At 63.2% G+C, this 55,419-nt stretch carries 55 protein-coding genes, 2 tRNA genes, 1 other RNA gene and 1 riboswitch (2 of these 59 running past the window's edge); of the genes, 40 read left to right on the top strand and 18 right to left on the bottom strand.

Going from position 1 to position 55,419, the window contains the following annotated elements; all coding sequences use genetic code 11:
* The 5 genes from ACYQ3G_RS03895 to ACYQ3G_RS03875 form a co-directional block, all read left to right on the top strand.
* Window positions 1-689, top strand: the 3' portion of a protein-coding gene (locus ACYQ3G_RS03895) for an Rne/Rng family ribonuclease (RefSeq protein WP_028576918.1). 790 nt of this gene lie to the left of the window's left edge; only the last 689 of its 1,479 coding nucleotides appear in the window; its start codon lies beyond the left edge, outside the window; its stop codon occupies window positions 687-689.
* Between the two features lie 8 nt (window positions 690-697).
* Window positions 698-1,246 (top strand): epoxyqueuosine reductase QueH, encoded by a 549-nt coding sequence (locus ACYQ3G_RS03890; RefSeq protein ID WP_459822498.1) that lies wholly within the window; start codon window positions 698-700, stop codon window positions 1,244-1,246.
* Between the two features lie 3 nt (window positions 1,247-1,249).
* Entirely contained in the window at window positions 1,250-2,419 is a 1,170-nt protein-coding gene (gene hemW, locus ACYQ3G_RS03885; RefSeq protein WP_459822496.1) for a radical SAM family heme chaperone HemW, read from the top strand.
* Window positions 2,420-2,489: 70 nt separating this feature from the next.
* Entirely contained in the window at window positions 2,490-4,418 is a 1,929-nt protein-coding gene (locus ACYQ3G_RS03880) for a DEAD/DEAH box helicase (protein ID WP_459822494.1), read from the top strand.
* 208 nt (window positions 4,419-4,626) lie between these two features.
* The gene (locus tag ACYQ3G_RS03875; RefSeq protein WP_028576921.1) at window positions 4,627-5,001 is read left to right on the top strand and encodes a PilZ domain-containing protein; all 375 of its coding nucleotides are present in this window, start codon (window positions 4,627-4,629) and stop codon (window positions 4,999-5,001) included.
* Here ACYQ3G_RS03875 and ACYQ3G_RS03870 read toward each other — a convergent pair.
* On the bottom strand, window positions 4,970-5,449 hold the full coding sequence (locus ACYQ3G_RS03870) for a methylated-DNA--[protein]-cysteine S-methyltransferase (RefSeq protein WP_459822491.1): 480 nt from the start codon (window positions 5,447-5,449) through the stop codon (window positions 4,970-4,972). The genes ACYQ3G_RS03875 and ACYQ3G_RS03870 overlap by 32 nt on opposite strands.
* Window positions 5,450-5,451: 2 nt before the next feature.
* On the bottom strand, window positions 5,452-6,399 hold the full coding sequence (gene mnmL, locus ACYQ3G_RS03865) for a tRNA modification radical SAM protein MnmL/YtqA (protein WP_459822489.1): 948 nt from the start codon (window positions 6,397-6,399) through the stop codon (window positions 5,452-5,454).
* A 183-nt stretch (window positions 6,400-6,582) separates the two neighbouring features.
* Between mnmL and ACYQ3G_RS03860 the strand changes: the two genes are divergently transcribed.
* From ACYQ3G_RS03860 to thrC, 21 genes are all read left to right on the top strand, one after another.
* Window positions 6,583-7,623 carry a rod shape-determining protein gene (locus ACYQ3G_RS03860; protein WP_028576924.1) on the top strand — a complete coding sequence of 347 codons (1,041 nt, stop codon included), beginning with the start codon at window positions 6,583-6,585 and terminating at the stop codon, window positions 7,621-7,623.
* A gap of 4 nt (window positions 7,624-7,627) precedes the next feature.
* Window positions 7,628-8,674 carry a rod shape-determining protein MreC gene (mreC, locus tag ACYQ3G_RS03855; protein WP_459822486.1) on the top strand — a complete coding sequence of 349 codons (1,047 nt, stop codon included), beginning with the start codon at window positions 7,628-7,630 and terminating at the stop codon, window positions 8,672-8,674.
* A 2-nt stretch (window positions 8,675-8,676) separates the two neighbouring features.
* The gene (locus ACYQ3G_RS03850) at window positions 8,677-9,177 is read left to right on the top strand and encodes a hypothetical protein (RefSeq protein ID WP_459822484.1); all 501 of its coding nucleotides are present in this window, start codon (window positions 8,677-8,679) and stop codon (window positions 9,175-9,177) included.
* Complete coding sequence (gene mrdA / locus ACYQ3G_RS03845) at window positions 9,164-10,957, top strand: penicillin-binding protein 2 (protein ID WP_459822482.1); 1,794 nt, start codon at window positions 9,164-9,166, stop codon at window positions 10,955-10,957. Before ACYQ3G_RS03850 ends, mrdA begins: the two co-directional genes overlap by 14 nt.
* 12 nt (window positions 10,958-10,969) lie before the next feature.
* Window positions 10,970-12,079 (top strand): rod shape-determining protein RodA, encoded by a 1,110-nt coding sequence (rodA, locus tag ACYQ3G_RS03840; protein WP_028576926.1) that lies wholly within the window; start codon window positions 10,970-10,972, stop codon window positions 12,077-12,079.
* Between the two features lie 291 nt (window positions 12,080-12,370).
* Window positions 12,371-12,766, top strand: coding sequence for a F0F1 ATP synthase subunit B (locus ACYQ3G_RS03835; protein WP_245578274.1), 396 nt, complete (start codon window positions 12,371-12,373; stop codon window positions 12,764-12,766).
* Window positions 12,767-12,826: 60 nt separating this feature from the next.
* A complete protein-coding gene (locus ACYQ3G_RS03830) occupies window positions 12,827-13,396 on the top strand; it encodes a F0F1 ATP synthase subunit B (RefSeq protein ID WP_028576928.1) in 570 nt (189 codons plus the stop codon).
* On the top strand, window positions 13,393-13,947 hold the full coding sequence (gene atpH, locus ACYQ3G_RS03825; RefSeq protein ID WP_459822478.1) for an ATP synthase F1 subunit delta: 555 nt from the start codon (window positions 13,393-13,395) through the stop codon (window positions 13,945-13,947). Before ACYQ3G_RS03830 ends, atpH begins: the two co-directional genes overlap by 4 nt.
* Window positions 13,948-13,952: 5 nt before the next feature.
* Window positions 13,953-15,461, top strand: a complete 1,509-nt coding sequence (gene atpA, locus ACYQ3G_RS03820) for a F0F1 ATP synthase subunit alpha (RefSeq protein WP_459822476.1) — start codon at window positions 13,953-13,955, stop codon at window positions 15,459-15,461.
* Window positions 15,462-15,481: 20 nt separating this feature from the next.
* Window positions 15,482-16,354: a F0F1 ATP synthase subunit gamma gene (locus ACYQ3G_RS03815; protein ID WP_459822474.1), complete on the top strand. Its 873-nt coding sequence runs from the start codon at window positions 15,482-15,484 to the stop codon at window positions 16,352-16,354.
* Window positions 16,355-16,367: 13 nt separating this feature from the next.
* Window positions 16,368-17,777, top strand: a complete 1,410-nt coding sequence (gene atpD / locus ACYQ3G_RS03810; protein ID WP_459822472.1) for a F0F1 ATP synthase subunit beta — start codon at window positions 16,368-16,370, stop codon at window positions 17,775-17,777.
* A 21-nt stretch (window positions 17,778-17,798) separates the two neighbouring features.
* Window positions 17,799-18,227, top strand: a complete 429-nt coding sequence (locus ACYQ3G_RS03805) for a F0F1 ATP synthase subunit epsilon (protein ID WP_028576933.1) — start codon at window positions 17,799-17,801, stop codon at window positions 18,225-18,227.
* A gap of 205 nt (window positions 18,228-18,432) precedes the next feature.
* Window positions 18,433-19,821, top strand: coding sequence for a bifunctional UDP-N-acetylglucosamine diphosphorylase/glucosamine-1-phosphate N-acetyltransferase GlmU (glmU, locus tag ACYQ3G_RS03800; RefSeq protein ID WP_459822470.1), 1,389 nt, complete (start codon window positions 18,433-18,435; stop codon window positions 19,819-19,821).
* A gap of 8 nt (window positions 19,822-19,829) precedes the next feature.
* Window positions 19,830-20,009, top strand: a complete 180-nt coding sequence (locus ACYQ3G_RS03795; RefSeq protein ID WP_043774879.1) for a hypothetical protein — start codon at window positions 19,830-19,832, stop codon at window positions 20,007-20,009.
* A 24-nt stretch (window positions 20,010-20,033) separates the two neighbouring features.
* Window positions 20,034-20,279 carry a cell division protein ZapA gene (locus ACYQ3G_RS03790; RefSeq protein WP_459824174.1) on the top strand — a complete coding sequence of 82 codons (246 nt, stop codon included), beginning with the start codon at window positions 20,034-20,036 and terminating at the stop codon, window positions 20,277-20,279.
* A gap of 6 nt (window positions 20,280-20,285) precedes the next feature.
* Window positions 20,286-20,468, top strand: a non-coding RNA gene (ssrS, locus tag ACYQ3G_RS03785) — 6S RNA.
* A gap of 156 nt (window positions 20,469-20,624) precedes the next feature.
* Window positions 20,625-22,181, top strand: coding sequence for a ribonuclease Y (gene rny, locus ACYQ3G_RS03780; protein WP_459822467.1), 1,557 nt, complete (start codon window positions 20,625-20,627; stop codon window positions 22,179-22,181).
* A gap of 7 nt (window positions 22,182-22,188) precedes the next feature.
* Window positions 22,189-22,977 carry a TIGR00282 family metallophosphoesterase gene (locus tag ACYQ3G_RS03775; RefSeq protein WP_459822465.1) on the top strand — a complete coding sequence of 263 codons (789 nt, stop codon included), beginning with the start codon at window positions 22,189-22,191 and terminating at the stop codon, window positions 22,975-22,977.
* Window positions 22,974-24,170 carry a tyrosine--tRNA ligase gene (gene tyrS, locus ACYQ3G_RS03770; protein WP_459822463.1) on the top strand — a complete coding sequence of 399 codons (1,197 nt, stop codon included), beginning with the start codon at window positions 22,974-22,976 and terminating at the stop codon, window positions 24,168-24,170. The genes ACYQ3G_RS03775 and tyrS overlap by 4 nt, the downstream gene beginning before the upstream one ends.
* An 8-nt stretch (window positions 24,171-24,178) precedes the next feature.
* Window positions 24,179-25,033: a UbiA-like polyprenyltransferase gene (locus tag ACYQ3G_RS03765; RefSeq protein WP_459822461.1), complete on the top strand. Its 855-nt coding sequence runs from the start codon at window positions 24,179-24,181 to the stop codon at window positions 25,031-25,033.
* A gap of 24 nt (window positions 25,034-25,057) precedes the next feature.
* Complete coding sequence (gene thrC, locus ACYQ3G_RS03760; RefSeq protein WP_459822459.1) at window positions 25,058-26,500, top strand: threonine synthase; 1,443 nt, start codon at window positions 25,058-25,060, stop codon at window positions 26,498-26,500.
* 149 nt (window positions 26,501-26,649) lie between these two features.
* Here the strand turns inward: thrC and ACYQ3G_RS03755 are convergent, their stop codons facing one another.
* From ACYQ3G_RS03755 to ACYQ3G_RS03695, 13 genes are all read right to left on the bottom strand, one after another.
* Window positions 26,650-27,465 (bottom strand): LpxI family protein, encoded by an 816-nt coding sequence (locus ACYQ3G_RS03755; RefSeq protein WP_459822457.1) that lies wholly within the window; start codon window positions 27,463-27,465, stop codon window positions 26,650-26,652.
* Window positions 27,466-27,471: 6 nt separating this feature from the next.
* A complete protein-coding gene (gene lpxA, locus ACYQ3G_RS03750; RefSeq protein WP_028576942.1) occupies window positions 27,472-28,263 on the bottom strand; it encodes an acyl-ACP--UDP-N-acetylglucosamine O-acyltransferase in 792 nt (263 codons plus the stop codon).
* Window positions 28,263-28,727, bottom strand: coding sequence for a 3-hydroxyacyl-ACP dehydratase FabZ (gene fabZ, locus ACYQ3G_RS03745; RefSeq protein WP_028576943.1), 465 nt, complete (start codon window positions 28,725-28,727; stop codon window positions 28,263-28,265). Before fabZ ends, lpxA begins: the two co-directional genes overlap by 1 nt.
* Before the next feature lie 7 nt (window positions 28,728-28,734).
* Window positions 28,735-29,763 (bottom strand): UDP-3-O-(3-hydroxymyristoyl)glucosamine N-acyltransferase, encoded by a 1,029-nt coding sequence (gene lpxD / locus ACYQ3G_RS03740; RefSeq protein WP_459822454.1) that lies wholly within the window; start codon window positions 29,761-29,763, stop codon window positions 28,735-28,737.
* 11 nt (window positions 29,764-29,774) lie between these two features.
* Window positions 29,775-30,287 (bottom strand): OmpH/Skp family outer membrane protein, encoded by a 513-nt coding sequence (locus ACYQ3G_RS03735; protein WP_459822452.1) that lies wholly within the window; start codon window positions 30,285-30,287, stop codon window positions 29,775-29,777.
* 39 nt (window positions 30,288-30,326) lie between these two features.
* Window positions 30,327-33,008: an outer membrane protein assembly factor BamA gene (gene bamA, locus ACYQ3G_RS03730; protein ID WP_459822450.1), complete on the bottom strand. Its 2,682-nt coding sequence runs from the start codon at window positions 33,006-33,008 to the stop codon at window positions 30,327-30,329.
* On the bottom strand, window positions 32,998-33,675 hold the full coding sequence (locus ACYQ3G_RS03725; protein WP_028576947.1) for an ABC transporter ATP-binding protein: 678 nt from the start codon (window positions 33,673-33,675) through the stop codon (window positions 32,998-33,000). Before ACYQ3G_RS03725 ends, bamA begins: the two co-directional genes overlap by 11 nt.
* Window positions 33,668-34,897 (bottom strand): lipoprotein-releasing ABC transporter permease subunit, encoded by a 1,230-nt coding sequence (locus ACYQ3G_RS03720; RefSeq protein ID WP_459822447.1) that lies wholly within the window; start codon window positions 34,895-34,897, stop codon window positions 33,668-33,670. The genes ACYQ3G_RS03725 and ACYQ3G_RS03720 overlap by 8 nt, the downstream gene beginning before the upstream one ends.
* Before the next feature lie 46 nt (window positions 34,898-34,943).
* Window positions 34,944-36,452 (bottom strand): lysine--tRNA ligase, encoded by a 1,509-nt coding sequence (lysS, locus tag ACYQ3G_RS03715; protein ID WP_459822445.1) that lies wholly within the window; start codon window positions 36,450-36,452, stop codon window positions 34,944-34,946.
* 66 nt (window positions 36,453-36,518) lie between these two features.
* Complete coding sequence (locus tag ACYQ3G_RS03710; RefSeq protein ID WP_459822443.1) at window positions 36,519-37,358, bottom strand: amidohydrolase family protein; 840 nt, start codon at window positions 37,356-37,358, stop codon at window positions 36,519-36,521.
* Between the two features lies 1 nt (window position 37,359).
* Window positions 37,360-37,773: an acyl-CoA thioesterase gene (locus ACYQ3G_RS03705; RefSeq protein ID WP_459822441.1), complete on the bottom strand. Its 414-nt coding sequence runs from the start codon at window positions 37,771-37,773 to the stop codon at window positions 37,360-37,362.
* A complete protein-coding gene (locus tag ACYQ3G_RS03700; RefSeq protein ID WP_459822439.1) occupies window positions 37,770-38,957 on the bottom strand; it encodes a cofactor-independent phosphoglycerate mutase in 1,188 nt (395 codons plus the stop codon). Before ACYQ3G_RS03700 ends, ACYQ3G_RS03705 begins: the two co-directional genes overlap by 4 nt.
* The gene (locus tag ACYQ3G_RS03695) at window positions 38,957-40,249 is read right to left on the bottom strand and encodes a homoserine dehydrogenase (RefSeq protein ID WP_459822437.1); all 1,293 of its coding nucleotides are present in this window, start codon (window positions 40,247-40,249) and stop codon (window positions 38,957-38,959) included. Before ACYQ3G_RS03695 ends, ACYQ3G_RS03700 begins: the two co-directional genes overlap by 1 nt.
* A gap of 179 nt (window positions 40,250-40,428) precedes the next feature.
* Between ACYQ3G_RS03695 and ACYQ3G_RS03690 the strand changes: the two genes are divergently transcribed.
* The 11 genes from ACYQ3G_RS03690 (at window position 40,429) to ACYQ3G_RS03640 (ending at window position 51,686) form a co-directional block, all read left to right on the top strand.
* Window positions 40,429-40,524 (top strand) — tRNA-Ser (locus ACYQ3G_RS03690).
* Window positions 40,525-40,530: 6 nt separating this feature from the next.
* Window positions 40,531-40,621: transfer RNA gene (locus ACYQ3G_RS03685), tRNA-Ser, on the top strand.
* 154 nt (window positions 40,622-40,775) lie between these two features.
* Entirely contained in the window at window positions 40,776-41,327 is a 552-nt protein-coding gene (gene rfbC, locus ACYQ3G_RS03680; RefSeq protein ID WP_459822435.1) for a dTDP-4-dehydrorhamnose 3,5-epimerase, read from the top strand.
* 208 nt (window positions 41,328-41,535) lie between these two features.
* Window positions 41,536-42,075 carry a menaquinone reductase multiheme cytochrome c subunit QrcA gene (qrcA, locus tag ACYQ3G_RS03675; RefSeq protein ID WP_028576954.1) on the top strand — a complete coding sequence of 180 codons (540 nt, stop codon included), beginning with the start codon at window positions 41,536-41,538 and terminating at the stop codon, window positions 42,073-42,075.
* Window positions 42,076-42,092: 17 nt separating this feature from the next.
* Complete coding sequence (gene qrcB / locus ACYQ3G_RS03670; RefSeq protein ID WP_459822432.1) at window positions 42,093-44,153, top strand: menaquinone reductase molybdopterin-binding-like subunit QrcB; 2,061 nt, start codon at window positions 42,093-42,095, stop codon at window positions 44,151-44,153.
* 41 nt (window positions 44,154-44,194) lie between these two features.
* Entirely contained in the window at window positions 44,195-44,965 is a 771-nt protein-coding gene (gene qrcC / locus ACYQ3G_RS03665; protein ID WP_028576956.1) for a menaquinone reductase iron-sulfur cluster-binding subunit QrcC, read from the top strand.
* Window positions 44,958-46,193, top strand: coding sequence for a menaquinone reductase integral membrane subunit QrcD (qrcD, locus tag ACYQ3G_RS03660; protein ID WP_156902479.1), 1,236 nt, complete (start codon window positions 44,958-44,960; stop codon window positions 46,191-46,193). Before qrcC ends, qrcD begins: the two co-directional genes overlap by 8 nt.
* Window positions 46,194-46,323: 130 nt before the next feature.
* Window positions 46,324-47,439: an acyltransferase family protein gene (locus tag ACYQ3G_RS03655; protein ID WP_459822429.1), complete on the top strand. Its 1,116-nt coding sequence runs from the start codon at window positions 46,324-46,326 to the stop codon at window positions 47,437-47,439.
* Window positions 47,440-47,496: 57 nt separating this feature from the next.
* Window positions 47,497-48,693: an MFS transporter gene (locus ACYQ3G_RS03650; RefSeq protein WP_459822427.1), complete on the top strand. Its 1,197-nt coding sequence runs from the start codon at window positions 47,497-47,499 to the stop codon at window positions 48,691-48,693.
* Between the two features lie 64 nt (window positions 48,694-48,757).
* Window positions 48,758-48,887, top strand: a riboswitch (cobalamin riboswitch).
* A 65-nt stretch (window positions 48,888-48,952) separates the two neighbouring features.
* Window positions 48,953-49,591 (top strand): anaerobic ribonucleoside-triphosphate reductase activating protein, encoded by a 639-nt coding sequence (locus ACYQ3G_RS03645; RefSeq protein WP_459822425.1) that lies wholly within the window; start codon window positions 48,953-48,955, stop codon window positions 49,589-49,591.
* A 34-nt stretch (window positions 49,592-49,625) separates the two neighbouring features.
* Window positions 49,626-51,686, top strand: coding sequence for a ribonucleoside triphosphate reductase (locus ACYQ3G_RS03640; RefSeq protein ID WP_459822423.1), 2,061 nt, complete (start codon window positions 49,626-49,628; stop codon window positions 51,684-51,686).
* 94 nt (window positions 51,687-51,780) lie between these two features.
* Here ACYQ3G_RS03640 and ACYQ3G_RS03635 read toward each other — a convergent pair whose 3' ends face one another.
* The 3 genes from ACYQ3G_RS03635 to ACYQ3G_RS03625 all read right to left on the bottom strand — a co-directional run bounded on the left by ACYQ3G_RS03635 (window position 51,781) and on the right by ACYQ3G_RS03625 (window position 53,536).
* Window positions 51,781-51,924, bottom strand: coding sequence for a hypothetical protein (locus ACYQ3G_RS03635; RefSeq protein ID WP_156902481.1), 144 nt, complete (start codon window positions 51,922-51,924; stop codon window positions 51,781-51,783).
* A 137-nt stretch (window positions 51,925-52,061) separates the two neighbouring features.
* On the bottom strand, window positions 52,062-52,817 hold the full coding sequence (locus ACYQ3G_RS03630; RefSeq protein WP_459822420.1) for a FlgO family outer membrane protein: 756 nt from the start codon (window positions 52,815-52,817) through the stop codon (window positions 52,062-52,064).
* On the bottom strand, window positions 52,814-53,536 hold the full coding sequence (locus ACYQ3G_RS03625; protein WP_459822418.1) for a hypothetical protein: 723 nt from the start codon (window positions 53,534-53,536) through the stop codon (window positions 52,814-52,816). Before ACYQ3G_RS03625 ends, ACYQ3G_RS03630 begins: the two co-directional genes overlap by 4 nt.
* Window positions 53,537-53,645: 109 nt before the next feature.
* Here ACYQ3G_RS03625 and ACYQ3G_RS03620 point away from each other — a divergent pair, with 109 nt between their 5' ends.
* The 3 genes from ACYQ3G_RS03620 to ACYQ3G_RS03610 form a co-directional block, all read left to right on the top strand.
* Window positions 53,646-54,218, top strand: coding sequence for a FlgO family outer membrane protein (locus tag ACYQ3G_RS03620; protein WP_459822416.1), 573 nt, complete (start codon window positions 53,646-53,648; stop codon window positions 54,216-54,218).
* 87 nt (window positions 54,219-54,305) lie between these two features.
* Window positions 54,306-55,178: an ABC transporter substrate-binding protein gene (locus ACYQ3G_RS03615; RefSeq protein ID WP_459822414.1), complete on the top strand. Its 873-nt coding sequence runs from the start codon at window positions 54,306-54,308 to the stop codon at window positions 55,176-55,178.
* Window positions 55,179-55,298: 120 nt separating this feature from the next.
* Window positions 55,299-55,419 carry the start of an ABC transporter permease gene (locus ACYQ3G_RS03610; protein ID WP_459822412.1) on the top strand. Its footprint extends 572 nt past the window's final position, so the window shows 121 of its 693 coding nt (coding positions 1-121); it begins with the start codon at window positions 55,299-55,301; its stop codon lies off the right edge, out of view.

The following is a 55,419-nucleotide window of genomic DNA, read 5'->3' as shown; positions in this document are numbered from 1 at the left end:
AGGTCCACACCGAGACCGAGCGTACCCTCTACGAGCGTTTCCGCATCGAGGCGCAGCTGCAGAAAATCTTCAGCCGCTCGGTCAACCTGCCCAGCGGCGGCCAGCTCGTCATCGACCACACCGAGGCCCTGACGGCCATCGACATCAACTCCGGCAAGATCGGCGGCGAGAAGAATTTCAAGGAAATGGCCCTGCGCACTAACATCGAGGCCGCCAGGGAGATCCCCAATCAGCTCATGCTGCGCGACATCGGCGGACAGATCGTGGTCGACTTCATCGAGATGAAGGACGGCAAGCACATCCGCGAGGTCGAGAAGGAGCTGCGTCAGGCCCTCAAGGTCGACCGGGCGCGTACGGACATCGGGCGCATCTCCAAGTTCGGCCTGCTCGAGATCGTGCGCCAGCGTCTGGGCACGTCGGCCCTGTCCGGGAGCCTCGAGCCCTGCCCGCACTGCTCCGGCGCCGGCACCCGCCGCAATCTGGAGTGGCGTTCCATGCAGGCCCTCAAGGACCTGTACCGAGAACTGCGCAAGGACAAGCAGACCGAGCCCTTCACCTACACCACCGATGCGGACCTGATGCACTACCTCGTCAACCGCAAGCGTGAAAAGCTTCTGGAGTTCGAGCAGACATTCGAGCGCAAGATCTACATCATGCCCTCGGCAACGCCCAGCTGCGCATTCTGCTAGGTTCTTCGATGAAAATACTGGTTCACATGTGCTGTGGGCCGTGCGCCATCACGCCTGTCCTGGCCCTCCTCGAGGCCGGGGCTGGCGTGACCGGCCTGTACTACAACCCCAACATCCACCCCCTGCAGGAATACCTGCGCCGTCGCGAGGGGGTGGCCCAGGTGGCCGAGCGTCTCGGCATTCCGGTCATCTTCAAGGACGACGAGTACGACCCGCAGGCGTATTTCCGGGCCGTGACCTTCCGCGAACCCAACCGCTGCGCCCCGTGCTATGCCCTGCGCCTGGAGCGGACCCTGTCCATCGCCCGGCGCGGCGGGTTCGACGCCTTCACGACCACGCTCCTCTACAGCAAGTTCCAGAAGCACGAGCAGATACGGATCATGGGGCAGGATCTGGCCCAGGGAGCCGGCGTGGCGTTCCATTACGAGGATTTCAGGGCGGGGTGGTCCGAAGGCATCGCCCTGTCGAAGGAGTGGGGAGTCTACCGCCAGCAGTACTGCGGGTGCCTGTACAGCGAGTTCGAGCGGTATTCCTCCGAACTGCGCACGCGCGCCTGATCCATGCTGCTCTACGTTCATGTACCCTTCTGCGTGCGCAAGTGCGGGTACTGCGCCTTTCACTCCGGGCCATTTTCTGCGCCCGAGGCGGAGCGTTACGTGGAGCTCGTGCTGCGCGAACTGGACTGCCGGGGAAAGGCCCTTGGGCGGCGCGCGGTGGAGACGGTCTACATCGGCGGCGGGACACCCTCCCTGCTGACCCCGGCGCAGATCGGGGCCATCCTCGAAGGGGCGGCCTCGCGTTTCGACCTGGAAGCGGGGGCCGAGATCACCCTGGAGGCCAACCCCGAGTCGGCCCTGAAGACCGGCTTTCTGGCCGCTGTGCGGGCTTTGGGCGTCAACCGCCTGAGCCTCGGCGTGCAGAGCCTGCGGGACGACCTGCTGGCCACCCTCGGCCGCTCCCATGACGCCGCCCGGGCCCGCCTGGCGGCGCGCGAGGCGCGCGAGTCGGGGTTTGCGAATCTGAGCCTGGACATGATCTGGGGGCTGCCCGGCCAGGACGTGTCCGCATGGCTCGCGGACCTGGCCGGCATCGTGGCGCTGGCCCCGGAACACATCTCCTGCTATGGCCTGAGCCTGGAGGAGGGCGCGCCGCTAGCCGAGTCCGTCGACGCCGGGAGGCTGTCCCTGCCCGACGAGGAGGAGGGGGCCCGCATGTATCTGGAAGGATCGGCGTATCTCGAATCCGAAGGGTTCGGGCATTACGAGATCTCGAACTACGCCCGCCCCGGACGCGAGAGCCGGCACAACCGGGGGTACTGGTCCGGCCGGGACTACCTGGGCCTGGGGCCGGCCGCCGTGTCCACTCTGGACGGGCGGCGCTGGGCGAACCCGGCCGGTCTCGACGAGTACGCCCGCACGGCGGCCATTGGCGCCGAAAGGGAAGGGACGGAGATCCTGACCGCCGATGTGCGGCGGCAGGAAATGGTCATGCTGGCCTTGCGCACGAGGGACGGCCTGGACCTGCAAGAATTCATGGCAGCGACCGGAATTGAGTTTCCGCGGCGCGACCCGGCTGTCGAGCGGCTTCGCTCCAGCGGGCTGGTCCGCCTCGGCGCTGGTCGCCTTCAACTGACACGCGAGGGCATGCTGGTCAGCAACTCCGTCATCGAGCTGGTGCTCGGAGTCCTGGACCGCACGCCCGCATCAACCGCGCAGGAATCGTATGACTGACAACACAGAATTTGGTGAGACCCCGAACGGGACATCCCAAAACGAGAATTTCGAAGCACAGGCATTCACCATGGCAGACCTGCCGCCCGTCCTGCGGGCCGCATCGCTGCGCCTGAACTGGACCGAGCTCATGCCGGTCCAGACCCAGACCATCCCGCTCATGCTGGAGGGGCTCGACGTCATGGTCCAGTCCCAGACCGGCAGCGGCAAAACCGGCGCCTTTCTGCTGCCGACCCTGAACCGCATCGATACGGCCTTGGGCGCGCCCCAGGCCATGGTCCTGGTCCCGACCCGCGAGCTGGCCGTGCAGGTCACGCGCGACGCCGAGGAGCTGGGCCGGGAGTGCGGCGTGCGGCCCGTGTCCATCTACGGCGGCGTGGGCTACAAGGGCCAGATCCAGGGACTGGAGAGCGGGGCCCAACTGGTTATCGGCACGCCGGGCCGCATCCTCGACCATCTGCTCAAAGGCACCCTCAACCTGGACCGGCTGAAGGTCATGATCTTCGACGAGGCCGACCGCATGCTGTCCATGGGTTTCTACCCGGACATGAAGCAGCTGCAGCGCTACCTGCCGCGCGGCCTGCAGTCGGCCATGTTCTCGGCCACCTACCCCGGCCACGTGAAGCGCCTGGCCCAGCAGTTCCTGAAGGACCCGGTCTTCGTCTCCCTGAGCCAGGAGCACGTCCACGTCAGCGAGGTGCTGCACGTGGTCTACAAGGTGCCGGCCATGCAGAAGAGCCGCATCCTGGTCAAGATCATCGAGCAGGAGAACCCGGCCTCGGCCATCATCTTCTGCAACACCAAGTCCGACGTGCACTTCGTGGCCACGGTCCTGCGCCGCTTCGGCTACGACGTGGGCGAGATCAGCGCCGATCTGACCCAGGCCGCCCGCGAGGAGGTCCTGGAAAAGCTGCGCCTGAACAAGCTCAAATTCCTGGTGGCCACGGACGTGGCCGCGCGCGGCATCGACATCCACGAGCTGTCCCACGTCTTCCAGTACCAGCCCCCCCAGGACCACGAGGCCTACGTGCACCGCACGGGCCGCACGGGCCGGGCCGGGGCGGCGGGTGTGGCCATCTCCTTCGTCTCGGGCATGGAGGAGATCGAACTCGAGCAGATTGCCAAGAAGTTCTCCATCCCCATGGTCGAGCACCAGGTCCCGGCCGACGAGGAACTGGAGACGCTCATTTCCCAGCGCGCGGTCTTCCTGCTGGAATCCCGCCTGCGCAAGGCCGACAACATCCAGAAGGAGCGCATGCAGCGCTTCATGCGCACCGTGGGCGAACTGGCGACCAACGATGATTCCCGGGCCCTGCTGGCCATGCTCGTGGACGAGTTCTACCAGGCCACGTTCCATGCCCCGCTGGAGCAGCCGTCGGAGAAGATGGTCGACATGGTCCGCCCGGTGCCCATCGAGGTCCGCCAGGCGGCCCCGGTCGAGGGCGGCCGGGCCGAGGGCGAGAAGCGCCGCCGCAAGCGTTCCCGCAAGAAGCCGGGCAACGGAGGCGAGGCGCGAGAACAGGAGCGGACCGATGCTCCATTGACGTCGCAGGAAGAGGATGCATACGTCCCCGCACCCGAGGCGGCGGCAGCTCCCCAGGCGGAAGCTCCACTGCCGCAGCGTGATGCGGCCCCGGCTGTGGAGCCCGACCGCGAAGAGCCGGAAGACGAAGAGCTGACTCCGCTCGAAGAGGTTTCTGGCGGAAGTCCTGCGGAAGCGGTGGAGGGCCAGCCTGCGACCGCGCCGAAGAAGCGTCGTCGCCGCCGCCCGCGAAAATCCTCTGCCCAGAAGGCCGAAGGGGTCCGTGACGGCGGAGCCGAGCAGGCGCCTGCCGAGGCCCGTCCCGCGGCGCGCAAGGAGCCTGCGGAGCCGCGTCCGGCGGAGGAAGCGCCAGCGCCCAAGGGAGCGGGCAATGACCGGGGCCGTTCCCGGGGCAGGAAGCCTGCGGACCAGCCGGCCGAGCCTGCGAAGCCCAAGAAGAAGATATTCCTCGAATGAGCACAAGCCCCGGCCTCGCCGGGGTTTTTTGTTCAGGGCACATGCCGTGAGGACGGGGCTGCCGCCGGCCGGGTTCCGGTGATTGCTGCTTTGCGGTCGACGGGAAGGTTGAATTCGCGTAGGCGAAATAGTGCAGCCCCGCACTGAAAAATCGAGGCCGGTTTCATTTCGTCCCGGGAAAGGGGGCCGCTGCGGGACAGGAGGCAACATGACACACGAACGACGCACGAGAAGCCGCGTCAACCTGGAATTTCCCCTGACCATCGCCTTCGAGGGCAAGCGCGTCCGGGGGCGGGTCCATGACCTGAGCCTCAAGGGCCTGTCCTGCTCCACGGAGGAGTGGATTCTGCCCGGCAAGGAGTGCGAGGTGACCCTGGAACTGGAATCGGGGCTGCGCATGCACATCCACGGCCGCATCATCCGGGCCGGCCAGGACGGGGCCATAGACTTCCTGCGCATGGACGAGACGAGCTTCAGTCACCTGCGCAACCTCGTCAGGCTCTACGCCGAGGATGCGGATGTCGTGGACGAGGAGCTGCGTCGTCCGGCGTTCACTCCAGAGGGCGGGCCTTTTCCAGAGTGAGCAGGGTCTGTTTCAGGGGCAGGCCGGGACCGAACCCGCCCAGCCCCAGGTCCGCGGCCAGGACGCGATGGCATGGGTACAGCAACGGCCAGGGGTTGCGGGCCATGACGCTGCCGACGGCCCGGGCCGCGCGTGGCGAGCCGCACATGGCGGCCAGCTGTCCATAGGTGGTGAAGGCCCCGCGGGGGACGCGGCGGCGCAGGTTGTCCAGGACCAGGATCGAAAAGGCCGTAAGTCCGTTCCAGTTCATGGGCAGCTCAGGCCAGACATCCTCTTCCAGAAGTCCGTAGTCCGAGACGATCCGCGCCAGTTCCGCCCCGAACGGTGAGCGCGGCGGCGTGGCCGGCCTGCGGTCGCCGCTCAGGTCGATGGCCGTCAGCAGGCCGTCCCGCCAGTGAAACGTGGCTGAAAACCAGTCGTTGGTAAAGGTCTCCGCAGTCGTATTCATGATTATTTCCCTCCCTCGGGATTGAACCATTGCGGCAGTGGGAAGCCCAGCGCCTTGCCCTGCCAGGTATCCTCTTGCGCGAGCAGCCTCCTGGCGGCGTCGAGATATCCGGCTTTGTCCAGGGCCCAGTCCGGGGCGACCAGTTCACCCGGTGCGGGGTCGCCGCCGAGCCTGTGCACGACGATTTCCGGCCGTAGCAGGGCAAGGCCCCGCACCAGCCAGCGCAGGGACTCGTCCTCCGTGAGAAGGTCCACGCGCCCTTCGCGCCAGTCCCGCGCCAATGCCGTGCCCCGGCAGATGTACAGATTGTGGAATTTGACGCCGGCCACGGGCAGGCTGTTGACAACGGCCATGGTTTGTTCGAAGTCCGCCAGGGTTTCGCCGGGCAGACCGGTGATGACGTGGGCGCAGACCTTGATGGCCCTTTCCCCGGCCTCGCGCGCCCAGCGCATGAAGCAGGCCGCGTCGTGACCCCGGTTGATGCGCCGCAGGGTGCGGTCGTGGGCCGACTGCAGCCCAAGGTCCAGCCAGACCTCCTCGAAGGGGGCAGCCCGCAGGACGTCCAGCTTTTCCTTGTCCAGGCAGTCCGGACGGGTGCCGATGGCGATGCCGAGGAGGTCGGGCAACCCTTCAAGCTCCTGCATCATGGCCCGCAGCCGCGCGGCCGGTCCATAGGTGTTGGAGAAGGACTGGATGTAGCCCAGGAAGCGGATTCCCCCGCCTCTGGCCAGGATGCGTTCGCGGCCGGCCAGGTACTGCTCCGCAAGGGACATTGCGGCTGCCTGGCCCGTTCCGGAGCCCTTCTCGTTGCAGAACGAACAGCCTCCGACGGATATGCTGCCGTCGCGGTTGGGGCAGGAACTGCCCGCGTCCAGGGGGATCTTGCGGACCCGGCACCCGAAACGTCGCCGGAAATAGACCGAGAGGGAATGGAATCGGTTTGGTGACATGCCTGGTATGATTGAAATTTGTCCCCTGCCGGGGCGGTAGTTGCCTGCGCGTTGATCTTCTGGTATTCAGCGCGGCTCATTACACGTCATTTTTCCGGCCCACCGGGTCGGTGTTCCGCCTTGGCATGTCCCGGAAGTGTCCGCGCGAGCGGACCATGCTGAACATGATAAAAGAGGAAATATATGTCCAGAATTTTGGATAAGATTTTAGGGTTCTTCTCGAACGACCTGGCCATCGATCTCGGGACTGCCAACACCTGCGTCTATGTCAAGGGCAAGGGTATCGTCCTGCGCGAACCCTCGGTCGTGGCCGTCAAACGCGACAACCGAGGCAACAACAAGGTCCTGGCCGTGGGCTCCGAGGCCAAGCGCATGCTCGGTCGCACGCCCGGCAACATCGTGGCCATCCGGCCCATGAAGGACGGCGTCATCGCCGACTTCGAGGTGACCGAGGCCATGCTCAGGCACTTCATCTCCAAGGTGCACAACAGCCGCCGGCTGGTGCGGCCGCGCATCGTCATCTGCGTGCCCACGGGCATCACCCAGGTCGAGAAGCGCGCCGTGCGCGAATCGGCCCAGAGCGCCGGCGCGCGCGAGGTCTTCCTCATCGAGGAGCCCATGGCCGCGGCCATCGGGGCCGACCTGCCCATCACCGAGCCGACGTCCAACATGGTCGTGGACATCGGCGGCGGCACCACGGAGGTGGCGGTCATCTCCCTGGCGGGCATCGTCTACTCCAAGTCCGTGCGCATCGGCGGGGACAAGATGGACGAGGCCATCCTGCAGCACGTCAAGCGCAAGTACAACATGCTTATCGGCGAAAGCTCGGCCGAGGACATCAAGATGACCATCGGCTCGGCCTATCCCCTGGACGAGGAGCTGATCATGGACGTCAAGGGTCGCGATCTCGTCTCGGGCATCCCGCAGAATATTTCCATCACCTCCGAGGAGGTGCGCAAGGCCATCTCCGAGCCCGTGGACTCCATTGTCCAGGCCGTGCGCATTGCCCTGGAGCAGACGCCGCCCGAACTGGCCGCGGACATCGTTGACCGGGGCATCGTGCTGACCGGCGGCGGGGCGTTGCTCAAGGGCCTCGACAGCCTGCTGCGCGAGGAGACCTCGCTGCCCATCACCGTGGTGGAAGACCCCCTGTCCACGGTGGCCCTGGGTTCCGGCAAGGTTCTCGACAACCTGGACGTGCTGCGCGAGGTAACCATCGATTAGACGTATGTCGCCCCGTTTCAAATATCTGCTTCTGTTCTTCTTTCTTCCGCTTTTTCTCTACTTTTCCATGTACACGTGGAACTGGAAGACGGGGTATCTGGACCGGCTGGCCGCCATGGTCGGTCTGGATGTCGCCGGCTGGGCCATGACTCCGGGGCGTTGGCTGCAGAACAACGTCGACGAGTTCTGGTCGCGCTACGTCTATCTGGTGGGGGTGCGGCAGGAGAATGAGGACCTGACCCAGCGAGTCCGCGAACTGGAGCTTGAACTGGTCCGGCTCTCGGAAAAGGCCAAGTCGGCCGACCGCCTGACGTCGCTGCTGCGCTTCAGCCCCGAGGCCGGCTGGCAGACGCGCGGCGGCCGGGTCATCGGCCAGCGGCTCGGACCCAACGCCATCCTGGAGACGCTGCTCATCGACCTGGGCACGGTCCACGGCGTGCGGGCCAACGATCCGGTCATCTCGCCGCGCGGGGTGGTGGGGCGCATCGCCAAGCCAGGGCTGCATTTTTCCTCGGTCCTGCTCCTTTCGGATTCGACCAGCCGGATACCGGTCATCACCAGCGACGGGCGGGTCCCGGCCATTGTCCAGGGTCAGGGGCCGGGCGCGTTTCTTGAAGTCAAGTTCATCCCCCGCAACGATCCCGTCTCCCCGGGCGAAATCCTGATCAGCTCCGGGCAGGGCGGCGTTTTTCCCAAGGGAATCCCCGTGGCCCGCGTGGTCGAAGTGACCCCCGCCGACGTCTCCCTGTTCCAGAAGGTCTACGCCGAGCCGTTGCTGGCCCTGAGGTACTACGAAGAACTGCTGGTCCTGAGCCGCGCGGACGGGTACGATCCGGGGCAGCCCGTGGCTTCCGCCGGCGATGGGCAACCCGCGGCAAACAGTACCGCAGGTCCGGTCGACGCGACCGCCGGTTCGGCCAAGGCCGCGGCGAATTCGACCGGCGTCGCCGGCGGCTCCCAGGGGCCGTCTGCGGCCAATGCGACGAAGCCGACCGAACCAGGGACCGAGCCGTCCAAGCCAGCGCGCCATCCCGTGCGCAAGAGGTCGTGAGATTGTCCGCCACCCCTTACGGCCGGCGACGTCCGGGCCAGATGCCCGACCCGGTCTGGTGGGCGGGGTATCTCGTGCTCGCCCTCTGGGCCCAGGAAATGTCCGGAGGGTTCGATTTTCTGACCCCCGGACTTCTCGTCTGCCTTCAGACCGGGCGGTGGTGGACGGTGGGCTGGATGACCGTGCTGTGGACGCTCGTGCAGGAAGGGATCGGCAATCTGGCCTTCGGAGTGGCCGTGCTCTTCTACGCCGGGATGTTCGCCTTGTTTCTGCTCACCAAATGGCTGCTCGAGCCTGAAAATCCGCTCTTCATCCTTCTTTTCTCCCTGGTGCTCTCCGTGTGGGCCTGGGCGGTCCTGAGCGGCGCCATCAGCTTCCAGGAAATCGGGGCGCGGATGCATGCGCCTTGGCCGTGGATCGCAAAGCAGTGGCTGGCGTATGTGCTGTTCTGGGGCGGGATGCTGATCGCATACCGCAGGTGGGGCGGACATGGGCGCGTTTGACACCCCCGAAAGACCCCGGATTTTTTCCGGCCCCAACCTGCTGCTGATCTGCATTGTCCTGCTTTTTTGCGTTTTCGGTATCCGCCTGTGGTATCTGCAGATCTACAAGAACGATTTCTACACCAGCCGCGCCCAGGAAAACAGGACCCGGCAGAGCACAATGTTTTCGCCGCGCGGAATCATCCGCGACCGGGACGGCGTGCTTTTGGCAGAGAACACGCCTGCCTACGCCCTGGCCCTGGTCCGCGAGGATTGCCCGGACATCCCGAAGACCCTCGACCAGGTCAGCCGCTGGACAGGTCAGCCGCGCGACGAGTTGGAGAAGGTCTTCGAGATCGGTCGAAAGCGGGTCAAGCACTTTGACGAGCAGGTCATCGTGCCCAACATCCCCTTCGAACTCGTGGCCCTGGTCGAAGCGCACCGGCTGGACTGGCCGGGCCTGACCATCGCCGTGCGGCCGAAACGCTCGTACGCCTACGGCCCGACCCTGGCTCACGTTCTCGGCTACGTGGCCAGGGCCAACGAGGAAGAGCTCAACGACGACCCGGACCTGCAGCTCGGCGACGACGTCGGCAAGCAGGGTGTGGAGTACGTGCTGGAACGCCGGCTGCGCGGGGCCAAGGGGCTGGAGGAGTTCGAGGTCGATGCGTCGGGCCGTGTGCTGTCATCCAGGATCGTCACCCAGCCGGTCAAGGGCGAGGATCTGAGCCTGAGCGTCTCCCTGAGTCTGCAGGAAGTGGCGACCAAGGCCCTGGACGGTCGCGCGGGCTCCGTGGTGGTCATGGACGCGAACACGGGCGAAATCCTCGCCCAAGTCAGCCTGCCCAGCTACGACCCCAACGAGTTCGTGGTCGGCATCAGCCACGCCAAGTGGAAGGAACTCCTCGAAGACCCGGAGCATCCCATGCAGAACCGTCCCGTGCAGAGCGCCTATCCGCCGGGTTCGGTCTTCAAGCTGGTCGTCGGCGGGCTGGCCCTGGAAAGCGGCTCGGTGACCCCGGCCACGACCGTGTTCTGCTCGGGCAGCTACAAACTCGGCGAGCGGTCCTTCCGGTGTTGGAACAAAGGCGGGCACGGGCTTGTCGATTTCAAGAAGTCGCTGCGTGAGTCCTGCGACGTATACTATTATCAACTCGGTGAACGCCTCGGCGTAAACGCCATCAGCGACTACGCGACACGCTGCGGTTTCGGTGTCAGGACCGGCGTCGAACTGCCGCACGAGCGGTCGGGAAACATGCCCACCGCCGAATGGAAGCTCAAGCGCTTCGGCGAGAAATGGCAGCGCGGCGAGACCCTGAACTATTCCATCGGCCAGGGGTACACCCAGACGACCCCGTTGCAGGTGGCCCGGTTCGTGGCCGCGCTGGTCAACGGTGGGAAGCTCCTGCGGCCGACGCTGCTCGCCACGGCTTCGCCAGACGTCATCGGCGAGCTGCCCATGAAGGCCTCCACGCGCAAGCTCATCCTCGACGCCATGGTGGCCACGGTCGAGGAGGACAGGGGCACCGCCCGCCTGCTGCGCCGTACGGGCATCCGTATCGGCGGAAAGACGGGCACGGCGCAGGTCGTCAAACTCATGGACAAGTACGAGAAGAAGAAAACCCAGGAGATCCCCTACAAATACAGGGATCATGCCTGGCTGGCGGGGTTCGCGGAAAAGGACGGGCGGCGGTATGTGGCCGTGGCCATGGTCGAGCACGGCGGACACGGCGGCTCGGACGCCGGGCCTGTGGTCGCCGCGGTGTTCGACGCCCTTTTCGGCGTGCAGCAGGGGAATTGAGGGGAGACGCACATGTTCGACAGACGCCTTGTCTTCCACATCAACTGGGGGCTCGTGGCCCTGACCGCGATCCTCTTCCTGGTCGGGGTGATCAACCTCTATTCGGCCAGCGCCCTGCGCGTCGCGACGGGCATCGAACTCGACAGCTACTTCAACAAGCAGCTGCTCTGGGGCGGCGCGGGCCTGCTGGTCATGTCCTGCATCGTCCTTGTGGACTATCGCCATTTCAAGGCCGTGTCCTGGCCCTATTTCGTCCTGTCGCTGCTTCTCTTGGTCGGGGTGAGCGTGGCCGGGAAAACCATCTACGGGGCCAGGCGCTGGCTCGACCTCGGGTTTTTCAACCTGCAGCCTACGGAACTGGCCAAGATAGCCGTGCTCATCCTGGGCGCGCGACTTCTGGCCCGCATGGACGGGCGCCTCGGCTGGGTCAATCTGGGCAAGGTCCTCCTTGTGGGGCTCGTGCCGGCGGTGCTCGTGGTCAAGCAGCCCGACCTGGGGTCGGCCCTGAACATCCTGCTGATTCTGGGCGGGATGATCCTTTTCAAGGGCATCGCGGGCGGGGTCTTCAAAGTGCTGATCGTGGTTCTGCCCTCCACGCTGCCCTTCGGGTGGTTCTTTCTCCACGACTACCAGAAGCAGCGCATCCTGACGTTCCTCGATCCCGGCAACGATCCCCTCGGCGCAGGGTATCACATCATCCAGTCCCAGATCGCCATCGGGTCGGGCGGTTTCTGGGGCAAGGGCTTCCTGCAGGGCACCCAGAGCCAGTTGCGCTTTCTGCCCGAGAAACACACGGACTTCGCCTTCGCCGTGTTCGGCGAGGAGTGGGGATTTTTCGGGTCCGTGATCCTGCTGACCCTTTTCTGCTCCTTCCTCTACCAGATCTACATCGTGGCCATGGAAGCCAAGGACGATTTCGGCAGCTATCTCGCCGCCGGGGTCTTCTTCTACTTCTTCTGGCAGATCCTCATCAACATGGGCATGGTCCTCGGCATCATGCCCGTGGTCGGCATCCCCCTGCCTTTCATCAGTTACGGGGGCAGCGCTTCCGTGGTCAATTTTTGCATGATCGGCGTGGTTCTCAACGTGGCCATGCGCAGGTTCGTCTTCAAGAACGCCTGAAGTTTCTGACCCGTTTTTCGGAGCATGTCATCTTTTCAGACCGGAGGGGCCGGAAAATGTTCCGGCGCCGTTTCCGGTCGGCGCGTTTTCATGGGTCAGAATGGTGCATCCAAGGCACGTGAATTTCTGAACAAAGTGCGCAAACCCAGGACTTGCAAACCAATTTGCTGACAGTTTGTCCAAAAAGATTTTGACACGAAAATGGGAATCAGATAGAGGCCCTGTGACTTTGAACAAAAATTCACATACTTTTTGGGGGGCGGCATGATTGATCTCGATTGGACATTTTTTATGCAACTTGTGAACTTTCTGATCATCCTGACGGTGCTGAACCTGATCCTGTTTCGCCCGATCCGTGGGATCATCAAGAAGCGGGCCGAGGTCATGAGCGAAAAGCTCGGTTCCATCGAGGCCTTCACGGCCAAGGCTGAGTCCAAGCTCGAAAATTACAAGGCTTCCCTGTCCGGTGCCCGGGTCGAGGCGCAGCAGCTGCGCGTGTCCCTGAAGGCCGAAGGGTCCGAAGCCGAGGCCGCGGTCCTGTCCAAGGCCGGCGCCGAAGCCGCCGAGAAGGTCGCCGCCGCCCGCAAAGAGATCGATGGTCAGAAGCAGGCCGCCCTGAAGGCCCTGCGCAACGAAGTCGCGGGCTATGCCAAGAACGTCGCCGACAAGGTGCTCAGCAAGGCGTAGTCGGGCTGGAATTTCCTTGTGTGTCATAGATGTACTTTTTCATATAAGGAGGGCGGAATTTTGAAAAAATTCAAGACTGTCGGATTGGTGACGGCAGCACTGGTTCTTTGCGCGGCGATTGCCTTCGCCAGCGACGGAGAGGGTGGGGGTCATAACAAATGGCTCGACCTTCTGTATCGCTTTATCAATTTCGGCATCGTGGCCTTCCTGGTCTACAAGTTCGCGGGCAAGCGCGTTGCGGACATGCTGACCGGCCGCACCAAGCAGATCGAGACGGATCTGGCCGACCTCGACGAGCGTAAGGAAGACGCGGAGAAGCGCCTGCTGGAAGTTGAGTCGAGCATCGCCAATCTCGAGGCCGAGAAGGCCAAGATCCTTGCCGACGCCAAGGCCCAGGGCGAGGCCATGCGCCAGGCGATCATCGAGAAGGCCGAAGTCCAGGCTGCGCAGATCAAGGCTCAGGCCGAAGTTTCCGCGGCTCAGGAGGCCAAGCTGGCCATCGACGCCATCCGTGAAGAGCTGGCCGAAAAGATCGTCGCTGCCGCCGAAGACATGGTGAAAAAGCAGCTGAAGAAGAAAGATCACGAAGATTTGGTCAACGAATATCTTAAAAAGGTGGTGCTCAATTGACTGGGAATATCGTAGCAAGACGGTACGCCAAGGCGTTGTTCACCGTTGCGCAGGCGCAGTCCGACAAGGCTGTCATGGCGCAGTACGGCGACGACTTGGCCAGGCTGGCTGGAGTCCTGGAGAATGCGCCTGAGCTCACGAGGATCTTCCGCAACCCGATTTTCGGAGTGGAAGAAAAGAGAGGAGTGATCGTCAAGATTCTGGACAAGGTCGCGCCCTGCGCCATGGTCCGGAACTTCTGTCTGCTTCTGGCGGACAAGAACAGGCTGGCTTTTCTCCCCGAGATCAACGCGTCATACGGCATGCTCCTGGATGCGGCCCAAGGCGTTCTTCGTGGCAAACTGGTGACGGCTGTGAAGCTTTCCGACGGGGTGCAGAAGAACGTTGTCGACAAACTGCAAAAAGAGTCGGGTCAGAAGGTGGTCCTCGATTACGAAGTTGATCAGGACATCATCGGCGGGCTCATGCTCAAGATCGGGGACAAGGTCCTTGACGCTAGTATTCGGGCTCAACTGCAAATTTTGAAAGAAAATATCAAAAGGGGTGAGTAGAGGCTATGCAGATCAAAGCAGAAGAAATTAGCCAGATCATCGAAGGCCAGATCAAGAACTACGAGAAAAAGGTCGAGATGAGCGAGACTGGCGTGGTCCTGTCGGTGGGTGACGGTATCGCCCGCGTTTACGGCTGCGAAAACGCGATGGCCATGGAACTCCTCGAGTTCCCCGGTAACGTCATGGGCATGGTCCTGAACCTTGAAGAAGACTCCGTGGGCGTCGCTCTTCTCGGCGAGACCGAACACATCAAGGAAGGCGACATCGTCAAGCGTACGGGCCGGATCTTCCAGGTTCCCGTCGGCGACGCGGTCATGGGTCGTGTCATCGACCCCCTGGGCAATCCCATCGACGGTCTGGGACCGATTCAGACGGATATGTTCCGTAACGTCGAAATCAAGGCTCCCGGCATCATCGCCCGTAAGTCCGTTCACGAGCCCATGTACACGGGTCTGAAGGCCATCGACGCCATGACCCCCATCGGCCGCGGACAGCGCGAACTGATCATCGGCGACCGTCAGGTCGGCAAGACCGCCGTCGGCGTTGACGCCATCATTGCTCAGAAGAACAGTGATATCCACTGCTTCTACGTCGCAATCGGCCAGAAACGCTCCACCGTCGCTCAGGTCGTCGAAGCCCTTCGCCAGAACGGCGCACTGGCTTACACCACGGTTATCTCCTCCACCGCTTCCGAACCGGCTCCCCTGCAGTTCATCGCGGCCTACTGCGGATGCACCATGGCGGAGTTCTACCGCGACAACGGCAAGCACGCCCTGATCGTGTACGACGATTTGTCCAAGCAGGCTGTGGCTTACCGCCAGATGTCCCTGCTGCTGCGCCGCCCTCCGGGACGTGAAGCTTTCCCCGGCGACGTTTTCTACCTGCACTCCCGCCTGCTGGAGCGCTCCTGCAAGGTCAACGACAGCCTCGGCGCCGGTTCCCTGACCGCCCTGCCGGTCATCGAAACCCAGGCCGGCGACGTGTCCGCGTACATCCCGACCAACGTTATCTCCATCACGGACGGTCAGGTCTACCTGGAGCCGAACCTGTTCATGGCCGGCATCCGTCCCGCCATCAACGTCGGTCTGTCCGTCTCCCGAGTTGGCGGTGCGGCCCAGATCAAGGCCATGAAGAAGGTCGCCGGCACCCTGCGTCTCGACCTCGCCCAGTACCGCGAACTGGCCGCCTTCGCCCAGTTCGGCTCCGACCTGGACAAGGCCACCAAAACCAAGCTGACCCGCGGTGAGCGTCTGGTCGAACTGCTCAAGCAGCCTCAGTACCAGCCCATGCCCGTCGAAGAGCAGGTCGCCGTGCTGTACGCCGGCACCCGCGGCTACCTCGACGACGTCGCCGTGACCGACGCTATCCGCTTCGGCAACGAACTGGTCGACTTCATGCGCAACCAGAAGTCCGACGTCCTGGCCGAAATCGTGCAGACCAAGGACCTTGGCGCCGAAACCGAAAAGAAGCTGGCCGCAGCCCTGACCGAGTTCAAAGCCGGTTTCAAAGCCTAGGATCGTTTAAGGAGTCGTAAATGGCATCACTGAGGGACATTCAAAACAAGATCGTCGGTGTGAAAAAGACCAAGCAGATCACGAAAGCGATGAACATGGTCGCTTCCGCGAAGCTGCGTGGTGCTCAGAACCGAATCGAGCGCTTCCGTCCCTATGCTGATAAGTTCCATGACATTCTTATCGATCTGGCTTCCCGCGCCGACGCCAGCGTCCATCCCCTGCTCGAGAAGCGCGAAGAGATCCAGAACATAGGCATCGTTCTGGTCACTTCGGACAAGGGGCTGTGCGGCAGCTTCAACGCGAACCTCTGCAACGCCGCCAACAGGCTGGCCAAGCAGAAGGAAGCAGAAGGCAAGACCGTCAAGTTTATCTGCATCGGAAAGAAAGGCAGGGATTTCATCCGCAAGACGAGGTTCGAGATCGTTTCGCAGTACGCTGAGAATATGACCAACTTCGATTTCCAGTTGGCCAGCGAAACGGGCAACCTCGTCATCGATGGGTATCTCTCCGGACAGTTTGACGAAGTGCATATCGTTTTCGGAAAGTTCGTGAGCATCGCCAAGCAGGAAGCGACGTCGTCACAGATCCTCCCGGCCGAGACGGCCGAGGCGGAAGTACCGACCGTCGCCACGAGCGAATACATCTTCGAACCATCGGTGGAAGGGCTTCTGGCCGAACTTCTGCCCAGATACGTCAAGGTCCAGATGTACCGCGGCCTGCTTGACACTTCGGCCAGCGAGCATGCGGCGCGCATGTCGGCCATGGATAACGCGACCAAGAACTGCGACGAAATGGTCGGCAGCCTGACCCTTGTCTACAACAAGGCGCGCCAGGCGAGCATCACCACCCAATTAATGGACATCGTAGGCGGTGCCGAGGCACTGAAAGGATAAGGGGGCATAACGCATGAGTGCTGTTAATACCGGTAAAATAGTGCAGGTCATCGGGCCTGTTGTCGACTTGGAGTTTGCCGAAGGCAAACTTCCAGGCATCCTGAACGCCATTCTGATCACCAACCCGACCATCGACGCCGAAGAAGACAACCTGGTCGTCGAAGTCGCCCAGCACCTTGGCAACAGCGTCGTTCGCTGCATCGCCATGGACAACACCGACGGTCTGGTTCGCGGCCAGATCGGCAAGGACACGGGCAAGCCCATCCAGGTGCCCGTAGGCAAGGCCTCCCTTGGCCGCATCCTGAACGTCGTGGGTCGCCCCGTGGACGAAAAGGGCCCCATCGTCGCCGAGAAGAGCTACCCGATCCACCGCTCGGCCCCGAGCTTCACCGAGCAGTCGACCAAGATCGAAGTGCTTGAGACTGGCGTCAAGGTCATCGACCTGCTCGTCCCCTTCCCCAAGGGCGGCAAGATGGGCATGTTCGGTGGCGCCGGCGTCGGCAAGACCGTTATCCTCATGGAGATGATCAACAACATCGCCAAGAACCACGGCGGCATCTCCGTGTTCGCCGGTGTCGGCGAGCGCACCCGTGAAGGCAACGACCTGTACCACGAAATGATAGACGCGGGCGTTCTGGACAAAGCCTGCCTTGTCTACGGTCAGATGAACGAACCTCCGGGAGCCCGTTCCCGCGTCGCTCTGACCGCTCTGGCCGCCGCGGAGTACTTCCGTGACGAAGAAAACCAGGACGTGCTCCTGTTCGTCGACAACATCTTCCGTTTCACCCAGGCCGGCTCCGAAGTCTCCGCGCTTCTCGGCCGCATGCCCTCCGCCGTCGGTTACCAGCCGACCCTGGGCACCGACCTTGGTGAACTGCAGGAACGCATCACCTCCACCAACAAGGGTTCCATCACCTCGGTGCAGGCCGTTTACGTTCCCGCCGACGACTTGACCGACCCCGCCCCGGCCACGACCTTCTCGCACCTTGACGGAACCATCGTTCTGTCCCGTCAGATCGCCGAGCTTGGCATCTACCCCGCGGTGGATCCGCTGGACTCCACGTCCCGCATCCTCGACCCCAACGTCATCGGCATGGACCACTACATGACCGCTCGCGCCGTGCAGAGAATCCTCCAGAAGTACAAGGACCTGCAGGACATCATCGCGATTCTGGGCATGGACGAACTGTCCGACGAAGACAAGCTGACCGTTTCCCGCGCCCGCAAGATGCAGCGCTTCCTGTCCCAGCCCTTCTTCGTTGCCGCGCAGTTCACCGGCAAGGAAGGCCGCTACGTGAAGCTCGAAGACACCATCAAGGGCTTCAAGGAGATCATCGAAGGCAAGCACGACGCCATTCCGGAGTCCTGCTTCTACATGGTCGGCGGCTTGGACGAGGCTCTGGAAAACGCCAAGAAACAGTAATTCTTGCCCTGGGGTATTGATATGGCTAAGACAATAACGCTTGAAATTGTGACACCGGACAAGATGGTGCTGCAGGAAGAGGTCGACTACGTCGGCGCTCCCGGCATCAACGGTGAATTCGGTGTCCTGCCCAATCATATCCCGTTTCTCTCTGCGCTTGGTATCGGGAGCCTCTACTACAAACTGAACGGCAAAAAGTACTACGTCTTTGTTGCCGGCGGGTTTGCCGAGGTGTCCCCTGCGAAGGTGACAGTTCTTGCTGAAGTGGCGGAAAAAGCTGAAGAAATCGATCTGGAACGGGCCCGCAGGGCTCAGGAAAGAGCCGAGCAGCGCGCCAAGCAGCAACAGGAGAAATTGGATCACGCGGCCGTGCAGGCCGCCCTGGCCAGGGCGCTTCACCGCATGAAGTGTCGTGCTAGCGCCGTGAGCGAAGGCACGTGCCGCATGTAATGAAGGCTGTATGACGACTACGAAGGCAGGTTCTCCGGAACCTGCCTTTTTTTTTGCTTCAGGGGGTTGAACGGCGGCCCATCTGTCGATATTTTCCGGGCCTGTTTGCATACGGGATTATGAGAACATCTGCGACGCCGGCTTCCTGTCAGGCGCCGATATTTCCCGCCAGTCGGGAGACTTTCGCACAGCTATGGAGTAACGGATGAGCGCTACATTGGGTTATGTTCTTCTTGCGGCCGGAAAGGGAACCAGGATGCATTCCGATTCCCCAAAGGTGCTGCAAACGGTTTTGGGCAAGCCTTTGCTTGGATATGTCTTCGATGCGCTCGCGCATGTGCCGCCAGGGCTCGTTTGGACGGTCATCGGATTCGGTGCGCATGAGGTCCGCGCTGCATTTGCCGCGCGGGATCTGCAATTCGTCCTGCAGGAAGAGCAACTGGGCACAGGGCATGCCGTTTCGCTCGCCTGGCCGGAGATCGTCGCCAGCGGTCTGACCCACGTCTGCGTTCTGAATGGCGACACCCCGTACGTGCCTGTGCAGGAAGTGGAGGCCCTTGCGGATTTGTGCCGGGATGAAGGCGCTGCGATGGGCATGCTGACCCTGGAGCTGGAAAACCCGTTCGGATACGGGCGGGTAGTCCGGTCCCCGGATGGCACGGTCTTGCGTGTCGTGGAGGAAAAAGACTTCGATGCCGTGGAGTACGGAGGCGAGATCAACGAGGTCAATTCCGGCGTCTACGTGTTCGATGTGGCCCTGTGCTCCGGGCTTCTGGCGAAGATGGACCGGGACAACGCTCAGGGCGAGTTCTATCTGACGCAGTTGATCAGCCTTTGCGCCGAGGCGGGGCTGTGCGTTGCAGGCATGCCGTTCGGCAGCTCCGAGCTGCTGCGCGGCATCAATTCTCCGCAGGAGCTGGTTGACTTCGAGGACGCGCTCCGAGCGCGGATTGTCGCGGGACATCTGCGGTCAGGCGTCATTCTGCGCGGTGGATCATCGATCGTCATCGGGCCCGATGTCGAAATCGCACCCGGGGCCGAGATCGTCGGTCCGTGCGAAATCTACGGGCGCACACGGATTGAGCGCGGCGCGCGCATCTCGTCCCACTGCTGGATCAGGGACGCGGTTCTTGGTCCTTGCCAAGTGAAATCCTTTTCTCATATTGAGGGGGCACGCATCGGCGAAGGTGCGTCGGTTGGTCCCTATGCCCGTCTCCGGCCGGGGGCAGACATCGGCCGCAAGGCCCGGGTCGGCAATTTCGTGGAGGTCAAGAATGCGACCCTCCACGAGGGCGCCAAGGCGGGGCACCTGTCCTACCTCGGCGACAGCGACATCGGCGCGGACGTGAACATCGGCGCGGGCACCATCACCTGCAACTATGACGGGGTGCGCAAGCACCGCACCGAGATCCGCGAGAAAGCCTTCATCGGGAGCAACACCGCCCTGGTGGCTCCGGTGGTCGTGGGGGCCGGGGCGGTTGTCGGGGCGGGGTCCGTGGTGACGAAGGACGTCCCTGACGCGGCCCTCTGCGTCGCCAGGGCCAGACAGACGAACATCGAGAGAAGAAAGCGCCAAGAAAAACCTCAATCCTAGGACGTTACATGGATATCCTGAATCAACTCACCGAGAAGATAACCCTTCTCCTGGAACGCCAGGAGGCCTTGAAACTTGAGAATTCGCAATTAAAGGAATCTCTTGAGCAGGAACGACAGACCAAGGAAGCGGTCCTGGCCAAGGTCGAAAATATCTTGAACAGGTTGCAAGAGGTTGATAGAAACTAGTCAATGCCAGGATACAATTTGACCGTGCTCGGCCTCGAACTTTCCTTCGCGGCCGACGTCCCGCCCGAGCGGATTCACCAGGCGGTGGATTTCGTGCACAAGCGATACAGCGAGTTGCAGGGGCGGGCCAGCAACATGAGCAAGGAGCGGCTCCTGACATATCTGGCACTCAGTCTGGCCGACGATTATTTACATGATCAAGGGAGGCTGTCGCAGCTTGAAGGCAATCTGCAGCAGCTTCTTTCGAAGATAGATAGTCCTGAAGAATAGCAGACCTAAACCCTGGAGGGACAGTGATTGGTGATGCGTTTTTGAGCCAATAAAGCGCAATTAGGGTAGCTTACAACGGCCTTGTGTGCATGCTCCGGATATTTCCGGAGAAGCCTTATGGGCTGTAGCCAACCCCCTCTTAACTTAAGAGGTTCAAAATAAATCCCAACACTGCCTTCCGGGGCTTTTCAAAAGTCTGTTCCTTCGTCGAACCAGGCCCGCCCGATTCCCTCCTTGCAGATGCGATCACACGCGCTGTCGTTCCCGACGTCCGATTGAAGGACAGGAGCGTCACTTTATGGCCCTCGCGCAGGCGTTTCAATATATTGCGCCAAGGAGTTTTTCATGGCTGACATCATCATCACCGCATTCATCTGTATCGGCATCGGTGCGGTAGCGGGTTATCTTTTCAAGAAATATATCACCGACAAGGAAATCGAGGACGCGCAGAAGCTTTCCGAGCGCATTCTCGACGAGGCGAAGAAGGACGCCCAGGCGCACAAGAAGGAACTGCTGCTTCAGGCCCAGGACGAGGTCTTTGCCTTGAAGAAGGAGATCGAGCAGGACGCCAAGGACCGCGAGCGCGAACTCAAGAAGAACGAGGCCAGGCTCCAGGCCAAGGAAGAGCGCCTGGAAAAGAAGGTCGAATCCCTGGCCCAGAAGGAAAGCGAACTGGTCAACCTGGAAAAGAAGGTCGCCAGACAGGAGCGGGCAGTGGAGGAGAAGGAGGAGTCCCTGCAGGACCTGGTCACCCAGCAGCAGGCCAGGCTCGAGGAAATTTCGGGCCTCACGGCCGAAGAGGCCCGCACCCGCCTCATGCAGGAGATCGAGAGCAAGGCCCGGCATGAAGCGGCCAAGATGGTCCGCGTCATCGAGGTCGAAGCCCAGGAGACCGCCCACCGCAAGGCCCAGATGATCATCGCCAGCGCGGTCCAGCGCTACGCCGGTGACTACGTCGCCGAGCACACGGTCAGCTCCGTCGAGCTGCCGAGTGAGGACATGAAGGGCCGCATCATCGGTCGCGAAGGGCGCAACATCCGCGCCATCGAGGCCGCCACCGGCGTGGACCTGATCATCGACGACACCCCCGAGACGGTCATTCTGTCCGCCTACAACCCCCTGCGCCGCGAAGTTGCCAAGCGCTCCCTGGAGCGTCTCATCAGCGACGGCCGCATCCACCCCGCCCGCATCGAGGACATCGTCAAGAAGGTCGAGAAGGAGATGGACGTCCAGATCCGCGAGATCGGCGAGCAGGCCACCTTCGACCTCGGCGTGCACGGCATCCACCCCGAGATCGTGCGCCTGCTGGGGCAGCTGCGCTTCCGCACCAGCTTCACCCAGAACGTGCTGCAGCATTCCCTCGAAGTCGCGTTCCTGTGCGGCATCATGGCCGCGGAGCTGGGGCTGGACATCAAGAAGGCCAAGCGCGCCGGCTTGCTCCATGACCTGGGCAAGGCCGTGGACCACGAGGTGGAAGGTCCCCACGCCATCATCGGCGCCGACCTGGCCAAGAAGTACAACGAGTCGAGCGAAATCGTGCACGCCATCGCGGCTCACCACGAGGACGTGCCGCCCAAGTCCGTGTACGCGGTCCTGGTGCAGGCCGCCGACAGCCTGTCGGGCGCCCGCCCCGGCGCACGCAAGGAACTGTTGGAGAGCTACGTCAAGCGCCTGGAGGAGCTGGAAGGCATCGCCACCGGCTTCAACGGCGTGAGCCGCGCCTTCGCCATCCAGGCCGGCCGCGAGGTGCGCGTCATGGTTGACTGCGACGCGGTCAACGACGACCAGATATTCATGCTGAGCAAGGACATCGCCAAGCAGATCGAGGAGAAGATGACCTACCCCGGCCAGATCCGGGTCACAGTCATCCGCGAGAAGAGGGCCGTAGGCATTGCCAAGTAGCTCCTTTGTGCGGCTTCTTTTTCTCGGCGACATAGTTGGCAGAACAGGGCGGCAGATGGTGAAGGACCATCTGCCGCGTTTGCGTCGTGAAATGGGCCTGACCACCGTATTGGCCAACGGCGAGAACGCTTCCGGGGGCCTGGGGATTTCGGCCAAGAGCGCCATGGAACTGCGGCGCGCCGGAGTGGACGTGCTGACCACGGGCAATCACGTCTGGAAGTTCCCCGACATCCGGCCCGTGCTGGCGGGCGAACCCTGGATACTGCGGCCGGCCAACTACCCGGCCGGGGCGCCGGGACGCGGCTGCGGCGTGTTCAGTCTGGGGGAAGGACTGCCCGAGCTTGCGGTCATGAACCTCCAGGGACGGACGTTCATGGACCCCGTGGACTGCCCGTTCGCAACGGCCGAGGGCCTGCTGGCATCCATCCCGTCCGGGGCGCTGGTTGTGGTGGACATGCACGCCGAAGCCACCTCCGAAAAGCGGGCTCTGGCCCACATGTTGCGCGGCCGCGTGCAGGCCGTCGTGGGCACGCACACGCACGTGCAGACCAACGACGCCTGCGTGCTGGACGGTGTCACAGGGTACATTTCAGACCTCGGCATGTGTGGGCCCGAGGACTCGTGTCTGGGCATGGACAACGACGTCATTCTGCGCAAGTTTCAGACCTGCCTGCCGCAACGTTTTGAACTTGCGAAAGGACCGTGCATGCTGAACGGTGTTGTGATCGAACTGGACCGGGGAAAATGCCTGAGCATCGTCCCCTGGCAATACAGGGAACATAAGGAAGAGCCATGACAGACAAAGAGTTGGCCCGTCAGCTGGAACAGATCCGGCGCGGGAGTGTGGAGATCATCAACGAGGAGGAACTGGTCGAGAAGCTGCGCCGCGGCACGCCCTTGCGCGTCAAGGCGGGGTTCGACCCCACGGCCCCGGACCTGCACCTGGGCCACACCGTCCTCATCCAGAAGCTCAAGCATTTCCAGGAGCTCGGCCACCACGTCATCTTTCTGATCGGCGATTTCACGGGCATGATCGGCGACCCTTCGGGCAAGTCCGAGACGCGCAAGACCCTGACGCGCGAGGCCGTGCTGCAAAACGCCGAGACCTACAAGAAGCAGATCTTCAAGATCCTCGACCCTGAGCGGACCGAGGTCGCCTTCAACTCCACCTGGATGGACGCCTTCACGGCCGCTGATTTCATCGGCCTGTGCTCCCGCTACACCGTGGCGCGCATGCTCGAACGCGACGACTTCGAGAAGCGCTTCAAAGGCAACCAGCCCATCGCCATCCACGAGTTCCTCTACCCCCTGGTGCAGGGGTACGATTCCGTGGCCCTGCGCGCCGACGTCGAGCTCGGCGGCACGGACCAGAAGTTCAACCTGCTCATGGGGCGCCACCTGCAGCGCGAGCACGGCCAGGCCTCGCAGATCGTCCTGACCGTGCCCATCCTCGAAGGCCTCGACGGCGTGCAGAAGATGAGCAAGTCTTTGGGCAACTACATCGGCATCGACGAGGCCCCGGCCGACATCTTCGGCAAGGTCATGTCCGTCTCCGACGAACTCATGTGGCGCTACTACGAGCTGCTTTCGGACCGCTCCCTCGACGACATCGGGCATCTGCGCGAGCAGGTCCTGAACGGGGCCCTGCATCCCAAGACCGCCAAGGAGGATCTTGCCGAGGAGCTCACGCGCCGCTTCCACGGCCCTGAGGCGGCTTCCGCGGCGCGCGAGGGGTTCAACGCCGTGTTCGCAAAGCAGGGGATTCCCGAGGATATCGAGGTCTTCGAAGCGGCTGCCGGAACGACGCTGGTCGACGTGCTGAGCGAGAGCGGGGTCTGCTCGTCCAAGGGCGACGCACGCCGCATGTGCAAGCAGAATGCCGTGACCGTCGACGGCAGCAAGGAGGACGATCCCGCCTTTGCGTTCGATGCCGGCGAATACGTGCTCAAGGTCGGCAAGAAGCGCTTCCTCAAGGTCATGGCGAAGTAGGGGGGAGCATGTGGCGTAAAATCGTTCTCCTGGCCCGCATGGTCAAGATCGAGCATTCCATCTTCGCCCTGCCCTTCGCCTATCTCGGCATGCTCTGGGCTGCCGCCGGGTGGCCCGGTTGGCGGGTCTTCATCGCCCTGACCGTGGCCATGGTCGCGGTGCGCTCCTTCGCCATGGCCGTGAACAGGCTGGCGGACCTGCCCATCGACTCCAAGAACCCGAGGACCCTGACGCGCCCCCTGGTGACCGGGGAGATTGGGGTGGCCGAGACGCGGATCTTCATCGCTGCGAGCGCCGTCATCTTCGTCGCAGCCTGCTGGTTCCTGAATCCGCTGTGCCTGGCGCTTTCGCCCGTAGCCCTTGTCTGGTCCGGGCTGTACAGCTTCACCAAGCGGTTTTCGGCCCTGTGCCATTTCTTTCTGGGCTCGGTCCTGGGGCTGGCCCCGCTGGCCGGCTGGCTGGCCGTTTCGCCCGCGGTGGAGATGGCCCCGATCCTGCTCGCCCTCGGCGTGACCTTCTGGGTGGGCGGCTTCGATATCCTCTACGCCTGCCAGGACGTGGAGTTCGATCGCACCGAGGGCCTGCATTCCCTTCCGGCCCGGCTTGGCGTGGGACCGGCCCTGGCCGTTTCGACCTTCAGCCACGTGGTCACCAGTCTTTTTTTTCTGCTGGCGGGCTGGGCCTGCGGGGCCGGACTCGTCTATCTCGCCGTGTGCCTGGCGGTGGCAGCTATCCTGCTGCTTGAGCATCGACTCATATCGGAGCACGACATGAGCCGGGTCAACCTGGCGTTTTTCACCCTGAACGGTTTTGTGGCCGTCTTTCTGTTTGCCGGGGCCGTCCTCGATACGGTGCTCGGGTAACTCTGTCCTTTGAGGGGGCGTCTCATGCGCGAAGCCAATGTTTTCCCTTCCTACCGCGGGGAAATGGAATATGTCTGCCTCGGCTGTCAGGCCAGGTATCCCATCGACGAACTGCACTACACCTGCCCGCAGTGCAAGGGCGTGTTCCTGCTCGAGGACGCCCGTTTTGGCGAGCTCGAAAAGACTTCCGGCCAAGCCTGGCGCGACACGTTCGACCTGCGCGCTGCCACCAAGAACCCGGCGCTGCGTGGCATTTTCCGTTTCTATGAACTGATGGCGCCCGTGCTCGGCGAATCCGACATCGTCTACCTCGGCGAGGGCAACACGCCCGTGACCCGCTCTTCCCCCGCCCTGGAGCGTCTCGTGGGCCAGCCCATGGCTTTCAAGAACGACGGGCAGAACCCCTCGGCCTCCTTCAAGGACCGCGGCATGGCCTGCGCCTTTTCCTACCTGCGCCATCTCGTGGCCAAACACGGCTGGGACAACGTCCTGACAATCTGCGCCTCCACGGGCGACACCTCGGCCGCCGCGGCGCTCTATGCCGCCTACGTGGGTGAGCCCCTGACCTCCGTGGTGCTCCTGCCCAAAGGCAAGGTCACGGCACAGCAGCTGTCACAGCCCCTGGGCAGCGGCGCGCGCGTGCTCGAAATCCCCGGCGTGTTCGATGACTGCATGAAGGTCGTCGAGTATCTGGCCGACCATTACCGCGTGGCATTGCTCAATTCCAAGAACGCCTGGCGCATCTTGGGCCAGGAGAGTTACGCCTTTGAAGTGGCCCAGTGGTACAATTGGGACATGCGCGGCAAGGCCGTGTTCGTGCCCATCGGCAACGCGGGCAACATCACGGCCGTCATGGGCGGCTTCCTGAAACTTTTGCGCCTTGGCGTCATCGACGTGCTGCCGCGCATCTTCGGCGTGCAGTCCGAACATGCCGACCCGGTCTTCCGCTATTACGCCCAGACTGCTGGCGAGAGACGCTACGAGGCCGTCAAGGTGCGCCCCTCCGTGGCCCAGGCAGCCATGATCGGCAATCCCGTCTCCTTCCCGCGCGTGGCCTTCCTGGCGGACAAATACCAGGCTCTGGGCGGCTCCTTCCAGGTGGTGCAGGTCAGCGAGCAGCGCATCATCGAGTCCATGCTGCTGGCCAACCGCCACGGGCACATCGCCTGCACCCAGGGCGGCGAATGCCTGGCCGGGCTGCTCAAGGCCCGGGAGCAGGGCCTCATGGACAAGGGCGAGCTGGCCGTCCTGGACGCCACGGCCCACGCGCTCAAGTTCTCGGGCTTCCAGGACATGTACTACCAGAATTCCTTCGGCCCGGAGTACGGCATCACGCCCGACGAGAAGCTCGCCAACGCTCCGCGTCTGGTCATCGGGCAGGAGGACAAGGACCGTCTTTCCGAGGACGCCTTCACGGCCCAGGCGGCGCAGAACGTTGTAGAGATTCTGGGGCTGAACAAAAGGTAGTCCTGTCCGAGACGATCCGTGCAGGAAAGGCCGGGGCTTGCGTCCCGGCCTGTTTTTTTTGCGTAGAGCGACGGCGTCGCTTGGCTGTCGGAGGAGGAGCCGTGGATAGAGAGCGCCGGTGCGTTGTCTTGCGTGCGCAGCGGCGGGGATCAGGAAGCGCTTGCGGCTAAGGAGACGATGGCGATGCCGTTCGCGTCGGCGTATTCCAGGGTGCGACCCTGTTCGAAGAATATGCACCCTCCGGCCTCTACGGCCAGGCAGGTGGCCCCGACCTCGGCCATGACGCGCAGGGTGTTCGGACCGACGGCGGGCATGTCCAGGCGCCGGTCCTGTGTGGGTTTCGGACGTTTGATCACGACGGCGCCGGCCCCTCCCAGCTGACCGCCGCGACGTATGGCGGCGTCGGTGCCCTCTATGGCCTCCACGGCCAGGACGATCTTTTCCCGCACCACCAGGCACTGTCCGATATCGAACGACCCCAGACTTTGGGACACGTTCCAGCCGAAGGAGATATCCTCCTGTTCGCGTTCCGTGGGCTTTCGGCGGGTCAGGACGCCCTCGGGGGCGAGCAGGTCGGGGGAATAGAGATGGGGGGCCACAACCTGCATGCCCTCACGCTCCAGTTCCGAAGTGACGGCCCGCAGTAGCGCGTCGTCGCCGCGTGTCTTCGTTGAAAAAAGGAGCTTCGCAGCGCGCCAGTCCGGGCGCAGGTCAAGGGCGCGGGGTTTGTTGATGGGGCCGGCCATGACCACGTGGGTCACGCCATGGGCGGTAAAGAAGTCGATGAGGCGGCCGAGTTGGCCGAGCTTGAGCCATACAAAGGCGTCACAGCGCGCGGGGAAAGCCGGGTCGGTGTCTGACGCGAATCCGGCACCGACGACCCGCTCTCCCCGAGCCTTCGCGGTTTTGGCCACAGTGATGGGAAAGGCGCCCCCGCCGGCGATGATGCCAAGGGTCCTGCTCATGCCCGCTCAGATGCGTTCAGGCGTGATGGTGCCCCGTTTGCTGGCGCGGATGAACTCCAGGAGTTTCATGACCTGCGGGAAGCTGCCAAGCTCCGTCTCGACTTGCTGCATGACTTCGTTGCGTTCCTGGTTCGAGCGCCAGATGAGCTTGTAGGCCGACTTGAGTGCGCTGATCTCCTCGGACGAGAAGCCGTGACGCCGCAGGCCGATGAGGTTGAGACCGCGCAGGGTGGCGCGCTCGCCAACGGTAAGCATGAACGGAGGGACATCCTGTGCCACTCCGGTCTTGCCGCCGATGAAGGCGAAATCGCCGATGGTCACGAACTGGTGCACGGCTGACAGGCCGCCCACGACCACTTCGCTGCCGACGATGACGTGGCCGGCCAGGGTCGCGGCGTTGGCCAGGACGTTGTTGTCGCCGACGATGCAGTCGTGGGCTATGTGCGAGTAGGCCATCATCAGGTTGTCCGACCCGACTTTGGTCAGGCCGCCGCCGCCTTCGGTGCCGCGGTGAATGGTGGAGAATTCGCGGATTTTGTTGCGGTCCCCGATTTCGAGGCGGGTCTCTTCGCCGTGGAATTTGAGATCTTGGGGCTCGCCGCCGACACAGGCCATGGAATGGACGTGGTTGCCCGCCCCGAGGGTGGTGAATCGCTTGATCTGCGCCCCTGCGTCGATGACGGTGCCGTCGCCGATGCGCACGTCATCCTCGATGATGGCGAACGGCCCGACGGTCACGCCGGTGCCCAGGATCGCGCCGGGCGATACGATGGCGGCGGGGTGGATGGTCGTCTGCATCAGTCCTCCCTGGGTACCACGGATGCGGTCAGGATGCCTTCGGCCACGACTTTGCCGTCGACCATGGCCTTGCCGTTTGTCTTCCACATCATCATCTTGTGGCGCTCGTAGGTGACGTGCAGGTGCAGCTGGTCGCCCGGGAACACGGGGCGCCGGAAACGCACTTTCTCCATGCCCGTGAACAGGAAGATCTTCCCGACGGTTTCGGCCGCGGGCAGGCTCTTGATGACCATGATCCCGCCGGCCTGGGCCAGGGCCTCGAGGATGAGGACGCCGGGCATGACGGGGTAGGACGGGAAATGGCCCTGGAAAAAAGGCTCGTTGATGGACACGCTCTTGATGGCGTGCACGGATTTCATGGGTTCGAAGCTCAGTACCCGGTCCACGAGCAGAAAGGGGTAGCGGTGAGGGAGCAGGTCCAGGATGTCCCGGCTGACGATTTCGCCGCTTTCTGGTTTGGTGATCATGTCGTTACCCTTTGTTGGCGATTTCTTCCCGTAAGGCGGCCAGTTCCTTTTCCAGTTTCGAAAGGCGGCGTTTCATCTCCGGCAGCTTGGGCATGATGGCGGAAGTCCGCAGGAATGTGCCGTGGGACATGGCCGGGATGCCGCTCATATCCTGCTTGGGAGGCACGTCCTGCCCGATGCCGGACTTGGCCCCGATGCGGCAGCCGTCTCCGAGGTGGATGTGCCCGGCCACGCCGACCTGTCCGGCCAGGATGACGCCGTCGCCCAGGGTCGTGGAGCCGGCGATGCCGACCTGGGCCACGATCAGGCAGTTGCGACCGACGCGGACGTTGTGTCCGAGCTGGACCAGATTGTCGATCTTGGTGCCCTGACCGACGCGGGTCTCGCCAAGGGCGGCGCGGTCGATGGTCGTGTTGGCGCCGATTTCGACGTCGTCCTCGATGACGACCCTGCCGATCTGCGGGAACTTGGTCATGGCTCCGGCGCCCTGGGCGAAGCCGAAGCCGTCGCTGCCGAGCACCGTGCCCGCATGGAGGATGACGCGCTTGCCCAGACTCGTCCCGGCCATCAGGGAGCAGTTGGGGTAGATGACGCAGTCCTCGTCGACGACGCAGTCTTCACCGATGTAGCTGCCGTTGAAGATCCGCACCCCGCGGCCGATGCGCGCACCCTTGCCGATTGACGCGAAGGGCGCCACGGCGGCGGAGGGATCGACCTGAGCTTCAGGGTGCACGAAGGCCAGAGGGCTTACGCCCTCGAAGCAGCCTTGCGGCTTGGCGAAAAGCTGCACGCACCGAGCGAAGTCAAGGTAGGGGTTGGGGCTGATGAGACAGGGCTTGTCCCCAGGGGCCTGATCCGCCGAAACGATAACCGCCCCCGCCCTGGTCGTGGCCAGTTGGGGGGCGTACTTCGGGTTGGCCAGGAAGGACAGCTCCGCGGGCGAGGCGTCGGCCAGGGTGTTGACCCCGACGACTTCCATGTCCCCGCCCTGCAGAGGCAGTCCCAGGCTGGTGGCGATTTCGGAAAGACGCATCGCTGTCCCGGTTACTTGCGCATGGCCTTGTTCAGTTCGGCAATGATGGTGCCCGTCAGATCGACGTTGTCCTGGCTGAAGACAAGACCGCTGGCCTGCTTGTCGAAGATGGCGGTGAAGCCGTTCTTCTTGCCGTAGTCCTGGATGACTTCCAGAAGCTTGTCGATGATGGGCTTGGAGAGGCTCTGCTCGGCCTGCTGCAGCTTGCGCTGGTAGCTCTGGCCCATGTCCTGGAAGTCGCGCACCTTGCGCTTGTACTGGGCTTCCTTGTCCAGCTTGGCTTCCTGGCTGAGCATCATGGACTGCTTCTGCAGTTCGTCCTTGAGGCTGTCCAGGGACTTCTTCTGGGCGTCAAGGTTGTCCTTCATGTCCTTGAACTGGGACTTGAGCTGTTCCATGGCCTTGGAACCGGGCTCGGACTTGGCGATGACGGCCTTCATGTCCACAAACCCGATCTTCGTTTCGGCGCTGGCTGTCAGGCTCATGCACAGGACGAGAAAAAACGTCAGGATGAATACACGCATGGAAATCTCCTCGATATGTCCGTAATCTTTGGTTTGATGTTAAAAGAACTGTCCAACTGAAAACTCGAAACGTCCTTCCCGCTCATTGTTGATTTCGTCAAGCGGGTAGCCATACTCCAGTCGCAGGGGGCCGAGGGGGGAGTACCAGCGCACACCGGCGCCGACGCTCTTGTACAGGTCGGTGTCGATATTCTCGTCTTCGTCCCAGGCCTTGCCGGCATCGAAGAAGACCAGTCCGAGGATGCCCATCTCCTTGTGCAGGGGCACAAGATACTCGGCGTTGAAGAAGAAGCTCTTGTTGCCGCCCTTCTCGTCGCCTTCTTCATACCCTTCAGACGCGTCCTTGTCATCGTAGAGCGGTGAGACGCTGCGCTCTTTGTAGCCGCGCACGGAGTTCATGCCGCCGAGGTAGAACCTTTCGAAGGGCGGAATCCGATCGCCCCCGTTCTCCATGATGTACCCGGCCTGGGCGTGCAGATGGATGACGGTTTCCAGGAAGATGGGGAAGTAGTGGTTGGCGTCGGCGATGTACTTGATGAAGTCGTCGTCGCCGCCCAGGATGCCGCCGCCATACTCGGTGGAGAACTGGTGCGTCATGCCCTTGGTCGGGTTGATGCGGCGGTCAGTGGTGTCGCGCTTGATCGATGCGTAGAACGAACTGGCCCAGTTCTCGCCTTCGATGTCCTTGATGACCTTGTCGGCGTCGTCCTCCACGTCCTCGATGGTGTACTGCTCGAGGCGGTAATGCCAGTTCAGGTTGGTGTACTCGCCCAGGGGGTACCCGAAGAGCAGACGGCCGCCCATGGCCTGCTTGTCGTAGTCGGAATAGTCGTTGAGCTTGTTGTAGAGGCTCACGCCCATGCCGAGGTTGGTGTCGTTGTAGTGGGGGTTCCAGAAGGTCGCCGTGTAGTCGGCGGACTTGGCGCTGATGGTACCCGTGAAACCGAGCTGATAGCCCATGCCGAAGAGGTTGCGCTCCAGAATCTGGCCCGAGAAGAAGACCTGCGCGTAGCTGGAGTAGCCGACGCCGGCGGAGAACTGCCCCGTGGGCTTCTCCTTGACCTTGACCCGGAGGTTCAGTTCGTTGGGGGAGCCTGCGGGTTCCGGGGTGATTTCCACGGTCTCGAAGAAGTCGAGTTTGTTCAGGCGCGCGTTGGACCTGCGCAGCTGGGAGCCGCTGAAAAGATCGCCGTCAGCCAGGCGCATTTCACGGCGGATGACGTTGTCTCTGGTTTTGGTGTTGCCCTCGATCAGCACGCGGTTGATGGACACCTTGGCGCCCTTGGACATGGTGTAGGTCAGGGCCACGGTGTTTTCGGCGTCGTTGCGGTCGATCTTCACGTCGGCTTCGGCGAAGGCGTAGCCGAAGTTTGAGTAGTGCTCCGTGAGCTTCTGCAGATCCGAGCGCATGACCGAACGGTCGAGGTACTCCTTCTTGGCCACCAGATCGTCCATCTTCACCACGGAGTTCAGATCCTGGGGCGCGCCGATCATCTCGCCGGCGTATTCCACGGACGTGACCTTGTAGCGCGCACCCTCGTCCACCTGGAAGGTGACGGTGATGCCCGTTTCCGAGTACGTGACCTCGGGCTGGCCGACCTTGGCGTTGAGGAAGCCGCGGTTGCCGTAATACGCTTCCAGGGCGGCGGCGTCGCGGTCGAGGATCTCCTCGCGCAGGACGCCCGACCCGGTGATCCAGGACAGCATCCCGCGTTCCGACAGGGCCAGTTCGTCCTTGAGGTCGTCGGGGTCGAGCTGCTTGGCGCCCTGGATGATGATGTCCGTGACATAGAGCTTCTTGCCCTCGTCGACGAGGATGTTCAGGCGGGCGCGTTTGGCGTCAGCCTGTTCGAGACTGTAGCTGACCTTGGCGTTGTAGTAGCCGTCCTTGCGGTACAGTTCGCGGATTTTGCCCATGTCGTCGGCCAGGACGCGCGGGTTGAGGACGGCTCCGGTCTTGGTGGCGATGGCCGCCAGGAGGTCGTCGGCGTCCAGTTCCTGAGCGCCCTGCACGGAGATGGCCTGGATGAGGGGCTTTTCCTTGACCGTGATGATCAGGCGTTTGCCCTCGGAGCTGTCATCCATGGAAATTTCGATATCGTCGAAGTAGCCGAGGTCGTAGAGGCTTTTGAGCTCGGCGTTAACGGCCTTGGGGTCGTAGGCGTCGCCGGGTTGGATCTTGAGGCGCATGAGCACGACATCGTCGTCGAGGATTTCGTTGCCGCGCACGTCGATGGAGGCGATGCGATCCTTCTGCTGCATGCCGAGCTTGATCTTGGCCGCCGTCTCGTCGATGGCCGGGAGGATGTTGATGACCCCCTCCTTGACGACGAAGAACGGCTTGGGCTCGGTCACGCCGTAGGCCTCCACCAGACGGGTGTCCAGGCTGATGCTTTCGCCCACCTGGCTGAAACTGCCGTAGACGGCATGGCCGGCTCCGGCCAGCAGCGCCATGTCCTTGGCCACGTTCAGGTCCAGGTATTCGATTCGCTGTTCCTCAAGCAGGCGCATGGTCTCGCCCTCAGGCACCACGTCGAAGCCCATGTCCGTCAACCGTTCCCGAAGCATCTTCGGCAGGCTTTCCTCCAGATAGGCCAGATCCGGGCCCGCATTCACGGCAAAGGGCAGGACGATGACCTTTCCCGAAGTTTCCGCGAAGGACGGTCCGGCGCAGAAAAGACCGAGGACGAGAAGCAGAAGCAGGAACGCGTTACGATTCATACAGTTCTCCGGAACGAAGCTCCAAGGTGCGACGCATGCACTGGGCAAGTTCAACATTGTGGGTGACGACGACCAGGGTCACACCCTGATTCCTGTTCAAATGCAGCAGGAGGTCGTTGACCTCCCGCCCCGTTCGTTCATCCAGGTTTCCGGTGGGCTCGTCGGCCAGCACCACCGCAGGTTCGAGCAGGATGGCGCGGGCAATGGCCGCGCGCTGTCTCTCTCCTCCGGACAGAGTGGTTACCCTGTGATGGAGGCGATGCGCAAGCCCCACGCGCGACAAAGCAGCGTCGGCCATTTCCAGGGCCCGGCCCCGGGGCATGCCGCCGATGATGCCTGGCATGGCCACGTTTTCGCGCGTGGAAAATTCGGGCAGAAGGTGGTGGAACTGGAACACGAAGCCCATGTTCCGGTTGCGGATGCGGGCCCTCTCCTTCCAGCCGAGGGTCGAGATGTCCGCGCCGTCGAAGAGGATGGTCCCCCGGGACGGTACGTCCAGGGTGCCCATGATCTGCAGGAGTGTGCTCTTGCCCGAGCCCGAGGCCCCGATGATGGCCAGGGAGTCACCGCGGCCCACGGTCAGGTCTATGTCGTTCAGCACGGTGAGGGTTTCCTCGCCCTGCTGGTAGGATTTGCCGATGCCCTGCAGGCGGTAGACGTCACTCATAGCGCAGGGCCTCGGTGGGGTGCATCCCGGCTGCCTGGCGGGCAGGGTAGAGGGTGGCCAGAAAGCACAGGATCATGGCCGACACGGCGATGAGCGACATGTCCAGAAGCTCGGTCTTCACCGGGAGGTGGTCCAGGTAGTAGACGTCGGCCGGCAGCTTGATGAACTGGTACTTCTTGAGCAGCGAACAGATGGCCAGGCCCAGGCCGAACCCGATGCTCGTGCCCACGGCGCCGATGAGGGAGCCCTGCAGGATGAAGATGTTGCGGATCTGCGGCGGCGTGGCGCCCAAGGCCATGAGCACGGCGATGTCCTTGGTCTTCTCCATGACCATCATGACCAGGGTGGTGATGATGGAGAAGGAACCCACCAGCACGATCATGGTCAGGATCACGGCCATGGCCGTCTTTTCGAGCTTAAGCGCCGCGAAGAGGTTCTGGTTCATCTCGATCCAGTTGCGCGAATAGAGGGGAAAGCCCCCGAGGCTGCGGACCAGGAGTTCGCCGGTCTGCTGCACCGCGTCGATGTCGGTCACCCGGTACTCGATGCCCGTGACGACGTCGCCCTCGAAGCCGAGGATTTTCTGAGCCTCGGGAATGGAGACGAAGACCAGGGACGAGTCGTATTCGTACATGCCGGAATTGAAGATGCCGACCACGTTGAAGAAGAGAATCTTGGGCGAAAAGCCGGCTGCGGACTTCTTGCCGCTCGGGGCGAGCAGGCTGACGCGGCTGCCCATGGTCAGCCCCAGACGTGTGGCCAGCTCCTTGCCAATGACGATGCCCGGCGTGTCGGCCTGGTTCCCCAGATCCTTCAGACTGCCGCTGACCAGGTCCTTTTCCACGGACAGGACCTGGCCGGCCGTATTCGGGTCGATGCCGCGCAGGACCACTCCTTTGACCCCCGAAGGGGTGGACAGCATGACTTCATAGTAGATGAAGGGGGTGGCGGCCGCGATGCCGTCGAGCTGCATACTCTTGTCCACCAGACGGTCGTAGTTTTCGATGGTCTGCTTGACCGAGCCGACGATGAGGTGGGAGTTGATGCCCAGGATCTTGTCGCGCAGGTTCTCGCTGAATCCGTTCATGACGCCGAGGACGACGATCAGCGAAGCCACGCCGATGGCCACGCCCAGCACCGAGATGAGCGAGATGACGGAAATGAAGGCCTGTTTGCGCCGGGCCAGAAGATACCGCAGAGAGACAAACAATTCGAATTGCATGGGTTCTCGCTTGGTGGAGACGTGCCGGACAAGCAGCGCCGGGGCGCTAGCCGGCGATCTCGGGCCGCAGCAGCGGGAAGAGGATGACTTCCCGAATGGACGGCGAGTCCGTCAGCAGCATGACGAGGCGGTCGATGCCGATGCCCTGCCCTGCGGCGGGGGGCATGCCGTACTCCAGGGCGCGGATGTAGTCCTCGTCCATGGCGTGGGCCTCGTCGTCGCCGGCAGCCTTTTCGCGTACCTGCTCCTCGAACCGGTCCTTCTGGTCGTAGGGGTCGTTGAGTTCGGAAAAGGCGTTGGCCATCTCCTGCCCGCAGATGAACAGTTCGAACCGGTCCGTGATGTCGGGGTTCTGGTCGTTCTTGCGCGAGAGCGGGGAGATGTCCGTCGGGTAGTGATAGATGAAGTGCGGCTGGATGAGCTTGGGCTCCACCAGGTTGTCGAAGAGCTTGGCCTGGAGCTTGCCGAGCTTCTCCTTGGGCTGCACGGCTTCGCCGAGCTTCTGGGCCAGGTCCTTGCACTTGTCGTAGTCGGTGTAGACATCCGGGGACACGCCGCCGATCTTTTCCAGGGATTCGTGGAAGGGCATGCGGACCCAGCCGTCCTGCAGGTCGATGATCTGGCCCTGGTATTCCACGAGGTGGGTGCCGCTGACGGCCTTGGCCACCCCGCCAAGGAGTTCCTGGGTCAGGTCCATGAGGTCGACGAAGGTGGCGTAGGCCCAGTAGAATTCGATCATGGTGAATTCCGGGTTGTGCCGCGTGTCGATACCTTCGTTGCGGAAATTTCGGTTGATCTCGTAGACCCGGTCGAAGCCGCCCACCAGAAGCCGTTTGAGGTACAGTTCCGGGGCGATGCGCAGGAAGAGGTCCATGTCCAGGGCGTTGTGGTGCGTCCGGAAGGGTTTGGCCGTGGCGCCGCCGGCGATGGGCTGCATCATGGGCGTCTCGACTTCCAGGAACCCGCGCTCGTTCAGGAAATTGCGGATGTACTGCACAATGGCCGTGCGCTTGCGGAAGATCTCGCGGGCGCGGTCGTTGACCAGCAGGTCGACGTAGCGCTGGCGGTAGCGGGTCTCAACGTCCTTCAGGCCGTGGTACTTTTCTGGCAGGGGGCGCATGGACTTGGTCAGCAGGCGGACCTGATCCGCCTTGACGGTCAGTTCGCCGGTCTTGGTGCGGAACAGGCCGCCGACCACGCCGACGATGTCGCCGATCTCGAATTTCTTGAAAACCCCGTACGCTTCTGCGCCGAGGTCGTCGCGGGCCGTGTAGACCTGGATTTTTCCGCTCGTGTCCTGGATGTGGAAGAAGGTCACCTTGCCGAAAGAGCGGTGGGCCATGATGCGGCCGCACAGGGAAAACGAGCCGGCTTCGCTGGCCAGCGTTTCTTCATCCTTGTGCCCGTGGGCGTCGAGGATGTCTCCGATTTCGGCCGAGCGGCGGAAGTCGTTGGGATATAGCGGAATGCCCGCGTCGAGCAGGAACTGGGCCTTATCCTTGCGGTGGCGCAGCAGCTGCTTTTCGCTGGGGGCATTTGTCTGTTCTTGTGTCAAGGAAAGTCTCCTCGGGGGGTATTGCGTCGGTTAACCAGACGCGGGTATTGGAAATTGTACCCGTCGTCAAGAAAAGTCAATGCCGGGAGCTGGCGGCCGGCCTGCAAATCCGCCGGGTTGGAGGCTCTGCGCCAGCCGATTTCCGTTGCCCAGGATCGTGCTGTCGGACACACGCAGTTGCGCGAGAAGGCGGGTCAGGGCCGAACGCTCGGATTTCGGGGAGAAAAGCGGGTAGTCGCTGCCGAAGAGGATCCGGCTCCGTTCATGGCGGGCCAGAAGAGCGCCCATGGCCGAAGCGGGGACGACGTCATTGCAGCAGGACGTATCCATATAGATGTCCTTCCCGGCCAGATGCTCCAGGGTTTCCTCCCACAGTCCGAGCCCGCCAAGATGGGCGGCCACGACGTCGAGGCCGCGGTGGCGCATAAGGACGAGGGACAGGTCCCGCGGGCGGGAGAGCGTCGCTTCGCCGGGCCGAACCGGGCCCATGTGGACCATGACGAGGAAGCGGTTCCGGACGCTTTCCCAGACGGGGTCCCAGAGCGGCGAGTTCAGGGGGATGCCGGAGAGGTCGGGATGGATTTTCAGGCCGCGGATGCCGTTTCGCTCCAGGCGGTCCAGCTCCTCCGCCCAGGCGGGATGCTCCGGGTGGACCGTGCCCAGCGGGATGAGGTGTGCGTGGGTCCGCCGCAGCCCGATCATCCAGGAGTTGGCCGGAATCATCTGGTCCGGGCGCAGGGCCGCGGTGAAGCATATCGCCTGCGACAGACCGGCTTCGGTCAGGTGCTTGAGGAGGTTTTCGGCCGAGCCGTCGCCGGCCGGGTCGCGCCCGAACTCACGGCCTATGGCCGCCGCCAGCCTTGGGCCGATCTTGGGGGGGAAGACGTGGGTGTGACAGTCGACCATCCTAGACAAAGAGGGCCGAGAGCCATTCCGGGACGCGGACCGGCCGGCCCTGGGCGTTGACCACCGCGTGCTGGGTCGTGCCCCTGGTCAGGACGTGTTCGCGTGCCTCGTTCATGATCTCGTAGACGAAGTTCAGGCTGGCCCGCGACTGCCCCGCCAGACCGGTGCGGATGTGGATGACGTCGTCGTAGCGCGCCGGGGCGAGATAGCGGCAGGAGGCCTCGCGCACGGGCAGGAAGATGCCGCGCTCCTCGACGACGCTGTAGCTGAAGCCCAGGTTCCTGATCAACTCGCTGCGGCCGCGTTCGAAGAGGTGCAGGTAGTTGGCGTAGTAGACCACACCCATGGCGTCGGTCTCGCCGTAGGACACGCGGTGGGCGAGCCAGCACGAGGGCTTGGGGAAGGCGTCGGTCATGCGTCCGTTCCGAGGCAGAAGGGGAGGAGGTCAAGCCCCTGGGGCAGGAAAAGGCCCGAGGCCCCGGCCGTGCGCTCGTCGAAGACGGCCGGTCCGTCCGCGCGCGGGGCGCGGGTGCGGAAGAGCAGGAACGGCACCGGGTCCTCGGTGTGGGTGCGGCGGACTACTGGCGTGAAATGGTCGCAGGTCACGACGATGGTTGCGTCCTCGTTTTCCAGGGCCGCCAGGACCGGGGCCACGATGCGCTCGTCGAAGAGTTCGATGGCGCGCTTCTTGAGTTCCGGGTCGCCCATGTGGCCGCATTCGTCCGGGGCCTCCACATGCACGTAGACGAAGTCGCCGTGCTGCAGAAATTCCAGCGCCGCCCGGACCTTGCCTTCGTAGTTGGTGTCGATGAGGCCGGTGACGCCCTCGACTTCCAGCACGTCCATGCCCGCGGCCCTGCCCAGGCCCTTGACCAGGTCCACGGCCGAGACCACGGCCCCGCGCAGTCCGAAGCGGCCGGCAAAGGCCGGCAGGATCAGAGGGCGTCCCTGCCCCCATGGCCATACGGATGTGGCGTGGGAGGTGGGTTCGGAGCGTAGGAACTCATGGGCGGCCTTGAGGAAGGCCGCAAGTTCCGGAAAGGTCTCGAAGGCCGCCAGATCCTGGGCGATGGCCTGATCGAGGATGTCATGGGGCGGGCGAATGTTCAAGCCGGCCGCGCCGGTCAGGGCGCCGCCTCGCTGCACCAGGAGGTGGCGGTACTGGATGCCCTGGACCGGCTGGAAGGGAGTGCCCTGGGCCATTCCCGCCAGCCTGGCGACAAGGGGCGCGGCCACGGCGGTGCCGATGTGCCCGGAGGAATAGTCCAGCATGACGCCTTCGTCCGAGAGTTCCGTCAGGTTGACCAGGTTCATGCGCCAGACCAGGTCGTCGGCGTCCAGGGCCAGGCCCTGGGCCGCGGCCTCGATGGGGCCCCGGCCGGTGTGGTGTGCCCGCGGGTCGTAGCCCAGGAGCGACATGTTGGCCACGTCCGAGCCGGGGGGCATGCCTTCGGGCACGGTCCGGCACAGGCCACAGCGCGAGCGCGGGGCCAGGGAGTCGAGGGTGGGCTTTGCAGCGGCCTGCAGCGTGGTGCGCCCGCCCAGGGCGTCCAGGGGCCAGCCGGCCATGCCGTCGGCCACGAGAAAGACGGTCTTCATCAGATGATCCTGTAGTGCACCGGCGGGTCGAGCACGAAGCTGAATTTCTTGATGGTGTCCAGGGCCGCGGAAACGTTTTGCATCTGCGCTGAATGGCTGATGAAGACGATGGGTACGCCGGCGTCGGGCGCGTACTGGCGCTGTACGACCTGGGCGATGCTGATGTTGTACTCGCCCATGACCCCTGCGATGGAAGCCATGACGCCAGGCCGGTCGACCACGGTGAAGCGGAAGTAGTGGCGGAACACGGTCAGCTCCGGGGCCAGGATCTGGGCCTGGGGCAGGCGCGTCTCCAGGAAGCCCGTGTTGTTGGGCACGCAGTTGGTGCGGGCCAGGGCCAGAATGTCGGCCAGCACGGCGCTGCCCGTGGGCAGGTCGCCGGCGCCCTGTCCGTAGAGCATGACCGGTCCCACGGCGTTGCCTTCGAGCAGGATGGAGTTGAAGGGGCCGTCGACCTTGGCCAGGATGTGGTCCTGGCGCAGCAGGGCCGGGTACACGCCGGCGTGCAGAAGCCCCGACTTTTCGCGGACCTGGGCCAGGAGCTTCAGGCGGTAGCCGAATTCCTTGGCCAGGGTGATGTCGAACTGCTCGACCTTGGAGATGCCTTCCACCGTGAGCTTGCTCAGCGGGAAGTCCTGGCCGTAGGCGAGGCGGATGAGGATGACCAGCTTGTGCGCGGCGTCGATGCCCTCGACGTCCAGGGTCGGGTCCGCCTCGGCGTAGCCCTTGGCCTGGGCCTTGGCCAGGACCGTGGCGAAGTCCTCGCCCTTCTCGGACATTTCGGACATGATGAAGTTGGCCGTGCCGTTCAGGATGCCGGTCATGGCCTTGATGCGGTTGCCGGCCAGGCTTTCCTTGAGGGTCTGGATGATGGGGATTCCCCCGGCCACGCTGGCTTCATAATAGAGGCCCAGGTTCCTGCTGGCCGCCAGTTCGAAGAGTTCGGGGCCGTGCTCGGCCAGCAGGGCCTTGTTGGCCGTGACCACGGACTTGCCGCTGTTCAGGGCCTGGGTAATGAGCCTGCGCGGGAAATCGATGCCCCCGGCCAGTTCAACCACGATGTCGATTTCGGGGTCGCCGATGATGTCGTCGATATTCGTTGTGAAGGCGGTGTCCGGGGACGGGACGACGTTTCTGGGCTTGTCGAGGTCGCGGACCATGATGGTTTTCACTTTGAGGGTCTTGCCGAGCCTGCGCTCGATCCAGTCGCCGTTCTCCTGGATGATCTTGACGAGCCCGGAGCCGACCGTGCCCAGGCCGGCCAGGCCGAGATGGATGACGGAGTCTTTCAAGGGATTCCTCCACGCCGAAGCATTGAGAAAAAGATTATAGAGTCGAAGCATGCTCTTTGCCCCATCCGTGGCGCGCTGTCAAAAGCGGGCGCTCAGGGGCGGCGGGAAACGCTTGCGATGGTCATTTTTTGTTGACGCTCTATTCTGTTTTGTATAACCAGCGTTTTCTTCACACGAACGGAGAGGTGGCCGAGCTAGGCTGAAGGCGCTCGCCTGCTAAGCGAGTATAGGGGCGTAAACCTCTATCGAGGGTTCAAATCCCTCCCTCTCCGCCATCCCCTGGAGGGTTGGCAGAGTTGGTTGATTGCACCGGTCTTGAAAACCGGCATGCCTTTGCGGGCATCTGGGGTTCGAATCCCTAACCCTCCGCCACACGCGATCACTGCCGCTGGAACGTTATGTTTCCGGCGGTTTTTTTGTTTCTGCGCAGCTGGTCCTTCGGGGCTGGGTAGGCGTCGGCATTGTTTTCGGGCCGCTCTTTCTGTAGGGGAGGAGGCGCTTCAACCCCAAACCAAGGATGGCCGGCATGGATGTGACCCGCACCAACATACCAGGAGTTTTGCTGATCAAGCCCGAGGTGTTCGGCGACCACAGGGGCTTTTTCAGCGAGACGTACAGCCGCAGACGGTTCGAGGACAACGGCCTGGCCGTCGACTTCGTGCAGGACAACCATGCCTTCTCGGCCCAGGCCGGCGTGCTGCGCGGACTGCATTTTCAGTCCCCGCCCATGGCCCAGACAAAGCTGGTGCGCGTGACGCGCGGCGCAGTCTTCGACGTGGTGGTGGACCTGCGCAAGGGGTCGCCTGCCTATGGCCGCTGGGAGGGCTTCACGCTTTCGGCCGAAAATCATCGTCAACTGCTCATTCCTGCTGGTCTGGCCCACGGCTACATGACGCTGGAGCCGGACACGGACTTTCTCTACAAGGTCGACCGATATTACTCCCCCGAACATGACGGCGGTATCCTGTGGTGCGATCCGGGCCTGGGCATTGCGTGGCCGGACCTTCCGCCCGTGCTGTCGCAGAAGGATGTGCGCCTGCCGCGGCTGAAGGATTTCGACTCGCCGTTCAGCTTCTGAGGAGGGGTGAAAATTGCCGAGCGTTTCGGTCGGCAATAGGGCTTTTGGACGTTGATTTTCAAATGTTGCGAGGGAGTTAGGGGTGTTCGGAAGATCGTGATTTTTTTCATTATCTCTTGACACCCGACGAGTCTCTTGCATACACAGAGGCAATTATTTCTTGAGCGGTTTTTCACATTTCATCTTAACGCGGTAGGAGGAGAGGACTGTGGCAAAATGCAAGAGCTGCGTGGTGTTGCCATTCCTGATCGGTTTGGTGGCATCGATCGTGCTTGGTTGGTGGGGCTTTCCAAAAGTCCTGTACAGTCAGAAGACCCAACCCATCCGGTTCGATCACGTCGTGCATGTGGAAGATCAGGGCATGGCATGCGAAGACTGTCATGCTTTTCGGGAGGATGGTTCCTTTACCGGTCTGCCCACCAATGCGAATTGTGTCGGCTGTCATGAGGATGTCCAGGGGGAGGATCCCGACGAAGCCCGTTTCGTGACCGAGTATGTGCAGCAGGAAAAGGAAGTCGAATGGCTCGCGTACCAGACGCAGCCGGACAACGTGTACTTCTCCCACATCGCGCACAAGGAGCTCGAGTGCACTTCGTGTCATCCCGACGTGGCCAAGATGAAGACCCCGCCTGTGTACCACGAGAACAGGCTCTCGGGCTACAGCAAGGACACCATGAAGATGTGGCAGTGTGAAGAATGCCATGCCAAGACCGGCGCCAGCAACGCCTGTTTTGTGTGCCACAAATAAGACAGGAGCGAGTTACGATGGGAATCGACAGAAGAAGCTTTATTTCCTTGGTGGCTGGCGGTGTGGCGGGCAGCCTCTTCACTCCCGTGATCTGGAAATCCCTTGATGACGTGTCCATCTGGACCCAGAACTGGCCCTGGATTCCGCGGCTGCAGTACGGCGAGGAAGCGAAGGTTCCGGCCCTGTGCAAGCTCGGCGCCGACGCCTACGGCATCCAGGTCAAGACCGTGGCCGGCCGCCCCGTCGCCGCCGAAGGCGACGCGGACCACCCCCTGAGCCAGGGCGGTATCTGCCCCCTTGGCGCGGCCAGCGTGCACATGCTCTACAGCCCCTCGCGGGTGAAGAACCCCAAGCTCAAGGACGGCTCGTCCTTCAAGGACATCAGCTGGGAAGAGGCCGAAGACCTCCTGGCCGGGAAGATCAAGGAAGCCGGCGCCGGCGTGGCCATGATCAGCGGCGATGAGACCGGCTCCGTAACCGACGTGCTGGCTGGCCTGGTAGGCAAGGCCGGATCCGACAAGACTTTTCTGATGCCGGGCGAAAGCGCCCCGGCCGCCGCGGCCCTGGCCATGATCGGCGGGGACGGCCAGGTCGGCTACGACATCGAGAACGCGAGCTACGTGCTCCTGCTCGGCGCCGACGCCCTGGGCTCCTGGGGCAACGTGGCCCGCAACGGCAAGGCCTTGGGTGCCAGTCGCGAAAAGGGCGTGAAGTTCGTTTACGTGGGGCCTGCCCAGAACGGCACCTCCGCGGTCTGCGACAGTTGGGTGCCCTGCGCCCCCGGCACCGAAGCCGTGCTGGCCTTGGGCTTGGCGGCGGTGATCTCCGCAGGCGGCCGTGACCGCGCCTCCTGGGCCGGGTACGCCGATTTCGCCAAGTTCGTGCAGTCCGCATACGCACCTGAAAAGGTGTCGGAAATCACGGGCGTTTCCGTCGACGTGATCAAGGGCCTGGCCCAGGAACTGGTCCGCGCGGGCCGTCCGCTGGTCCTGACCGCCGCCGGCGCCGGACAGGGTCTGGGCGCCTTCGAGATGGCCGCGGGCATGAGCCTCAACCTGCTGCTGGAACGGGTCAACACCGTCGGCGGCGTGCGCATTCTGCCCTGGAGCCCCAAGGTCGTCGAGTCCGCCCCTGAAAAGAAGGCCCTGCTCGCCGCCGACCTCGCCGGCTACCTGACCTCCGTCGCCGAAGGCGCAGTCGAGGCCCCGGCCCTGCTCATGGTCCACGCCGCCAACCCGGCCTATGCCATGCCGAACCTGGCCAAGGCCCAGGCCGCCATCGATAAGGCCGGCTTCGTGGTCTCCTTCAGCCCCTTCATGGACGAGACCGCGGCCATGGCCGACCTGATCATGCCCGACTGCTACGCCTTCGAGCGCCTGGACGACGCCTACTCCCCGTATGGTTCCGGCCAGCCCAACTACACGGTGGCGGGCGCCATCATCAAGCCCGTCTACGACACCAAGCCCGCCGGCGACGTGATCCTGTCCGTGGCCGCCAAGGCCGGACTGGAACTGGGCTTCGAGACCTTCGAGGACGTGGTCAAGGCCAAGGCCGAGGCCCTGGGCGCCGATTTCGACGCCCTGGTCGAGGGTGGTCCCTGGCTCGGTGAGGAATTCCCGGTCCAGGAACTGGCCCTGTGGGCGACCCCGCTCAAGGAGATCCCTGTGGCCGCCGCGGACGGCAAGTCCCTGGCCCTGGCCGTGGCCTTCCAGCTCAAGGTCGGCAGCGCCAAGGTCGCCATCCCGCCGTTCAACACCAATGCCATCCGCTTCAACGAGATGCTCGGCAAGGACATGTACGTGCTGATGAACGGCGCGACGGCCAAGAATCTGGGCGTGAAGAAGGATGACGCGGTCAAGCTCTCCGCCGCTTCCGGCGAGTGCAAGGCCCGCGTGCGCATCTTCGAAGGCGTCATGAACGATACCGTGGTGGCCCCCCTCGGGTTCGGCCATACCGCCTGGGATGATTTTTCCAGAGGCAAGGGAGACAATGTCTTCAAGCTGCTGGCCGCCGAGGCCGAAGGCGAAACCGGCCTGTCCCGGTTCGCCACGGCGCGGGTCACTGTGAGCAAGGCGTAGTCGTTCCGTAAGCACCTGGCGAAAAGAAGAGGATACCCACAATGCAAGCAAAAGAATTCAAGGTGAAATGGGGCATGGTTGTCGATCTCGACAAGTGCACCGGATGCGGTGCCTGCTCCGTGGCCTGCAAGGCGGAGAACAACCTGCCGCCCGAGGTCGACGCATCCAACAAGCTGCGCACCAACGACTGGATGAACATATACGAGTTGTCCAACGAAAAGCCCTTCCCGGACCATGAGGTGGCCTATCTGCCTCGCCCCTGCATGCAGTGCGGCAAGCCTTCGTGCTCCACGGTCTGCCCCGTCGTGGCGACCCTGAAGGACGAGGAGGGCGGCATCGTCAGCCAGATCTACCCCCGGTGCATCGGCTGCCGGTACTGCATGGCGGCCTGCCCGTACCATGCCCGCTACTTCAACTGGTTCGATCCGATCTGGCCCGAGGGCATGGAGAAGGTACTGACCCCCTATACGTCGACCCGTCCCCGCGGCGTGGTCGAGAAGTGCACCTTCTGCCATCACCGTTTCATGGCGGCCAAGGAACAGGCCCGCATGAACGGCGAGGACCCGACGGAGCTGGCCGAGGACGCATACATCCCGGCCTGCGCCGAGGTCTGCCCCACGGGTGCGATCAAGTTCGGCGATCTGAACAACCCCGAGCATGAAGTCAGCAAGCTGGCCGCGTCCGAGAACGCCTTCCGCCTGCTGGTCAAGCTCGGCACCGACCCGCAGGTCTACTACTACTCCAAGCGCGAGTGGGTGAGGAAACTCGGGGACAACTACCTGAAGAATGCGAAGGGAGGCGAACATGTCTGATAGAGCGTACTGGCCCGAAGGGGTGGAACGTTGTTCTGTTGGGAAGTTCCTGGCCTGGTTGGGCGTGATCAGCATCTTCCTCGCCTGGGGCGGATACGGCGCGTTCAAGGTGCTGGGAACCGGCATCGGCGTGACCGGACTGGACAACTACTTCGGGTTCGGGCTGTGGATCACCTTTGACCTGGCGGTCATCGCCCTGGGCGCCGGCGCCTTTTTCTCCGGCTTCCTGCGGTACATCATCCGCATCGACGAACTGAAAAACATCATCAACCTGGCGGTCATCGTCGGGTTCCTGTGCTACTCCGGCGCCATGCTCGTCCTGGTGCTGGACATCGGCCAGCCGCTGCGGGCCTGGTTCGGCTACTGGCATCCCAACGTCCACTCCATGCTGACGGAAGTCATCTTTTGCATCACCTGCTACTGCACGGTGCTGATCATCGAGTACGTTCCGCTCATCCTGGAGAACCGCAAGATCAACGAGAACCGGTTCTGCCACCATCTGGCCCACAACTTCCACGTGTACATGCCGCTTTTTGCCGGCATCGGTACCTTCCTGTCCTTCTTCCACCAGGGTTCCCTGGGCGGCATGTACGGCGTGCTCTTCGGCCGTCCGTTCGTGTTCCGCGAAGGCTTCTTCATCTGGCCCTGGACCTTCTTCCTGTTCATCTCCTCGGCCATTGCCTCCGGTCCCGGCTTCACCATGATCTGCGCCGCCCTGATGGAAGCCATCACCGGCCGCAAGCTGGTCAGCTACGAGACCAAGAAGCTCATGGGCAAGATCTCCGGTCTGCTCCTGTGCGTCTACATCTTCTTCAAGATCATCGATACCTACGCCTGGGCCAAGGGCATCCTGCCCGGCATGGGGCTGACCTTCGACCAGATGTACAACAGCGAGTATGGCTACGGGCAGATCCTGCTCTGGCTCGAACTCTTCTGGTTTGGCGTGATCCCGGCCGTGATGCTGATCACTCCCTGGGTGCGCGAGCGTCCTGCACTGATGTACACCGCCGCGGTCATGACCGCCATCGGTGTGACCATCAACCGTTTCGTCTTCACGGTCCAGGCCCTGGCCATCCCGGTCATGCCCTTCGACCGTTGGACGTCCTACGCCCCTAACTGGGCCGAATGGTCCACCTCCGGTATGATCGTGGCCTACGGCTTCCTGGTCATGAGCCTTTCCTACCGGTATCTGCCGATCTTCCCCCAGGAAGTGAAGCTGAACAAGTAGGACTCATCCCGCTCTACACCAAGGCCCCTTCGGGGGCCTTTTTTATTGGTGACAAAAGGCGGGCGGTTGTGCTCATCTTCGACCTTGGACCGGCACCGTGCCGGACCGCAACACAGCGCGAGGAGCCGTCATGATTCGAAACGGGGAAGGGCGTCTGGACGCCGTCGACGCGGCACGAGCCTTGGGGCTCGGGTTGGTCTATTACGGCCATTTCGTCGAGCAGACCATGTACCTGCAGAACCCTGCTGCGGCTTTGCAGTACAAATGGATCTACTCCTTTCACATGATCCTCTTCTTCGTGCTGTCCGGCCTGGTCCGCGGTGCGCGTCCGGCCGTCGTGCCGCCGAAGGCCTTCGTGGCTTCGACCTGGGCGGGCAGGATCGTGCCGTACCTGTTTTTCAGCCTTGTCCTGGCCCTCATCTCCCTGTTTCTGCCGGGGTGGTTTCCCATCGTCGACCTCTCGAAGCCGGCCGGCTACCTGCAGGCCACCGTGGCCACGGCCATGGGGTTCCCGCTTTTCTGCGTTCCCCTGTGGTTCGTGGCCTGCCTCGTCAGCGTGGAGTGCGTGCACCGTCTGGCCGGTTGGGCGTTGAACACCCCCCGGCGCATCCTGCTGGCCGCAGCGGCCTGCTACATCGGCGGGTACGCCCTCAACGAGCGGTATTTCTTCTTCGGGCAGAACATGAGCTTCTGGCTTCTACACGAGGTGCCGGTCGTGTACGCGTTCTATCTCATCGGGGTTCTCCTGGGACGCACACGGGTGCTGGACAGGGTCGGGCCCGGGACGGCTGTCGCCATCTTTCTGGTCTCGGCCGCAGCGGTGCATCTGACCTTCGACCTCAACCAGGGCCCTTTCCGCTATCTGCAGGCAGTCATCATTCTTCTTTCGGGGCATGGCCATTTCCTGTGGTTCCCCTTCACGGCCCTGGCGGGCACGTGCATGGTCCTGGCCCTGGGCAAGGCGTTGCAGAGGTCTTCGTATCTGACATTGCTGGGCCGCAACGGCATGATCCTGCTGGCCATGAACGGGGTCTTCTATCACTTCGTCAATAAACCTCTGGCCGCATGGGCCCTGGCCGCGTTCCCCGGGGACGGGGGATCGATCTTTCTCGTCAGCTCCGCGGTCACCGTCTGCAGCATCGCGGCGAGCGTGCCTGTCATTCACGCCCTGAACCGGGCCATCCCCCAGCTTGTGGGCAAGCCTCGAGAGTCGGGGATGTTTTTCGGTCCGCTGGTGCGCGGATAGGGACGTCGTGAATACGCTGCGCATCCTGCCCGCGGCAGGTGCCGGGAGGTGGCGGTGATGGCCGACGAGCGCGGTTTGCGCAGGACGCTTCTGACTCTCAATGTCTTTGCGGCCCTGAAGATGACGCTCTTTCCCATGGCCGTCATCACCCTCTTCTGGAAGGACGAAATCGGCCTGTCGCTGACCGAGATCCTGACCCTGCAGGTGTTCTTCTCCCTGGCCAGCGTCGTGATGGAATACCCCTCGGGCTACGTCAGCGACCGGCTCGGGTACCGCTTCGCTCTGGTCACGGCCTGCGTCTTCGGGCTCCTGGGCTGGGGGTGGTATCTTGCCGCCGAGACCTTCTGGGGCGTCCTGCTGGCGGAGCTGCTGCTCGGGGTGAGCTACGCCTTTATCAGCGGCTCCGACACGGCGCTTCTCTTCGAAAGCCTGCGGGCCGCCGACAGGGTGGATCTCTACGCGCGCTGCGACGGTCGCATGGTCGGCTGGGCCCAGGGCGGCGAGGCGGCCGGGGCGCTTATGGCGGGCTTCATGTACGCCCAGTGGCCGCTCATGCCCTTTGTGGCGCAGATCGCCGTTTGGACCCTGGCCCTGGGGCTGTGCCTGAGCCTGCGAGAGCCCGTCGGGGATGACGGCGGACATGTCACCTCCCATCTGGCCGAGGCCCTGGGCGTGTGTCGCCTGGCCTTCACCAGCCCGGCCATCCGGTCGACCATTCTGAGCGGGACGCTTCTGGGCCTGGCCTCCTTCTACATGGTCTGGCTCATCCAACCCCACATGCAGGCCTGCGGCGTTCCTCTGAGCTGGTTCGGCCCGGCCTGGGCCGGCGCCAACCTGGTCGTGGCCCTGGCCGCCTCAGGCAGCCACAGGGTGCAGCGGAGCATCGGCATGCGGGGCATGTACGGGCTCTTCTTCCTGCTCATCGTCGCCGCCTATGCCGGCCTTGGCTTTTCCACAGCCCTAGGAAGCTTTGCCTTCTACTACCTGCTCACGGCCATGCGCGGCCTGCAGGGCCCGCTCATGCGCTCCCGGCTGCAGGCCCTGAGCGAGCGCCGCAACCGGGCGAGCATCCTTTCTCTGCACAGCCTGGTGTTCCGGTTGGGTTTCGTCCTGACCGGCCCCCTGGTGGGCCGACTGGCCGATGCCGAAGGGTTGCCCGCGACCTTCCTGACCCTGGCCTGTGCATTTGCGGTGGCGCTGCCCCTGGTGGGGAGAGAATTTTTGCGCCGCAACCATCCGGATTCCAAAATCTAGTTTGCCCTTCCACAATGCTTTGGAGGCCGTGTGGAAAAGGTTTCGGTTGCCGCAGCGAGTCGGATCGATTAAGAATGACTCCGTTCCGCTGATCCACTTCAGGAGCCTGGGAACCCGGTGCGAATCCGGGGCGGTCCCGCCACTGTAAGCCCCAAAGGGCGAGCCAGAAAACCGGTCTGAAGCATTTCTCTTAACCCTCTGCACGCGGATGCAGGGCGTTGAGATATTCAGAAAGAAACGTCCAAAACTTCGAGCTGACATGACGGACACGAGCCCTGTCTGGGATCGCGTGCGCGGCATTGAGCCGGTGAGTCTGTGCGACTGGCCCGGAAGGGTTTCCTGCGTGCTTTTCACCGGCGGCTGCAACCTGCGCTGCCCGACCTGCCATAACGCCTCCCTGGCCTGGACCTGGGAGAAACTGCCCGCCCTGGACAGGGCGACGGTGCTGGCCGACCTCGGCAGGCGCCGCCGCTGGCTGGACGGGATCACCGTGTCCGGCGGCGAACCGACCTGTCTGGACGGCCTGCCGGAGCTGCTCGCCGACCTTGCGGTCACGGGCCTTCCGGTCAAGCTTGATTCCAACGGCTCTGCCCCCGATGTCCTGGCCGATCTGCTCAGGGAGAACCTGGTCCAGACCGTGGCCGTTGACGTCAAGGGGCCGTGGCGGATGTACCCGGAACTGACCGGGCGCGCCATGACGCCCCAAGGGGCCAGGCAGTCTCTGGAGCGGGTTTTCGGCCTGGCCGCCGAGTATCCGGGTCGCGTCTATTTCCGCTGCACCAAGGTCCCGGCCCTTTCCCCGGATGATCTGGAGGAGACGAGAGCCCAGGTGCCCGCGGACCAGCTCCTGTCCTTCCAGGAGTTCGTGCCGCCCCGAAGTGCCGCGGACGTTTCTTGAGAACCTCAAACCAGATTTTTCGATCGGAGTATTCATGCCCCAGCAGATTGTGAAACGTGACGGACGGATTGAATCCTGGTCCGTGGACCGCATTGCCCAGGCCATCCTCAAATCCCTGAACGCCAGCGGCATCAAGGACCCCCTCCTGGCCAAACGCCTGGCCGGGAAGGTGGAGGCCAAGCTCGACGGCATGGACAATCCCGAACAGGAACTCGTGCAGGACACCGTCGAGCAGGTGCTCATGGAGTCCCGCCTCTATCACGTCGCACGCCGCTACATCGTGTACCGCGAAAAGCGCCGCCAGATCCGCAGCCAGACCGAGACGTTCCTGGACGTGACCGAGACCATCGACAGCTACCTGAACAAGTCCGACTGGCGCGTGAGCGAGAACGCCAACATGGCCCACTCCTTCCAGGGGCTCATGCTGCACCTCTCGGGCTCGGTCCAGGCCCGCTACTCCCTGGAGAAATACCCCGAGGAAATCCGGCAGGCCCACGAGCACGGCTATTTTCACATCCACGATCTGTCCTTCGGCCTGGCCGGCTACTGCGCCGGCTGGTCCCTGCGCGACCTGCTGCTGGAAGGCTTCAACCTCGAAGGCCGCTGCTCCTCGGGCCCCTCGCGCCACTTCGACGCGGCCCTGGGCCAGATGGTCAACTTTTTGGGCACCCTGCAGAACGAATGGGCCGGCGCCCAGGCCTTCAACAACGTCGACACCTACCTCGCCCCCTTCGTGCGCCATGACGGCCTGAACTACGACGAAGTCAAGCAGGCCATGCAGAAGTTCGTCTTCAACCTGAACACGACCTCGCGCTGGGGCGGGCAGAGCCCGTTCACGAATTTGACCTTCGATTTGACCCCGCCGGCACACATCGCCTCCGAGGCGGTCATCATCGGCGGGGCCCTGCAGGACAGCACCTACGGAGAATATGGCGCGGAGATGGAGATGATCAACCGCGCCTTCCTGGAAGTCATGCTCAAGGGCGACTACCACGGCCGCATCTTCTCCTTCCCCATCCCGACCTACAACGTGACCCCCGACTTCCCGTGGGAATCCGAGGTCGGCGAACTGCTGCTGAAGCTCACGGCCAAGTACGGGGCCCCGTACTTCCAGAACTTCATCAACTCCGACCTCAAGCCCGAGGACGTGCGCTCCATGTGCTGTCGCCTGCAGATGGACCTGCGCGAGCTGCGCAAACGCACGGGCGGCCTCTTCGGCGCCGGCGACCTGACGGGCTCCATCGGCGTGGTCACCCTGAACCTGCCCAAGCTGGCCTACCTGGCCCAGGGCGAGGAGGACTTCCTGGATCTGGTCGGCGAGTACGCGGCCCTGGCCAAGGATTCCCTGGAGTTCAAGCGCAAGATGGTCGCGGACAACATGGACAAGGGCATGTTCCCCTTCTCCCGGCGTTACCTCAAGAACGGCTTCCGCGGCCACTTCAGCACCATCGGCATCCTGGGCGGCCACGAGGCCTGCCTGAACCTCCTGGGCAAGGGCATCGAGACCGACGCCGGGACCAGGCTCATGATCCGCACCCTGGACCATCTGCGGACCATCACGGCGCGCTTCCAGGAGGAGACGGGCAACCTCTATAACCTCGAAGCCACGCCGGCCGAGGGCACGAGCTACCGCCTGGCCAAGATCGACAAGAAGCTCTACGCCGACATTCAGGCCTCGGGCAACGGCGTGCCCTACTACACCAACTCGACCCTGCTGCCCGTGGGCCACACCACGGACATCTTCACGGCACTGGAGCACCAGAACCGCCTGCAGCCCATGTACACCGGCGGCACCGTGTTCCACAGCTTCCTGGGCGAGTCGGTGCCGGACATCAAGGCCCTGCGGAGCTTCATCGTCAAGGCTCTGAGCGAGACCAAGATCCCCTACATCTCCGTCACGCCGACCTTCTCCATCTGCAAGGACCACGGCTACCTCACGGGCGAGCAGGCCACCTGCCCGCGCTGCGGCCAGGAGACCGAGGTCTACACCCGGGTGGTGGGCTACTACCGGCCGGTCAAGATGTGGAACCGCGGCAAGCAGGCCGAGTACAAGGACCGTGTGGAATACTCCCAGGCCTCCTGCTTCGGCGCCTAGGCCCTCGCGGGAAACAAAAAGAAAACGGCCGGGCTGCTTGTGCAGTCCGGCCGTTCGACGTTGCAGGCCAGGTCCCGGGGCGCCGGGAGGGGAGTCAGCGCAGCGTCGTCCGGTTCCCCTGCCCCAGGCTGCTGAAGACGGAGCGCAGCCCGGCGGCCAGCCGGAGGATGGCCTTGGAGATGACCGGTTCGGGCCGGTTGATTTTCTGGGAGTGCAGAAAGACGGTAATTTCGCGCATGATGAACCTCATATTCTGAAATATGGTAAATTTTGTGAATGTCGTTTTGAAGCGATGGTCAATTAGGCGCGAAAGATCTGTTCGTCAAGTGAATTTCTGACGATTCTATTTTTGTATGATTTCAGGTCGCTGGCCTGTCAGGACGGCGGCAGCAGGGCGTCCTGGGTGGCCCGGTCCCACTGGGCGGCGGCCGGCATAGCCAATGACGCGCGGAAACGGGCCAGGGCGGCCTTGGATCTTTTGCCCCACGCGCCGTCGATCTTGCCCTTGTAGAGGCCTTGGGCGGCCAGGGCCTGCTGGACGCGCTTGGCGTCGGATTTGTGTTTGAGGTCGAGCAGCGGGGCGGGGGCGGTCTTTGTCTTGACGGCTGACGGTGCCGCCCCCATGAGGATGTGGACCTCCTCGGTCAGGCGCAGGCGGCACGAGGCCGATGCCAGGACGACGTGGTCCGCGGTCTGCACGATGCGCGCGCTGACCCGCACCCCGCCGTCGGCCAGGGTGTATGTGCCGGTCAGCACGGCCTGCAGGCCCGAGGTCGAGCCGGCCTGATCCGGGCTGCCGGACAGGGCCGTCTCCCCGTTCTCCTTGAGGCTGTAAGGGCTCGGCATGAAGGCGCGGGTGTCGGCCACGCGGTACCCGTGGCGTGCGAAGGCGTTGCCGGTTTCCTCGGCCAGGATGCGCCCCAGGGGGGATGTCGACCTGAGGTCGTTCAGGTCCGCGAAGGGGGCGGTCATGATGGCGGTGGACCGGTCCAGGCGGACCTGGAGGTTCCCGGCCAGGCTGTCGGCCAGGGCGGTGCAGAGTTCCTCGATGCGCGACGCCCCGCAGCCGGCCGTGCCGGGGGCTGGGATGGCGCAGAACAGGGCGCAGAGGAGCAGGATGGCGCGGGTCATTTGTTCACCAGCGAATAGCGTTTGAGCTCGACGTCCCCGCTCGGCGCGCCGAGCTTGTACTGGGCCATGTCGCGGCCGTCGACGTAGAAGATGCTCGAATCCCGGTACAGGTAGCCGCCGTTGTGCACGAGGGCGGAGGTGACCTGGATTTCCGTCTGCGGCGTCTGCGGGTCGAAAAGGCCGCTCTCCTCGGACACCATGGGCACCTCGGGGTAGCGTCCCTTGTCGTCTTTGGCCTGCACGAAATCCGGATCCGCGATGAGGAGGCGGCCCGACCGGTTCCGCGTGAGGGTCCGGCGGTGCGTGACCGTTTCCACGCCCACTTCCAGAACGGCGGCTCCGTCCGGCGTGAAGGAGACCGGCACGCCGTAGTCCACCAGGCGGGTCAGCAGCGCTTCGCGGTAGGTTTTGCCGAACGTGGTGGCCGGCGCGGGGGCGACGTAGACGCGGACGTCCCCTTCGGGATGGAAATGTTCCAGCGCTTTGGCGCAATTGCCGGCGACCGTGGCCGCCAGACTGTCCCAGTGAGCCATGGCCTGCATTTTGGGCTGGGAGGACAGCGGGTACCCGGAAGCCAGGGGAGCCTGGGCCGTGGCAAAGCTGTCGGACTGCGCGCTGTTGATGCCGGCCGGGGAGCAGGCGGCCAGGGACAGCGCGGCTAAAAGGGCGAGAAGGGCGGTCAGGCGCATGACGTGCTCCTTGAAATCGGTTCTTTCCATGATCAGGTTATCGGCCGCGCCAAAGAAAACTTAAGGTCAGGCGGCAGGCCTTTGGCACGGGCCATGCTTTGCCGTGGTCAGTCGGCATTTTTCTCCGGGGGGTTCGACCATGTCCAGAATATTCATCGCTCTGGCGAGCGTGTTCCTGTGCGGCTGCATCCAGCTACCGGCCTTCGTCGGCAAGGCCTCGGGCCCTGCCGAGCCGCGCCTGCTGGATTTTTCCTACAAGGCGGGGGACCATCTGCACGCGCAGCTTTCGGGCGGCCCGGTGGCGTCCTACCCCATGCTCGCGGCATCCTTCGTCGATTCGGCCAACATGGAGAACGCCAATGATCTCGGCAGGCTCCTGTCGGAACAGGTCGCCTCGCGGCTCAGCCAGCACGGCTACTCCGTGACGGAAATCCAGCTGCGATCAGACCAGCTGCGCGTCGATCCGTCCGGCGGCGTCATGGCCCTGTCCCGCGACATCGCCGAGATCAACACCGATTCAGCCGCATATTCCATCCTGGTCGGGACGTACACGGTCGTGGGGCGCCAGATGTACGTCAACGCTCGCGTCCTGCGGGCCAGCGACGGCATCGCCCTGGCCTCTTCGGATTTTTCCCTGCCGTATGTCCGCCAGCAGAAGGCCGACGGAAGGCCTGCTGCCGTTCAGCCTTCAGTGGAAACGATTCTCAGATGACGCGCCCGCCCGCTTCGTGCTTGTTCTTGTGCCAAGATTGACTTATGTGGGGATTCGTGTGTCAATCTTTACATATTCGGAGGAAGCATGAAGAAATTGCTCTTGGTATTCGCGCTGTTGTTGCTGCCTGTCACGGGCATGGCCCAGGACAAGGTGCTGAAGATGTCCACCACCACCAGCACCGAGTCTTCGGGACTGCTTGAGGTGCTTCTGCCCGAGTTCAAGAAGGACACGGGCATCGACGTCCAGGTAATGGCCAAGGGCACGGGCGCGGCCATCAAGGACGGCATCGACGGCAACGTGGACGTCATTTTCGTGCATGACCCGGCCCGCGAGGAGAAGTTCGTGGCCGACGGCTTTGGCACCAAGCGCTATTACGTCATGTACAACGACTTCCTGCTGATCGGTCCGGCCGCTGACCCTGCCGGCGCCAAGGGCCCCGACGCGGCGGCGGCCATGAAGAGGATCGCCCAGTCCGAGGCGGTCTTCGTCTCCCGCGGCGACGACAGCGGCACCCACGCCAAGGAGCAGGAGCTCTGGAAGGCCACGGGGCTGCCCCTGAAGGAAGAGGATACCGTCTTCAAGGCCAAGGACAAGGAAATGAAGTTCAAGACCGTGCACCCCGAAGGCATGAAGGGCTACATGTCCATCGGCCAGGGCATGGGCAAGACCCTGACCTTTGCCGAGGAGAAGCAGGGCTACACCATCACGGACCGCGGGACCTACGTCCAGTACAAGTATGGCCGGCCCGAGGGCCTGCAGCTCGAGTCCATCAGCGAAGGCGACAAGACGCTCTTCAACCCCTATGGCGTCATCCCGGTCAATCCGGCCAAGCACCCCCATGTGCGCTTCGACCTGGCGGAGACTTTTGCCAAGTGGCTCGTCTCAGAGCGCGGACAGAAGGTCATCGGCGACTTCAAGCTGCTTGACAAGCAGCTCTTCTTCCCCGACGCGAAATAGGCCGAGGCGGCTCGATTTCGCGCGCCGGACGCCACGTCCAGGCGTCCGGGGAATTGACGTTTGCGGCCCGCTCCTCGAGCGGGCCTTTTTTTCCCGAGGGCCTTCATTTCAGGGGTATGCATGTTTTTTTGGGATAGTCTCTGGGCGGCGCTCCAACTGTTGTTCAGCTTTGACAGGGAACTTCTGCATATCGTCGGCGTATCGCTCAACGTCAGCTTTTGGGCCACCTTGGCTGCTTGCG

Source organism: Desulfomicrobium salsuginis (assembly GCF_054657795.1).
This window is presented reverse-complemented; position numbering and strand designations above follow the sequence as displayed.

What these genes read in the sequence shown, in the direction of transcription:
- ACYQ3G_RS03890 (WP_459822498.1), top strand. Translation starts at nt 698, where the DNA reads ATGAAAATACTGGTTCACATGTGCTGTGGGCCGTGCGCCATCACGCCT.
- hemW (WP_459822496.1), top strand. Translation starts at nt 1,250, where the DNA reads ATGCTGCTCTACGTTCATGTACCCTTCTGCGTGCGCAAGTGCGGGTAC.
- ACYQ3G_RS03880 (WP_459822494.1), top strand. Translation starts at nt 2,490, where the DNA reads ATGGCAGACCTGCCGCCCGTCCTGCGGGCCGCATCGCTGCGCCTGAAC.
- ACYQ3G_RS03875 (WP_028576921.1), top strand. Translation starts at nt 4,627, where the DNA reads ATGACACACGAACGACGCACGAGAAGCCGCGTCAACCTGGAATTTCCC.
- ACYQ3G_RS03870 (WP_459822491.1), bottom strand. Translation starts at nt 5,449, where the DNA reads ATGAATACGACTGCGGAGACCTTTACCAACGACTGGTTTTCAGCCACG.
- mnmL (WP_459822489.1), bottom strand. Translation starts at nt 6,399, where the DNA reads ATGTCACCAAACCGATTCCATTCCCTCTCGGTCTATTTCCGGCGACGT.
- ACYQ3G_RS03860 (WP_028576924.1), top strand. Translation starts at nt 6,583, where the DNA reads ATGTCCAGAATTTTGGATAAGATTTTAGGGTTCTTCTCGAACGACCTG.
- mreC (WP_459822486.1), top strand. Translation starts at nt 7,628, where the DNA reads ATGTCGCCCCGTTTCAAATATCTGCTTCTGTTCTTCTTTCTTCCGCTT.
- mrdA (WP_459822482.1), top strand. Translation starts at nt 9,164, where the DNA reads ATGGGCGCGTTTGACACCCCCGAAAGACCCCGGATTTTTTCCGGCCCC.
- rodA (WP_028576926.1), top strand. Translation starts at nt 10,970, where the DNA reads ATGTTCGACAGACGCCTTGTCTTCCACATCAACTGGGGGCTCGTGGCC.
- ACYQ3G_RS03835 (WP_245578274.1), top strand. Translation starts at nt 12,371, where the DNA reads ATGCAACTTGTGAACTTTCTGATCATCCTGACGGTGCTGAACCTGATC.
- atpA (WP_459822476.1), top strand. Translation starts at nt 13,953, where the DNA reads ATGCAGATCAAAGCAGAAGAAATTAGCCAGATCATCGAAGGCCAGATC.
- ACYQ3G_RS03815 (WP_459822474.1), top strand. Translation starts at nt 15,482, where the DNA reads ATGGCATCACTGAGGGACATTCAAAACAAGATCGTCGGTGTGAAAAAG.
- atpD (WP_459822472.1), top strand. Translation starts at nt 16,368, where the DNA reads ATGAGTGCTGTTAATACCGGTAAAATAGTGCAGGTCATCGGGCCTGTT.
- ACYQ3G_RS03805 (WP_028576933.1), top strand. Translation starts at nt 17,799, where the DNA reads ATGGCTAAGACAATAACGCTTGAAATTGTGACACCGGACAAGATGGTG.
- glmU (WP_459822470.1), top strand. Translation starts at nt 18,433, where the DNA reads ATGAGCGCTACATTGGGTTATGTTCTTCTTGCGGCCGGAAAGGGAACC.
- ACYQ3G_RS03795 (WP_043774879.1), top strand. Translation starts at nt 19,830, where the DNA reads ATGGATATCCTGAATCAACTCACCGAGAAGATAACCCTTCTCCTGGAA.
- rny (WP_459822467.1), top strand. Translation starts at nt 20,625, where the DNA reads ATGGCTGACATCATCATCACCGCATTCATCTGTATCGGCATCGGTGCG.
- tyrS (WP_459822463.1), top strand. Translation starts at nt 22,974, where the DNA reads ATGACAGACAAAGAGTTGGCCCGTCAGCTGGAACAGATCCGGCGCGGG.
- ACYQ3G_RS03765 (WP_459822461.1), top strand. Translation starts at nt 24,179, where the DNA reads ATGTGGCGTAAAATCGTTCTCCTGGCCCGCATGGTCAAGATCGAGCAT.
- thrC (WP_459822459.1), top strand. Translation starts at nt 25,058, where the DNA reads ATGCGCGAAGCCAATGTTTTCCCTTCCTACCGCGGGGAAATGGAATAT.
- ACYQ3G_RS03755 (WP_459822457.1), bottom strand. Translation starts at nt 27,465, where the DNA reads ATGAGCAGGACCCTTGGCATCATCGCCGGCGGGGGCGCCTTTCCCATC.
- lpxA (WP_028576942.1), bottom strand. Translation starts at nt 28,263, where the DNA reads ATGCAGACGACCATCCACCCCGCCGCCATCGTATCGCCCGGCGCGATC.
- lpxD (WP_459822454.1), bottom strand. Translation starts at nt 29,763, where the DNA reads ATGCGTCTTTCCGAAATCGCCACCAGCCTGGGACTGCCTCTGCAGGGC.
- ACYQ3G_RS03735 (WP_459822452.1), bottom strand. Translation starts at nt 30,287, where the DNA reads ATGCGTGTATTCATCCTGACGTTTTTTCTCGTCCTGTGCATGAGCCTG.
- bamA (WP_459822450.1), bottom strand. Translation starts at nt 33,008, where the DNA reads ATGAATCGTAACGCGTTCCTGCTTCTGCTTCTCGTCCTCGGTCTTTTC.
- ACYQ3G_RS03725 (WP_028576947.1), bottom strand. Translation starts at nt 33,675, where the DNA reads ATGAGTGACGTCTACCGCCTGCAGGGCATCGGCAAATCCTACCAGCAG.
- ACYQ3G_RS03720 (WP_459822447.1), bottom strand. Translation starts at nt 34,897, where the DNA reads ATGCAATTCGAATTGTTTGTCTCTCTGCGGTATCTTCTGGCCCGGCGC.
- ACYQ3G_RS03710 (WP_459822443.1), bottom strand. Translation starts at nt 37,358, where the DNA reads ATGGTCGACTGTCACACCCACGTCTTCCCCCCCAAGATCGGCCCAAGG.
- ACYQ3G_RS03705 (WP_459822441.1), bottom strand. Translation starts at nt 37,773, where the DNA reads ATGACCGACGCCTTCCCCAAGCCCTCGTGCTGGCTCGCCCACCGCGTG.
- ACYQ3G_RS03700 (WP_459822439.1), bottom strand. Translation starts at nt 38,957, where the DNA reads ATGAAGACCGTCTTTCTCGTGGCCGACGGCATGGCCGGCTGGCCCCTG.
- rfbC (WP_459822435.1), top strand. Translation starts at nt 40,776, where the DNA reads ATGGATGTGACCCGCACCAACATACCAGGAGTTTTGCTGATCAAGCCC.
- qrcB (WP_459822432.1), top strand. Translation starts at nt 42,093, where the DNA reads ATGGGAATCGACAGAAGAAGCTTTATTTCCTTGGTGGCTGGCGGTGTG.
- qrcC (WP_028576956.1), top strand. Translation starts at nt 44,195, where the DNA reads ATGCAAGCAAAAGAATTCAAGGTGAAATGGGGCATGGTTGTCGATCTC.
- qrcD (WP_156902479.1), top strand. Translation starts at nt 44,958, where the DNA reads ATGTCTGATAGAGCGTACTGGCCCGAAGGGGTGGAACGTTGTTCTGTT.
- ACYQ3G_RS03655 (WP_459822429.1), top strand. Translation starts at nt 46,324, where the DNA reads ATGATTCGAAACGGGGAAGGGCGTCTGGACGCCGTCGACGCGGCACGA.
- ACYQ3G_RS03650 (WP_459822427.1), top strand. Translation starts at nt 47,497, where the DNA reads ATGGCCGACGAGCGCGGTTTGCGCAGGACGCTTCTGACTCTCAATGTC.
- ACYQ3G_RS03645 (WP_459822425.1), top strand. Translation starts at nt 48,953, where the DNA reads ATGACGGACACGAGCCCTGTCTGGGATCGCGTGCGCGGCATTGAGCCG.
- ACYQ3G_RS03640 (WP_459822423.1), top strand. Translation starts at nt 49,626, where the DNA reads ATGCCCCAGCAGATTGTGAAACGTGACGGACGGATTGAATCCTGGTCC.
- ACYQ3G_RS03635 (WP_156902481.1), bottom strand. Translation starts at nt 51,924, where the DNA reads ATGCGCGAAATTACCGTCTTTCTGCACTCCCAGAAAATCAACCGGCCC.
- ACYQ3G_RS03630 (WP_459822420.1), bottom strand. Translation starts at nt 52,817, where the DNA reads ATGACCCGCGCCATCCTGCTCCTCTGCGCCCTGTTCTGCGCCATCCCA.
- ACYQ3G_RS03625 (WP_459822418.1), bottom strand. Translation starts at nt 53,536, where the DNA reads ATGGAAAGAACCGATTTCAAGGAGCACGTCATGCGCCTGACCGCCCTT.
- ACYQ3G_RS03620 (WP_459822416.1), top strand. Translation starts at nt 53,646, where the DNA reads ATGTCCAGAATATTCATCGCTCTGGCGAGCGTGTTCCTGTGCGGCTGC.
- ACYQ3G_RS03615 (WP_459822414.1), top strand. Translation starts at nt 54,306, where the DNA reads ATGAAGAAATTGCTCTTGGTATTCGCGCTGTTGTTGCTGCCTGTCACG.